This is a genomic window from Bradyrhizobium sp. 482_C4_N1_8 (assembly GCF_052075965.1).
GTDB lineage: Bacteria > Pseudomonadota > Alphaproteobacteria > Rhizobiales > Xanthobacteraceae > Bradyrhizobium > Bradyrhizobium barranii.
In genome coordinates, this window is record NZ_CP197231.1 from 1,742,140 (window position 1) to 1,799,659 (window position 57,520).

The following is a 57,520-nucleotide window of genomic DNA, read 5'->3' on the forward strand; positions in this document are numbered from 1 at the left end:
TGTAGCCGTGGTCGTTGAGCCGCTCGTCGATCGCGGCGGTCCAGATCGGCACGTCGGGATGCTCGCTCTGGAACTGCGCGATGCCTTCGGGCGCGGCCAGAAGGCAGACGAAGCGGATGTCGCGGGCGTCGCGCGCCTTGAGCAGGGAGGCGCCGGCGCAGGCCGAGTTGCCGGTCGCCAGCATCGGGTCCATCAGGATCACGGTGCGGTCGGACAGGTCCTGCGGCGCCTTGAAGTAATATTCCACGGCCTGCAATGTCTCGGGGTCGCGGTAGAGCCCGATATGGGCGATGCGCGCCGACGGCATCAGCGCCAGCATGCCGTCGAGGAAGCCGACGCCGGCGCGCAGGATCGGCGCCAGCGTGAGCTTCTTGCCGGCGATCTTCGGTGCCCGCATCGGGGAGATCGGCGTCTCGATCTCGACGAGCTCCAGTGGCAGATCGCGCGTCACCTCGTAGCCGAGCAGCATCCCGATCTCGTTCAGGATCTCGCGAAAACTCTTGGTCGAGCGGTCCTTCTCCCGCATGAGGGAGAGCTTGTGCTGGACCAGGGGGTGGGCGACGACATTGACGCTGCTTGTGCTCATGAAACCGATCTACACGGTTCCGTGAAATTGCGCCAGATCGGCCAGATCTTTTCGCGGGGATACGCGGCCTCAGGCGGGCATCGCGACGGCGCTGCGCACCCGGCTGCTGGCCTCGTAGGCAGCCATGGTCAATTCACGGTCCATCGATGTGCCGGATTCTAAACTCCCAGCCCGCGTGCCACGAGCGTGATCACGATTGTCAGGATCGCGCCCCAGATCAGGCTCAGCGTCATGGTCAGGATCGTCGTCGTGACCGCCTGCTCCAGATTTCCCTTGAGGAGCTGCATGCTACTTGTCCGTGGCAGGCGCGGCGCCGATGCGCATGCCGAGCAGCAATGCCCCCATCACCGCAACCAGGATGGCGATCTTGAGCTCAATCATGTCCGCAGCCTTGCCGCCGCGCGGGCCAGGAGCCGCCTCGCGCCCTCCGCCAGCGCAATCAGCGGATTGCCGCGGTTCTCGATATCGAGCTCGAAGGTCTCGGCGGGAAACACCAGCGCGCATCTTGCGAGGCCACTCTGCCGGTTGGCGAAATCGACCGCTGAGCTCTTGAACAGGAAGAGACCGCCGATGCGTCCATGCGCCTCCCGCGCGACCCAGAGGCCGGCGCTGTTGCGCCCGATGAAGAAGGCGGGGATGGCGGTGCTTATGACATCCGGGTCGATCGGTCCAAGGCACGCCGCGGACGCGGCCATTGTCGGTCGCTCGGGCTGGCGGCGCGTGGCTTGAAGGGCGATCGCGGTCATCGCGGCTTCCTCACACATCTGCAAGGTCATGATGGTCTCCCATGCCGTCAGGCGTGGAGGTGCCAGACATAGATCGCGGTCTTCAGCGCGATCAGCGCTGCGAGCACGCTGCCCATCGAGAGCAGGGTCAGCGCGCTGAGCGCGATGCGCTTGAGCTGCGCCTTGCGCTCCGGCGAGATCCGTGCGGGGCGTTCGGCCCAGCCAAGGGAGCGCTCAACGCCATGTGTCAGCATCGACATGTCTGCATTCCTTCGTCAGCATGGCGGCGGCCGAGGCCGCCGCAATCTGCCTCCTATGATGTCCATCGTTGCGTAGGATTGCGAGATGAGCGCCGAGGCACCAGTATAGGAATGCTATAAGGATGCCGACCGTCGCGCCGGCAGCCCTCTGAAGAGACCGGGGTTCCGCTTCGGCCGGGCCTGAGACGGCGCAGGATCCGAATGCGTCATCCCGATCGCTGCGGCAAAGGCGTTCCGCAGCCGCGGTTCCTCGATCTGCTTGCAGAAGCATTCCAGCGTCGCTTCCACACTCTGCCGCTGCCCGCTGATGGCCGCACAGAGTTGCGAGCTGGTCCGCCGAAAGAAGTGGAGGGAGTCCGTGGCGCCGCCGCCCAGATGATCGAGCTCCGCCGCGAGCGCGGCGACATTAAGCCTGTCGGACTCATCGAGCGTCACGGCAAATCGCAGCAGCGTGAGCTGCCAGGCGCGGAGCAGCCTGTGAGGCCCTTCGATTGATTGCCGCATGGGGATACCCGGATGCCGTGCGACGCCTCAGGCGCCGACGCGGTCGATCAGCTCCTCGTCGGCGATCGCGGCGAATGCGCGTACCACTTCCCTCTGCGCGGCTGCGTCCAGCGGAACGATCGGAAGCCTTGTGGCGGGCGACATCAGGCCAAGCACGCCGAGTGCACATTTAAGTGCGGCCGGGCTCTCCTTCCCGAGGCAGGCGATCAAGGGGATCAGGCGCCTGTGCAGGTACCGGGCGGATTGCAGCCGGCCCTGCCTGACATGTGAAAAAATCGTGCGGCAGAGATCCGGCGCGACGTTGGCAATCTCCGAGATCGCGCCATCGCCGCCGTCCGCGATGAAGCCGAAGGCGGTGGTGTCGTCGCCGGATAGACAGCGAAAGCCGGCGGGCAGGCGGTGGGACAGGCGCATCGGACGGGTAATGTCGCCACTCGCATCGCGCAAGCCCACGAACTGGCGCGATTCGACGAGACGCAGAAGCGTCTCGTCGGCGAGCGGCCGCAGCGTGCGGGAGGGTGCGTCGTGCAGGATCACGGGCAGGCCGATCGAGCCGGCAATGGCGCGGAAGTGCGCGAGCATTCCTTCCTGCATCGGCTTGTTGTAGGCGGGCACCACCGACATCACGGCATCGGCGCCGGCCGCCTCCGCGCGCCGCGCGAGTTCGATGGCGTGGCTCGTTGAATTCGACACGGCGCCGGCAATGATCCGCACGCGGCCACGCGCGACATCGACCGCGGTGCGAATGATCAGCGCCTGCTCGGCCGGCGAGAGCGTCGGTGCCTCGCCGGCGGTCTCACACACCACCAGTGCGGGTACGCCGGCCGCGATCTGACGCTCGCAGAGCGCGACGAACGCCTTCAGGTCGATCGCGTCGGCCGAATCGAACGGCGTCGGCAGGTCCGGTATGAACCCGGTGAACCAGGCGGAGGGTGGGATGAACATGGTTTTTTGCCGAGAAGCTCAGGCGGCGCGCTTGGGAGCGGCGGCATCGGGCCTGCTGCCCATGTCGAGCTCGATCTCGCGTGGCAGCTCGATGATGGTCTCGGGGTGCTGTCCGTTTTCGAACAGCGCATATTTGATGGCCTGGGCGCGGTTGACGAACAGGCCACCGTAGAGGCCGTTCTGCTGCTGGGCGACCCACTGTCCCCTGTGGTTGCGGCCGATGAAGACGATGGTCGAGGGAGAGCTGCACGAGGGAGGTTCGACGAGTTTCACTTTCGTATTCCTTCCGATTGACGCGGGCGGCGGGTGCGTGTCCCGCGACCACCCGATCAATATCTTTTCAAGCGAATATGATTTCGAGTGAGGCTGCGCGACGATCTCATAGGAAGGTCATAAAGCCCGATGTTCAGGCCAGCTCGTTGACGACCTGAACCAGCGCGAACAGGGCGCCGAAGGCAACGCCCTCGTCCCAATGATTGAGGACGGCACCGAACAGCGGCTCGCGCCTGACGAGGCCGGCGAGGGCGCACAGGATGATCGACATCCAGAGCAGGGCGGAGAGGCTGCGTGCAAAGCCGACGCTGCCGAAGGCTGCAAAGGCGACGAGCAGTGCGATGCGGACGGCAAAGCGCGCGATCAACCGCGTCGGGCTGAGGCCCCGCGACATGTCTGAAGATTGCGGCAAGGCGCGAACCTCCGCTTGGCCTAGCTGAAATTCTCGCAAGCGACCGGCTGATAGAGCGGGTCCGGGGCGGCGCGCACGGTGGGAACGCTCGGCCGCGATACCTCCACGGCCAATGCCTGTACCTCGATGAAGGCCGACAGCAACGCCAGCGCGAGATCGGCATGCCGGGCTTCGACAGCGGCGTCGAGCCAGTCCGGCAATTCGCGCTCGCGCGACAGCGCGCAATGCCACTCGCCCTCGTCATAGGCGATGCGGCGGACCTGCCACATCGGCAGCTCGAGCTCGATCAGCGCCAGCGCGGCGTCGGTCCAGGCCTCGGCGTCGACCAGGCGCGTGATATGCGCGCTGCGCTCGCTCCGCCCGCGCGACGGGAAGCGCCGGCAGGCCTGATCGATGATGTCGAGCATCAGCGGACGCGTCATTGCCGGTGCCGCGCGAAGCTGCTGGTTGAGGGAAGGTGGGGCAAGGCGTCGGAGAACGGCGGTCATGTCAGGCCTCCTGGAATTGGCGTCGGTCAGTCGGCCGGCCTCTCCAAGATGGCTGGAAGCGCATTTGAAAACGAGATGGGGGCGGGACGGGCGATATAAGGATTTCATAAGTGCACGGAATCTTCCGGATAAGAGCGACAGATCCCCGGCCGCCGTCGCCGCCGAAGGTCGAGGCTTATAGAAGCAGGGCTTTTTGAAAAGACCCTGGCCATGGCCTGCCTTAACAACGGTAGTGAAAGCAACGGTGGCTTGTGTCGCTGCGCTGCCTGCTCGGAACGACCGTCCGGAATACAGTGTCGGTGCCACATGGCGAACAGCCACGACGCGTCGGCACTTATAGAATTCATATAACTTCGCCATAGGCCTCATCTCGAAAACCTATGCCGGTGGTGGCACTTCAACACGGTCAAAAGTCCCGGCTGGTGCCGTGGAAATGCTTTGCATTTCCTTCGTTCCACGCGCTCGCCGGACGCCTGAGAAACGGTTGCGTCCGACATAAAGCCGCAACGAGGAGCATTCCCATGATGGACATTCTGGTGCTGGCGCTGGGCTTTGGCTTCTTCGCGCTTGCGATCGGCTACACCTACGCCTGCGAACGGCTGTGAGGGAGCGGACCATGACCTTCGATTATTCGCTCGCCGCCGTCGTCTCGCTCGGTCTCCTGTTCTACCTCACTTACGCACTGCTGCGGCCCGAGCGGTTCTGACCCGTGCTGCTGCTTCTCGAATTGCTGCTCGCGGACGCCGCGCTCGTCGCGTGCCTGCTTGCCCTGATCCTGCCGCTCCTGCGCAGGACAAACGTCCTAAAGGGTTGATGCCATGACTATGATCGGTTGGCTCCAGATCATTCTCTTTTGCGCGATTATCGTCGCGCTGACAAAACCGCTCGGCGGGTACATGACGGCTGTGTTCAACGGCGAGCGGACGTTCCTGTCGCCGGTGCTGCGGCCGATCGAGGCCGGCATTTATTGGTTTTCTGGCGTCGAAGAGAGGCGCGAGCAGCATTGGCTGACCTACACGGTCTCGATGCTGCTGTTTCATGTCGGCGGCTTCCTGATCATCTACGGCGTGATGCGGCTTCAGGCGGTGTTGCCGTTCAACCCGGCCGGGCAGGGCGCTGTCGCCCAGGATCTCTCCTTCAACACCGCGATTTCCTTCATCACCAATACCAACTGGCAGAATTACGGCGGCGAGAGCACGGTATCCTATCTCGTGCAGATGCTCGGCCTGACGCACCAGAATTTCCTGTCGGCGGCGACCGGCATCGCGCTCGCGGTGGCCATGATCCGCGGATTCTCGCGCGCCTCGATGCGCACGGTCGGTAATTTCTGGGTCGACGTCACCCGCACGACACTTTACGTGCTGCTGCCGATCTGCGTCGTCTACACGCTGTTCCTGGTCTGGCAGGGCATGCCGCAGACGCTCGGTGCTTACGTCGAGGCCACGACGCTCGAAGGCGCCAAGCAGACCATCGCGGTCGGCCCGGTGGCCTCGCAGGTCGCGATCAAGATGCTCGGGACCAATGGCGGCGGCTTCTTCAATGCCAACGCCGCCCATCCCTTCGAGAACCCGACGGCGCTGTCGAACTTCGTGCAGATGCTCTCGATCTTCCTGATCGGCGCGGCCATGACCAATGTGTTCGGCCGCATGGTCGGCAACCAGCGCCAGGGCTGGGCGATCTTCGCGGTGATGGGCGTGCTGTTCATCGCCGGTGTCTCCATCACCTACTGGGCGGAAGCCAACGGCACCTCGATGATGCATGCACTCGGCCTGACCGGCGGCAACATGGAGGGCAAGGAAGTCCGCTTCGGCATCGTCGCATCCTCGCTGTTCGCCGTGGTGACCACGGCCGCCTCGTGCGGCGCGGTCAACGCCATGCATGACAGCTTCACCGCGCTCGGCGGCATGATCCCGCTGATCAACATGCAGCTCGGCGAAGTCATCATCGGCGGCGTCGGCGCCGGCCTCTATGGCATGCTGCTGTTCGTCGTGCTCGCGATCTTCGTCGCCGGCCTGATGGTCGGCCGCACACCGGAATATGTCGGCAAGAAGATCGAGGCGCGCGAAGTCAAGATGGCGATGCTCGCGATCCTGGTGCTGCCGCTGATGTATCTCGGCTGGACCGCGGTCGGCGTGGTCTATCCGGCGGCGGTCGCCTCCATGGCGAATGCCGGCCCGCATGGCTTCACCGAGGTGCTCTACGCCTTCACCTCGGCGACCGGCAACAACGGCTCGGCCTTCGCGGGCCTCACCGGCAACACGTTGTTCTACAACCTCACGCTCGCATCCGCGATGTTCGTCGGCCGGTTCTTCATGATCGTTCCGGCGATGGCGATTGCGGGCTCGCTGGCCGCCAAGAAGTCGATCCCGCCGTCGGCGGGCACGTTCCCGACTACAGGCGGGCTGTTCGTCGGCCTCGTCGTGGGCGTGATCCTGATCATCGGCGGCCTGACCTTCTTCCCGGCACTCGCGCTCGGCCCGATCGTCGAGCAACTCGCGATGAACGCCGGCAACGTCTTCTGATTGTTTGGAGTGACCTCCATGGATACGATGAAACTGCAAAAACGTGCCCCGATGTCGGCAATGCTCGATCCCAAGATCGTTCTGCCCGCGATCAGCGCGTCCTTCACCAAGCTCGACCCGCGGCTGATGATCAAGAACCCCGTGATGTTCGTGGTCGAGATCGTGGCCGCGCTCACCACGGTGATCTTTCTGCGCGACCTCGTCACCGGCGGCGAGAATCTCGGCTTCACCTTCCAGATCATCCTCTGGCTCTGGTTCACGGTGCTGTTCGCCAATTTCGCCGAAGCGGTGGCCGAAGGCCGCGGCAAGGCACAGGCCGAATCGTTGCGCAAGACCCGCACCGAGAGCCAGGCCAAGCTCCTGAGCGGCGCGGGCCAGGCCTTCACGCTGGTGCCGGGCACCAGCCTGAAGGTCGGCGATATCGTGCTGGTCGAGGCCGGGGACACCATCCCCTCCGACGGCGAGGTGATCGAAGGCGTCGCTTCCGTCAACGAAGCCGCCATCACTGGCGAGTCCGCGCCCGTGATCCGCGAGTCCGGCGGCGACCGGTCGGCGGTGACCGGCGGCACGCAGGTGCAGTCCGACTGGATCCGCGTCCGCATTACGGCCGCGCAAGGCTCGACCTTCATCGACCGCATGATCAAGCTGGTCGAGGGCGCCGAGCGGCAGAAGACGCCGAACGAGATCGCGCTCAACATCCTGCTCGCCGGCCTCACCATCATCTTCGTGTTCGCCACCGTCACCATTCCGAGCTATGCGGCTTATGCCGGCGGCTCGATCTCGGTGGTCGTGCTGGTCGCACTGTTCGTGACGCTGATCCCGACCACGATCGGCGCGCTGCTATCGGCGATCGGTATCGCTGGCATGGACCGCCTGGTCCGCTTCAACGTGCTGGCGATGTCCGGCCGCGCGGTCGAGGCTGCCGGTGACGTCGATACGCTGCTGCTCGACAAGACCGGTACGATCACGCTCGGCAACCGTCAGGCCACCGCGTTCCGCCCGGTTCGCGGCGTCACCGAGCAGGAGCTCGCCGATGCGGCGCAGCTCGCCTCGCTCGCCGACGAGACGCCGGAAGGCCGCTCCATCGTCGTGCTGGCGAAGGAGAAGTATTCCATTCGCAGCCGGGACATGGCCGAGCTTGGCGCCACCTTCATTCCGTTCACGGCACAAACCCGCATGAGCGGTGTCGATGCCGGCGGCTCGTCGGTGCGCAAGGGCGCGGTCGATGCCATGCTCAACTATGTCGGCGGCGGTGCGCCGCTGGCCGTTGCCTCCGGCAACACCGCGCGCGCCATTCAGCCTGCGGTGCTTTCCGACGTCGGCCGTGAAGTCCAGACCATCGCCGATGAGATCTCGAAAGCGGGCGGAACACCGCTTGCGGTCGCCAAGGACGGCAAGCTGCTCGGCGTCATCCAGCTCAAGGACATCGTCAAGGGCGGCATCCGCGAGCGCTTCGCAGAACTGCGCCGCATGGGCATCCGCACCATCATGATCACCGGCGACAACCCGATGACGGCCGCTGCGATCGCGGCGGAGGCGGGCGTCGATGACTTCCTCGCGCAAGCAACGCCCGAGGACAAGCTGAAGCTGATCCGCGACGAGCAGGCCAAGGGCAAGCTGGTCGCCATGTGCGGCGACGGCACCAACGACGCGCCCGCGCTCGCCCAAGCCGACGTCGGCGTCGCCATGAACACCGGCACCCAGGCCGCCCGCGAGGCCGGCAACATGGTCGACCTCGATTCCAACCCGACCAAGCTGATCGAGGTGGTCGAGATCGGCAAGCAGCTGCTGATGACGCGCGGCGCGCTGACGACGTTCTCGATCGCCAACGACGTCGCAAAGTATTTTGCGATCATCCCGGCGATGTTCCTGGCGTTCTACCCGCAGCTCAACGTGCTCAACGTCATGAACCTGTCGAGCCCGCAGAGCGCCATCCTGTCGGCGATCATCTTCAACGCGCTGGTCATCATCGCGCTGATCCCGCTGGCGCTGAAGGGCGTCGCCTATCGCGCGGTCGGTGCCGGCGCATTGCTGAGGCGCAACCTCCTGATCTACGGCCTCGGCGGCATCGTGATTCCCTTCATCGGCATCAAGGCGATCGACCTCGTCGTCACCGCCTTGCATCTGGCTTGATCGTCGTCGCGGGGCGCACCGCGCCCCGCGCAATGACGAAAGATTTGGAGACCTAACATGCTCAGAGAAATTCGCCCCGCCATCGTCCTGCTGCTGGTGCTCACCGCCATCACCGGCCTGGCCTATCCGCTCGCAATGACCGCTATTGCCGGTGCGATCTTCCCCTCGCAGGCGCAGGGCAGCCTGATCGAGCGGGACGGCAAGGTGATCGGCTCCGCCCTGATCGGGCAGGAGTTCAAGGAGGACAAATATTTCCACGGCCGCCTCTCGGCGACTTTGGCGCCGGACCCGAATGATTCGACCAAGACGGTGTCGGCGCCCTACAACGCGGCCAACTCGGGCGGCTCCAACCTTGGCCCGACCAGCAAGGCGCTGGCCGACCGGCTCAAGGAGGATGTGGACAAGTTGAAGGCTGAAAATCCGAACGCCGCCGTGCCGGTCGACCTGGTCACCACCTCGGCCAGCGGCCTCGACCCGGACATCTCGCCGGAAGCGGCTGAATTTCAGGTGCCGCGGGTGGCGAAGGCGCGGAATCTGCCGGACGATCAGGTCAAGCAGCTCGTGGCCTCCAACACCCAGGGCCGTTTGCTCGGCCTGATTGGCGAACCGCGGGTTAACGTTCTGGCACTGAACCTCGCGCTCGATCGCGCCACCGCGAAGTAGCGGTCTAGGCTGCGGGTGGGCGGATGATTATATTGGCCTGATGGTCCGAGAGCGCCGCGATCCCGAACAACGTCCGTCCCCTGAGGCGCTGCTTGAAGCCGCGCGCCGGGAGGAGAGCGCGAGCGGCAAGCTGAAGATCTTCGTCGGCGCCGCCCCCGGCGTCGGCAAGACCTACGAGATGCTGCAAAGCGCCCATGCCAGGCGCAACGCGGGCATCGACGTGGTGGTCGGCTTTGTCGAGACCCATGGCCGCGCCGAGACCGAGGCGCTGGTGCGCGGGCTCGAGGTGGTGCCGCGCAAGAGGTTCGATTACCGCGGCCAGAGCGTCGAGGAGATGGACCTCGATGCCGTGATCGAGCGCCGTCCTCGGATCGCGCTGGTTGACGAGCTCGCTCATACCAATGCCGCCGGCAGCCGCCATCCCAAGCGCTATCTCGACGTCGAGGAGCTGCTGTCCCACGGCATCGACGTCTACACCGCCGTCAACATCCAGCATATCGAGAGCCTGAACGACGTCGTCGCCCAGATCACCCATGTGCGGGTGCGCGAGACCGTGCCGGACTCGGTCTTCGACCGCGCCGATGCGATCGAGCTGATCGACCTCACGCCCGACGATTTGATCCAGCGGCTGCGGGAGGGCAAAGTCTATGTGCCCAAGCAGGCCGAGCGGGCGCTGGAGCACTATTTCTCGCCGGGCAATCTGACCGCGCTGCGCGAACTGGCGCTGCGGCGTACGGCCGAGCGGGTCGACGAGCAGCTTCTCACTCACATGCAGGCGAATGCCATCGCCGGCCCCTGGGCCGCGGGCGAGCGTATCCTCGTCTGCATCAGCGAGGATCCGCGCGCGGCCGGGCTCGTGCGCTACACCAAGCGGCTGGCCGACCGGCTGCATGCGCAATTCACCGCGATCTCGATCGAGACCCGGCGGTCGCTCCAGCTTTCGGACGAGGAGCGCGACCGTCTCGCCGATACGCTGCGGCTTGCCGAATCGCTCGGCGGTGAAGCGCTGACCATTCCCGCTGTCGGCCGCCGCATCGCCGACGACGTCATCAACTTCGCGCAAGGCAACAACGTCACCCAGATCGTGATCGGGAAATCGACGCGCTCGCGTTGGTTCGAACTGACGCGCGGCTCCGTCGTGCATGATCTCGTGCGCAGTGCCGGCAATATCAGCGTCCACGTCATTCCCGGCGATGAGCTCGCGGCCGAGCCGGCGCCGAAGACGGCGGTCCAGACGGCGGCACGGGCAGAGGCGTTTGATGCACGTCCCTATTTGAAGGCGCTCGGGATCACCGCGCTCGGCCTTGCCGCAGCGGTGGCCATCAAGCCGTATTTCGGCATCGAAAACGTCGACCTGATGTTCCTGACCGCGGTTGTTGCCGTGGCTGTTCGCTACGGGTTGTGGCCGTCGCTCCTTGCGAGCGTCGCGGCGTCGCTGGCGTACAACTTCTTCTTCCTGCCGCCGGTCTACACTTTCACGATTACCGACCCGACCAATGTCGCAGCGTTCTTCTTTTTCATGTTGATCGCGTTCGTGGTGTCGAACGTTGCCGGGCGGGTGCGCACGCAGGCGGACACCGCGCTCGGCCGCATCCGCACGACCGAGCAGCTCTATGCGTTCAGCCGCAAGCTCACGGGCACCGGCACGCTCGACGATGTGCTCTGGGCAACGGCCTATCAAACTGCGCTGATGCTGAAGGTTCGCGTGGTCCTGCTGCTGCCGGAGGAAGGGCTGCTCACGGTGAAGTCCGGCTATCCGCCCGAGGACCAGATCGACCAGGCCGATCTCGCCGCCGCCAATTGGGCCTGGAGCAACGATCGTCCCGCCGGCCGCGGCTCGGACACGCTTCCCGGCGCCAAGCGGCTGTTCCTGCCGATGCGCACCGGGCGTGGTCCGATCGGCGTCATCGGCATCGACAATGATCGGACCGGTCCGCTGCTGACCCCGGACCAGCGCCGGCTGTTCGATGCGCTCGTCGACCAGGGCGCACTGGCAATCGAGCGCGTGCTGCTGGTCGAGGACGTGGATCGCGTCAAGCGCACCGTCGAATCCGAGCGGTTGCGCTCTGCGCTGCTGACCTCGATCTCGCACGATCTCAAGACGCCGCTCGCCTCCGTGCTCGGTGCGGCCTCGACCATGCGCGATCTCGCCGGTGCCTTGTCCGACACCGAGAAGCGCGATCTGCTCGCCACCGTGATCGACGAGTCCGAGCGGCTCAACCGCTTCATCGCCAATCTGCTCGACATGACAAAGCTCGAATCCGGCGCCATCGTGCCCAACGCGGCACTGCACGATCTCGGCGAGATCGTTGGCAGCGCGCTGCGGCGTGCGAGCAAGATATTGACGGCCCACAAGGTGGAACTGGTGCTGGCCGCCGATCTGCCGATGCTTCAGCTCGATGCCGTGCTGTTCGAGCAAGTGCTGTTCAATCTGCTCGACAATGCCGCGAAATATTCGCTGCCCGATACAACGATCTCGATCCGCAGCCGGCGCGAGGGGAATCATGTTGTGCTAGAGATCGCCGACCAGGGTGGCGGCATTCCGCCTGACGAGCTCGAGAGCGTGTTCGACAAGTTCTATCGCGTGCAGAAGGGTGACCATGTCCGTCCCGGCACCGGGCTGGGGCTCGCCATCTCCCGCGGCTTCGTCGAGGCGATGCAGGGCACGATTTCGGCCGCCAACCGCGGCGACCGCAGCGGCGCGATCCTCACCATCCGTCTGCCCGTTCCGGCACGGACCCACGCATTGGATACCGCCGCATGAGCGCCGCCCCGATCAAGGTTCTGGTCATCGACGACGAGCCGCCAATCCGAAAATTGCTGCGGATGGGACTCTCGACGCAAGGCTACGAAATCCTGGAAGCGTCGAACGGAAAGACCGCGCTCGAGAAGCTCGCGGAAGAACCCGCGCTGATCATTCTCGATCTCGGCCTGCCCGACATCCAGGGCCACGAATTGCTGCGCACCATCCGCGGCCGCAACGAGGGCGTGCCGATCGTGGTGCTGTCGAGCCGCGGCGACGAGGCCGGCAAGGTGCAGGCGCTCGATCTCGGCGCCGACGATTATCTGACAAAGCCGTTCGGCATGGACGAGCTGTTGGCGCGCCTGCGCGCGGCGCTGCGGCACCAGCTCCAGGTCAAGGGCGAGCGTCCGGTGTTCCGCACCGGCGATCTCTCCGTCGATCTCGTGCGTCGCATGGTCAAGGTCGGCGAGCGCGAGATAAAGCTGTCACCGAAGGAGTACGATCTTTTGCGCGTGCTGGTGCAGCACGCCGGCAAGGTGCTGACCCATCGTTTCTTGCTGAAGGAGCTTTGGGACGAGCTCACCGACGCACAGTATCTGCGCGTCTATGTCCGCCAGCTCCGCCAGAAGATCGAAGCCGACCCCGAACGCCCGCAATATGTGCTGACGGAGACGGGGATCGGGTACCGGCTGAAGGCGGGGGATTAGCTTTCGATCCTCATCCTGAGGAGCGCGGAACGCGCGTCTCGAAGGATGAAGGCCCGGCTGCAGCAGCGAGGCCTGCATGGTTCGAGACGGCGCTTCGCGCCTCCTCGCCATGAGGGCAGAGAGTGGGTCGCGCGGCGAAATCACCCCGCCTTCCTCTGCCGCGCCGTCGAGCGCTGCGTCTTCTTCGCGCTGCGCTGCCGCCCCGTCGCACGACGCGCATGGGACTTCGCCGCCGTCTTCTTCCTGCCGCGTCCCTTCAGGCTCTGCTTCAGCGCGTCCATCAGGCTGACGACGTTGCTCGGCCGCTCCTCGCGCTCCGGCAGCTCGATTGTCTTGCCGCTGGCCTTGCGCTTCACCAGTGCCTTCAGCGCGGTCTCGTACTCATCCTTGAACTTGCTCGGGTCGAAATGTGCGGCCTTGGTACGCAGGATGTGGCCGGCGAGCTCGACCATGTCCTTGGTGATCTTGGGGCTCTTGATGCCGTCGAAGAACTGGTCCTCGTCGCGCAGCTCATAGGGGAAGCGCAACGTGGTGCCGAGCAGGCCCTTGCCGAGCGGTTCGATCGCTATGATGTGCTCGCGGTTGGTGAGCACGATCTTGGCGAGCGCCACGCGGTCCTGGTCCTTCATGGCGTCGCGGATCACGGCGAAGGCATCGACCGCAGCCTTGCCGTCGGGCGCGATATAATAGGGATGATTGAGATAGCGCTGGTCGATCTCGTCGCTCGGCACGAAACTCTCGATGTCGATGGTATGGTTGCTTTCGATCTGGACCGCCTCGAGCTCCTCCGGCTCGATCTCGACATATTTGCCCTTGCGCAGCTCGTAGCCGCGTCCCTTCTGGCCGCTCTCGACCACGTCACCGGTCCCGGAGTCCACCATCTGCTGCTTGAGCCGGTGTCCGGTCTCGCGGTTGATCATGTGAAACCGCGTCTTCTCGGCCGCGGTGGTCGCCGGATAAAGCGCGACCGGGCAACTGACCAGCGAGAGCTTTAACGTTCCCTTCCAATAGGCGCGCGGGGCCATTCCGTTCTCCAGCGTTTCAAGGCATTTTGGAACCCCAACAGCCCCATCGGGTTTTGGTTCCGGGTGGGACTTCCGCCGTGATAGGCTTCAACGCCGAAAGAGAATGCGGGACCGGTCGTGCTGCGAAAACTCTCCACCTACCGACAGAAACGCGATTTCGAGAAGACACCGGAGCCGTCGGGCAAGACCGCGGTGGCGCCATCGGCGCAGCGGCGCTTCGTGATCCAGAAGCACGATGCGACGCGACTGCACTATGATCTGCGGCTCGAGTTCGACGGCGTGTTCAAGTCGTGGGCGGTCACCAAGGGACCCTCGCTCGATCCGCATGACAAGCGGCTGGCGGTCGAGGTCGAGGACCATCCGCTCGACTATGGCGATTTCGAAGGCACGATTCCGGAAGGGCAGTATGGCGGCGGCACGGTCATGCTCTGGGACCGCGGCACCTGGGAGTCCGAGGATCCCGAGCGCGGCTTCCAGAAGGGCGACCTCAAGTTCACGCTCCACGGCGACAAGTTGCATGGCAGCTGGGTGCTGGTGCGGATGAGGCATGACCGCACCGGCGGCAAGCGCACCAACTGGCTCCTGATCAAGCATCGCGACGAATATGCCAGCGAGAGCGACGACATTCTCGGCGAGGACAAGTCGGTGGCCTCCGGCCGCGCGATGGCAGAGATCGCCGATGGCAAGGGTCGCGCACCAAAACCGTTCATGCTGGCGAAGGGCGCCAAGGCCAAGGCCGATGCGGTCTGGCAGTCCAATCGTGCCGAGGAGCCGAAAGGGCGCACCGTGAGGCCGGCGCCCGGTGCGGCGTTGAAGCGCGGGACGGGCGCAAAGAAAAAAGCGACGACCGCGACAAACGCGAAGAAAGTCGCGGAGATGCCGGACTTCGTCGCGCCGCAGCTCTGTACCCCGGTCGAGCGGCCGCCGGCGGCCGATGGCTGGTGCCACGAGATCAAGTTCGACGGCTATCGCGTCCAGCTCCGCGTCGAGGACGGCGAGGCGACGCTGAAGACGCGCAAGGGCCTCGACTGGACCGACAAGTTCGCAGCCATCGCGAAGGAGGCGGGCGAGCTTCCCGACGCCATGATTGACGGCGAGATCGTCGCGCTGGATCACAACGGCGCGCCGAATTTCTCCGCGCTCCAGGCCGCGCTGTCGGACGGCAAGACCGAGGACCTGATCTTCTTTGCCTTCGATCTCCTGTTCGCCGAAGGGCTCGATTGCCGGCGCCTGCCACTCGGCGAGCGCAAGGACCGCCTCAGGCAAGTCCTGGACGCAGGCAAGAAGAAATCGAGCCAAATCCGCTATGTCGAGCATTTCGAGAGCAGCGGCGATGCCGTGCTGCAATCGGCCTGCAAACTCGAGCTCGAAGGCGTGGTGTCGAAGAAGCTCGATGCGCCTTACCGTTCGGGGCGAACGGAAAGCTGGACCAAGGCCAAATGCCGCGCCGGCCATGAGGTCGTGATCGGCGGCTGGAAGACCACCAACGGTAAATTCCGCTCGCTGATGGCCGGCGTGCACCGCGGCGATCATCTTGCCTTCGTCGGCATGGTCGGCACCGGCTTCGGCGCGGACACGGTCAAGCGCATCATGCCGTCCTTGAAGGCCATGGAGGCCAGGCAAAGCCCCTTCGGCGGCAAGAACGCACCGAAAAAGACGCGCGACGTGCACTGGCTGAAGCCGGAGCTCGTCGCCGAGATCGAGTTCGCCGGGTTCACCGCCGACGGCAATATCCGCCAGGCCGCCTTCAAGGGCCTGCGGCAGGACAAGCCGGCTGAGGAGGTCGAGGTGGAAACACCCGCCGATACCGAACTCGCAAAGCCCTCGGCCAGGAAGCGTGCCGTGCCGAAGGCGGGCAAGCGCAAGGATGCCGGCACGGCCGAGGTGATGGGTGTCGTCATCTCAAAGCCGGACAAGGAGCTGTGGCCGGATGGCGGCGACGGCGAGGGCGTCACAAAACTCGATCTCGCGCTCTATTTCGAGGCCGTCGGCGCCTGGATGATCGAGCACATCAAGGGCCGGCCCTGTTCGATCCTGCGCGCGCCTGATGGCATCGGCGGCGAAAAATTCTTCCAGCGCCATGCCATGCAGGGCACGTCGAACCTGCTGGAGCTCGCGAAGGTCTCGGGCGATCGCAAGCCGTACCTGCAGATCGATCGCGTCGAGGGGCTCGCCGCGGTCGCGCAGATCGGCGGCGTCGAGCTGCATCCCTGGAATTGTGCCCCGGACGCCTACGATACGCCGGGCCGGCTGGTGTTCGATCTCGATCCCGCGTCGGACGTCAAATTTGCCGATGTCGTGGACGCCGCCAAGGAGATGCGGCAGCGCCTCACCGACGTCGGCATGGAGAGCTTTTGCAAGACCACCGGCGGCAAGGGCCTGCACGTGGTGGTGCCGCTGCTCCATGGCGCGCGCGACAAGGTGAGCTGGAAGGAGGCCAAGGCGTTCGCGCAAGGCGTTTGCCAGTGGATGGCCGACGACGATCCCGAGCGCTATCTGCTCAACATGTCCAAGAAGCTGCGCAACGGAAAGATCTTCCTGGATTATTTGCGCAACGATCGCCTGTCGACGGCGGTAGCTCCGCTGTCACCCCGTGCGCGCGATGGCGCGACCGTGTCGATGCCTGTGACGTGGGCGCAGGTGAAGGGCGATCTCGATCCGAAGCGGTACACGGTGCGGACGGTGCCGGGTCTGCTGGCGCGCTCGAAAGCCTGGGATGGCTATGACGAGTCGGCTTCGTCAATAAAGACCGCGATGAAGAAGCTCGCGGAGAAGAAGAAGTAGGGTGGGCAAAGCGAAGCGTGCCCACCATCTTTCTTATTGCGGCGAAGAGGTGGGCACGGCGCGTTGCGCCTTGGCCCACCCTACGAGGCCGCCGCTAGATCCGTCCGAGCAACAGCAGGATCAGCAGGATGACGATGACGAGCCCGAGGCCGCCGCCGCCATAATAGCCGGTGCCGTAGAACGGGCCGCCGCCGATGCCGCTAAAGCCGCCGAGCAGCGCGATGACCAAAATGATCAGAATGATCGTACCGATAGACATGCTAGTCTCCTCCAGCCCTTTGTTGAAAGGGTCGTTTGCACCTGTCCCGTGGTGCGAGGGCAACTTGCCGCAGGTTCTATAGTTCCGACGATGAAACACGGCGAACGGGGCGAACTTGCATGGAACCTTTGCCAGTCCAGGCGGCATGACTATGTAAGGATCAGTCACCACAGGGCAGCGCCATGTCAGCACCGCTTGTCGTCTCCATTCCGCATCGTCTCGGCCGCGAGGAAGCCGTGCGCCGGCTCAAGACCGGGCTCGGCCGCGCCGCAGCCAGCATTCCCGTGATGCAGGTCGAGGAAGAGCGCTGGAACGGCGACAGCATGAATTTTCGCATCCGCGCGCTCGGGCAGATCGCGAGCGGTCAGGTCGATGTCGCAGACGACCACGTCAAGGTTGAGGTAGTGCTGCCGTGGCTGTTGCAGCGCTTCGCCGAGATGGCGCAGGCGACCATCCACAAGCGCGGGCAGCTGCTGCTGACCAAGGACGGGGGCAAGTAGCCGTCAGCTACGAGCGCGCTGTTGCCTGGGTCTCGCACTGCTTGCGGCGCGTGCTTCGATGACCGCAGCGGGAATATCCCGGAAGGCTTGCGCCAGCGGCAATTGATTGCCGGAAAAGCCCGGCCCGGTGTAGCCGGTGATGTCGATCGTCGCGTCAACACCCTCGAACGCGGGCCATTGTCGGCCCTCTTGCGTGAACGGCGCAAACTGGCGCCCGACCACGACGATCGCAGCCGTGCGGCCGTGTCGGCGGACAAAGGCGATGACGTGGTCTGCGTGCGCGCCCCGGACCTGTAGCGGCTGATACTCGCCCTGCGCGAACACATCGGCGACTTCGTTGCGCAGTTTGAGCAGGTGCCGCGTCCAGGCCAGCTTGAGCTGGCCGTTCGGCCAGGTCTTGATCAGCCCGCGCCAGTCCGGCGCTTCCAGTGACATCAGCGCCGTCTGCCGCGCGGCAAAGTCCACCGGGCGGCGGTTGTCGGGATCGACCAGCGACAGGTCCCAGTATTCGGTGCCTTGGTAGAAGTCGGGCACGCCGGGCAGAGTCGCCTTGAGTGTGAGCTGGCTCAGCGAGTTCAAGGAGCCGAGCAGCGCGACGCGGCGTGCCAGGGTTTGCAGCGCCTCCAGGAACTCGCTGGATTGCGCTGGATCGAGGATCTTCGCGATGAAGCTCGCGACGCCGTTCTCATAGGCCTCGTGCGGGTTGAGCCAGCTGGTCTCCTCCTTGCCCTCGCGCGCGGCCTTGAGCGCATAGGCCTGGATGCGCTCGACGAAGCCGGCATCGGCTGTCTCCCCAAGCGACCAGGCGCCGAGCAGGGTCTGGTAGAGCATGTATTCGAACGTCGCCGACGGCGCGCGCAGATTGCCGTCGAGCGCGAGGTGCGGCGCGTTCAGCACCTTCCAGCGTGCCACCGCGCTGGTCCATTCGCCGGGAATCTCGCTGAGCGCCGCGATGCGCGCGCGGGCATCCTCGCCGCGCTTGGTGTCGTGGGTCGCGGTCGCCGTCATCCCTTGCGGCCATTCGTTGGCACGCGCGCGCATGGCCTCGTGGAAGGCGGGCACCGTGAGGCCGTTGCTCGCGGGATCGCCACCGACCTCGTTCAGGGCGAGCAGCCGGTGGAATTGATAGAACGCGGTGTCCTCCAGCGACTTCGCCATCATCGGTCCCGTGAACTGCTGCACCTTCAGCGCGAAGCGGCGCACCCGCGGGGCGCTGTGCGGGGGACGGCCGGGTTTGAGCAGGTCCATGGTCAGCGCATCGTGCAGGAAGTCGAAGATGCCTTCATCCGCGGCGAACCATTCCGCGCGGGCCCGTTCGATGGTGTCGTCGATCAGCTTGCGGTCGAGCGCGGTCGGGCCGCTATGCGTCAAATAGGTGCGATAGACCGGGAAATGCAGCACGTATAATTCGAGCGCCTGCCGCAGACTGTCGGCGGAGAAGTCGCGGGTCGAGTAGTGGCCGTTGGCGATGCGCGCGAGCAGTCGGGTCAGCACGGTGAATTCGCTGGTCAGCAGCGTCTCCAGCACGCGCCGCTTGGCATCCTTGACGTAAGGAGCCAGCCGCGGCGGGCGGTTGCTGATCTGCCGCCAGGTCTCGTTCAGCGCCTCCAGCCCTTTCGCGTCGACCAGAACCTGAGTGATGACATTCATCCACTCATAGCCCGTGGTGCCCTGAACGCCGGCAAAACGCGGCAGGCGCTCGTGCTCGCACAGGATCTTTTCGATCACGGTATAGAACGGCTTGGTGTTGCCTTGCGCGTCGCGCACCAGTCGGCGCAGCCGCTGACAATATTGTGCGGGATCGCGCAGGCCGTCGATGTGATCGAGACGGATGCCTTGCAGCTTGCCGTCGGCAATGAGCTGCTTCACCAGCCGGTGCGTGGCGGCGAACGTGCTCGCGTCCTCGACGCGCAGGCCCGCGAGCCCGTTGACGTCGAAGAAGCGGCGATAGTTGATGTCGCTGGAGGCGAGCCGCCAGTGCCCGAGCTTGTAGTGCTGGCGCTCCAGCAGATGATGCAGCGCCAGCGTCTGTGCCGGCCGATCCTTGGCGGAACGATAGGTAGCGAGGCCGCGTACGATGATGTCGGCGCTGCCTGCGATCTCCTTGAGCTCCGCCTTGAAGCCGGGTGCTTCCCTGCGGTTGGGGCGACGCAACCCGGTGTAGCGGGCCGCGAGCGCGAGCAGGCGCTTGCCGGCCTCGGTCTCGGCGGCGTCGGCTTCCTTCACGATCACGCGCAGCATTTCGCCATAGCGTTCCGGCGCGATCGGCAGGCGATGCTCGAAATACCAGGCGGAAAAACTGCCTTCATCGGCATCGTAGCGCAGCTCGATGTCGCCGCGCTCCAGCGCCTCGCCATAGGGCGAGCCGAGGATCGGCAGCAGCACGCCGCCGCGGGCGCGATAGGCCAGTTGATCCCAGTCGATGTCGAAGGAAACTGCATGCGGCGAGGCCTGGCCCCATTCCAGCACGTCGAGCCACCAGGGATTGTCGGCAAAGTGCACGCCGACATGGTTCGGCACGAAGTCGATGATGAGGCCGAGGTCGTGCTGCGTGAGGGCATCGCTCAATCGAGCAAAGCCGGCCTCGCCGCCGAGCTCGGGATTGAACTGGCTGTGATCGACGGTGTCGTAGCCGTGGGTCGAGCCCTTGCGCGCTTTCATCACCGGCGAGGCGTAGAGATGCGTGATCCCGAGTGCCTTGAGGTAAGGCACGACCGCGGCGGCCTTGTCGAAGTCGAAATCCGCGGTGAGCTGAAGCCGATAGGTCGCAAGAGGTATGGCAGGAGGCATGCTAACCTCCGAGATGCCAGATCACCGACCAGGGTGGGAGCCGATCGCCGCTGACAGAGCCCCAGATCGGCGTGCCTGTCGCGTCGCTGGGACGTGCGATGTCCTTGTCCGAGAGATTGGCGGTCAGGCGCAACGTCGTGCCATCGCCCATGCGCCAATGCGCGGTGAGCAGGCCGCTATCGGCCGTCTCGGAATCGCCGAACCTCGCACCCTTCAGCCGCGGTGCGATCTCCTTGTGACGCAGCGCGAGCAGCTCCCGCACCAGCGCGAGCCGCGCATCCTGCTCCGGCGTGTGGCCGGTCCAATCCAGCACGGCTGATTGCGGCGTTTTGGGATCGAGTGGGTCGGGGACCTCGTCGCCGTATTTCTCGTAGGCCCAGGCATATTCCTGCTTACGGCCCTTGCGCACGGCATCGGCAAGGCCACCCTGGAAATCGCAGAAGAACGGGAAGGGCACCGTGGAGCCCCATTCCTCGCCCTGGAACAGCATCGGCACCATCGGTGCGAGTAGGGTCACCGCGAGCGCGGCTTCGATCTGCCGTGGCGATGCCAGGCTCTCGAGCCGCTCACCCAGCGGGCGATTGCCGATCTGGTCGTGGTTTTGCAGGAAGTTGACGAAGGTCGCCGGCGGCAACTCGCCGCTCGCCTCGCCGCGCGGCTTCTTGCCCCAGAACTCCGAGATCTCGCCCTGGTAGACGAAGCCCGACGCGAGCGCGCGCGAGAGATCCATGCGCGGCGTCTGGTAGTCGGCGTAATAGCCCGCGAGCTCGCCGGTCAGCATCACGTGCCAGACGTGGTGATAATCGTCGTTCCACTGCGCGCGATATTTGCCGTTGGGCGGATCCTGCGCGGCATCGAGCAGGCTGGCGCGGTTGTCGCCGTTCTCCAGCACGAGATGGATGTGCCGTCCGGTGGCCTTGGCAAGCTCGCCGGCGGCGACGCTGAGATCCTGCAACATCGACTGCTCGCCCGGGATCGCCATGATGTGATTGGCGGCATCCAGTCTCAGGCCGTCGAAGCGGTAGTCGGTGAGCCAGGACAGCGCGTTCTCGACCGCGAAGGCCCGGACCTGCGGCACGCGATAATCGATCGCGCTGCCCCAGGGCGTATGCGCATCGGTGAAGAAGGCCGGCGCATAGCGGCCGAGATAATTCCCCTCGGGGCCGAAATGATTGTAGACGACGTCGAGAAACACCATCAGCCCGCGCAGATGCGCCTCGTCGATCAGTGTCTTCAGGTCCTCGGGCCGGCCATAGGCGCTGTCGGGCGCGTACCAGAGCACACCGTCATAGCCCCAGCCGCGGCGGCCGGCGAAATCGGCCAGCGGCATCAATTCCAGCGCAGTGATCCCGGTCGCAACGAGATGATCGAGCTTGTCGATCATGGCGCGGTAGGTGCCCTCAGGCGTGAAGGTACCGACATGGGTCTCGATCAGCACTGTCTCTTCCCAGGGACGTCCGCGCCAATCGCGCGCGCGCCACGCGAAGGCATCATGATCGACGACTTCGCTCGGGCCAAAAACGTCGTCCGGCTGGAAGGCGGATGCGGGATCGGGCACGTCGATCTCGTCGTCGATCCTGAACTGGTAGGGACTTCCGACGGGCAGGCCGGCAATCTCGGCGACATACCAGCCATCCTGCCGGCGCTGCATCGCGTGTCTTCTGTCGAGCAGGAGATCGACTCGGCGAGCGCCGGGCGCCCACAGCCGGAACGACACGCCGTCCTTGGTCGGCCTCGCCCCGAACGATGGTCTCATAGCGCCCCCGCGAAGGCGAGCACGGAGCGCGGCGGCGCCTTGCTGTCGCTTCCGGGCTGCAGATCAACACTGTTCGGTCTGGCATCGGTGGTATTCAGGATCTGCTGCCAGCTTTTGTACTCGGCCATTTTGGGCAATTTGAATGCGATCTCTTCGGGGGCGGCGTTCAGTACGATAAAGATCGCGGCGCTCCCCGGTTCCATCGGCCCCATCACATAGGAGAGGAACCGCCCTTCCGGGAATTTCCAGTCGTTCTCCGTCATCTCGTCGCCGGCGGGCGTCAGCCACAGCGCGCCGTAGGAGACGCCGTCCTTGGGCCGGCCGTCGAGCCAGCGATGGCTGCGAAGTTGCGAGAAGCGGCGGCGGATCTCGGCGAGCCCGGCGACGAAATCGACCATGTCGTCGCCGTCCTTGCCGAGATTGTCCCAGCCGACCCAGCCGACCTCGTTGTCCTGGCAATAGGCGTTGTTGTTGCCGGACTGCGAATTGCCGACCTCGTCGCCGGCCAGGATCAGCGGAACGCCCTGCGCCAGCATCAGGCAGGCCAGCACGTTCTTGCGAAGCTGCCGCCGCAGCCCGAGAATCTCGGGATCGTCGGTCGGACCCTCGACACCGCAATTGTTGCTGTGGTTGTCGCTGGAGCCGTCGCGATTGTCCTCGCCATTGGCCTCGTTGTGCTTCTCGTTGTAGCTGAAGAGGTCGGCGAGCGTGAAGCCGTCATGCACCGTGATGTGGTTGATGCCGGCGCGCGGTCGCCGTCCGTCATGGTTGAACAGGTCGGATGAGGCTGTCATGCGGCTGGAGATGTCGCCAATCAGGCTGCCTTCGCCGCTCCAGTAGCGGCGCATGGCGCTGCGATACCGATCGTTCCACTCCGACCATTGGGAAGGGAATGCGCCGACCTGGTAGCCGCCGAGCCCGAGATCCCAGGGTTCGGCGACGAGCTTCACCGCCGCCAGCACCGGGTCCTGCCGGATCGCCGTCAGGAACGAGCTGCCGCGATCATAGCCGTTCGGTCCGCGCGCGAGCGTGGTGGCGAGGTCGAAGCGGAAGCCGTCGACATGGCAGACCTCGACCCAGTAGCGCAGCGAATCCATCACCATCTGGAGCACGCGCGGATGGGTGAGGTTCACCGACGAGCCGCAGCCGGTGAAGTCGTCGTAATAGCGCGGGTTCTCGCGGTTCAGCCAGTAATAGGAGGCATTGTCGATGCCGCGGTAGCACAGGGTCGGACCGAGGTGATTGCCTTCGGCCGTGTGGTTGTAGACGACGTCGAGCATCACCTCGATGCCGGCATCGTGCAGGCGCGCGACCGTGGTGCGGAAGGAATCGAGCGCATTGTCCTGGGCGTAGCGCGGTTCGGGCGCAAAGAAGGACAGCGTGTTGTAGCCCCAGTAGTTGACGAGCTTCTTCTCGACCAGAATGCGGTCGTCGATGAAGCTGTGGATCGGAAGCAGCTCGACGGTGGTGACGCCGAGCGTTTTCAAATGCTCGATCATCGCCGGCGACGACAGGCCGCCATAGGTGCCGCGCAAATTCGGCGGCACGTCGTCGCGCTTCTGCGTCAGACCCTTGACGTGGGCCTCGTAGATGATGGTGTCTTCCCAGGGGATGTTGGGCCGGATCTCGCGACGGCCCCAGTTGAAGGTCTCGTCGACGACGACCGCCTTGGGCATGCCGCGCGCGTTGTCGCGCCGGTCGAAGGAGAGGTCCTCGCGCGGCGAACCGGTGCGATAGGCGAAATGGGCATCGCTCCAGACCAGCCGCCCGGCGAGCCGTTTGGCGTAGGGGTCGAGCAGCAGCTTGTTGGCGTTGAAGCGGTGGCCGTGCTCGGGCTCGTAGGGGCCGTGCACGCGATAGCCGTAGAGCTGGCCCGGCGAGATGTCATTGAGATAGCCGTGCCAGACGTCCTCGGTCCGCTCGGGCAGCTCGACACGCTCGAGTTCGCGCCTTCCTTGCGTGTCGAACAGGCACAGCTCGACCTTCTGCGCATTGGCGGAGAACAACGCGAAATTGGTGCCGCGTCCGTCCCAGCTTGCGCCAAGGCGTGCGGGCGATCCAGCAGTCAGGCGCATCGGTCAGCTTTCCGGAACGAGAAAGATCGCGGCGAGCGGCGGAATGGTGAGGCGAAGCTCGGGCACCTTGCCGCCAGCGGCATGAACCTCGCCGATGTTTCCGACATTGGTGCCGCCGTAATGGGCGGAGTCCGAATTGAACACCTCTTTCCACTTGCCGGCGAAGGGCACGGGGACGCGATAGTTGCGATAGACGTTGGGCGAGAAGTTGATGATCACGAGACACCGTGCGTGCTCGTCGAATCCCTTGCGCAGCCAGGCGAACACGTTGCGGTTGGCGTCATCCGTGATCAGCCATTCGAATCCGCCCTGTTCGCAATCCATCTGGTGCAGCGCCGGCACCGCGCGATAGAGCCGGTTGAGGTCGCGGATCAGCGCCTGGATGCCGGAATGGTACTTGTATTCGAGCAGGTGCCAGTCGAGCGACTGGTCGTGATTCCATTCGCGGCTTTGCGCGATCTCCGCGCCCATGAACAGTAGCTTCTTGCCGGGGTGGCCGAACATGAAGCTGTAATAGGCGCGCAAATTCGCAAAGCGCTGCCATTCGTCGCCGGGCATGCGGCCAAGGATCGAACGTTTGCCGTGCACGACCTCGTCATGCGACAGCGGCAGGATGAAGTTCTCCGAGAAGGCGTAGTGCAGGCCGAACAGGATATCGCCGTGATGATGCTTGCGGTGGATCGGATCCTTGCTGATGTAGTTCAGCGTGTCGTGCATCCAGCCCATGTTCCACTTGTAGCCGAAGCCGAGCCCGCCGAATTCGACCGGGCGCGAGACCTGCGGCCACGCGGTGGATTCCTCGGCCGCCGTGGTCACCTGCGGGAAGCGCGCGTACAATTCGGTGTTGAAGCGGCGCAGGAACGCGATCGCTTCGATGTTCTCGCGGCCGCCATACTGGTTCGGAATCCAGGCGCCCGGCGGGCGGCTGTAGTCGAGATAGAGCATGGAGGCGACCGCATCGACGCGCAGGCCGTCGATCGCGTAACGCTCGAGCCAGAACAGCGCATTCGACACCAGGAAGTTCGTCACTTCGGTGCGGCCGTAATTGTAGATCAGCGTGCCCCAGTCGAGGTGGCGGCCCTGGAGCGGATTGGCATGCTCGTAGAGCGAGGTGCCGTCAAAGCTGCCGAGCCCGTGCGGATCGTCGGGGAAATGGCCGGGCACCCAGTCGAGCAGCACGCCGACGCCCTCGCGATGGCAGGCGTCGACCAGCGCGGCAAAATCCTCAGGCCCGCCGAAGCGGCTGGTCGGCGCATAGAGGCCGGTCGGCTGATAGCCCCAGGAGCCGTCGAATGGATGCTCGCTGACGGGCAGGAATTCGAGATGGGTAAAGCCCATGTCGCGGGCATAGGCCGGCAGCTGCTCGGCCAGCTCGCGATAGGTGAGCCATTCGCCGCCGTTCTTGCGCCGCCAGGAGCCGAGATGGACCTCGTAGATCGACATCGGCGCCGAGAGCGCGTTGATGCCATCCGGCGCCGGGCGCGGGCGTGCGAGATGTGCCTCGTCGAACACGATGGAAGCCGTCTTCGGCCGCACCTCGCTCGCAAAGGCCATGGGATCGGACTTCAGCGGCACCTGATGGCCGTGCGGCCCGATGATATCGAACTTGTAGTGGTCGCCGGCCTTGGCGTGCGGGATGAACAGCTCCCAATAACCGGCACCGCGGACCCGCATCGGATGGCGCCGCGCGTCCCAGAAATTGAAATCGCCGACCACGGATACGCGCCGCGCATTCGGCGCCAGCACGACGAAGCCGATGCCGTCGATGCCTTCGAGCCGCATCGGATGCGCGCCGAGCTTGTCGTAGAGGCGCTGATGGGTGCCTTCGCCGAGCAGATAGAGATCGAAATCGGTCAGGATCGGCGGGAAGCGATAGGCGTCCTCGAACTCGACGATGTTGTCGCCGAACCTGGCGCGGAGCTGATAGCGCTTCGAGCCGTTCGGCAAGGCGCCGATGAACAGGCCCGAAGCGTGGACGCGATCGAGCTTCGCCACCTCGCCATGTTCGCCCACCGCCTCGACATTGGTGGCCTCGGGGAGGAACGCGCGCACCACGCTCTTGCCGCCCTCGGGATGCAACCCGAGATAATGGAAGGGGTCGGAGTGGCGGCCCTCGATGATCGCGTAGGCCTCGGCTGGCAGTTTAGGCATGGGCTTCGCTCTCATTGGACAGAATGCGAAGCAGTCCGGTCAGCGGCGCGCGGAGCCCCTCAGGCCGGTGGGACAGCTCGTACTCTACTTCGTCGAAGGCTTGATCAAGCAGGAAAAACCTTAACAGGCCTTCCGCGGATTGCCGATCTTCCGGCCACAGCCGGCGATCGGTCATGGCTTCGCGGTAAGCGTTAAGGAATGTCGCGGCGGCGCGTTCGCGCCATTCGCCGAGTGCGGTCGTGAGCCGGTCCTGCTCGTCGGATGCGCCCGTCAGCGCGCGGCCGAGCGCTGTGTTAACCGAAAGCTCAATCGAGCGGATCAGGCCGGCGACGTCGCGTGCGGCCGGTGCCTTGCGCCGCTTGTCGGCCAGCGCGAGATGCGGATTGCCGTCGAAGTCGATGATGAAGATATCGTCCTTCACGATCAGGATTTGCCCGAGGCGGAAGTCGCCATGATGACGGATGTTCAACCCGCCGATGTCGGATGGCAAGAGTGCATAGAGGTGGTCGGGCAGGGTCGTGCGCACCGCGACGAGCTGGTCGATCAGAGGCCGGTCGGCCTCGCGCAGGCCGTCGCGGCTGTCGGCCAGCCGTTCGAAGATCCGCTCGGCCCGTGCCTTGAGCTCGGATGCCCAGCGCTCGACATGCGCGGGGCCGATCGGCTCCGGCGCGAGATCATCGGGCCTTGCGGCGGCGAGAGCGACATGCAGCTCGGCGAGCCGCCGGCCGATCTGCGCCATGAAGTGCAGATAAGGCGCCTGCTCCTGGGTCTCTCGGGGCGCTTCGCTCATCGGCGCCAACCGCTGCTCGTCGATATAGCGGTCGAGATAACCCGTGGTGACGGTCCAGCCGTCGCCCTGGTTCTCGACATAGGCGTGCAGCACGCCGACCGCGCTGCTTCGATCGCCTTCGACCAGCTCGACACTGCCGAGCAACGCCGGCGTATTGGCAAAGTGCGCGACGTCAGTGAGGTAGGAGCCGATCTCGATCTCGGGATTGATGCCGCCTTCGAGCTGGCGATAAATCTTGGCGACGTACTGGTTGTCGACCAGCGCCGTGCTGTTCGACTGCTCGATGGCGCGGATGCGTTCGGGCTCCTTGATGATGTAATCGGCGAACCGGCTGGTCGCCTTGAACTCCAGGCGCAGATTGTTCTCTTCCACCACCAGGTTCTGCGACAGATTGCGCAGGAACAGGCCGATGAAGATCTGCTCGGTCGCGACGTCGAGCAACGTACCCTCGCGCGCGCCCTGACGCACGGCGGCGAGCGCCTTCGGGTTGAAGCGTTCGCGGTCGAAGCGCACCCATTCGATCTGCATCGCCAGCACGTAGCGCGCCGTGGCATCCTGTTGCGGGGTTTCGAAGATCGCGATCCAGGGCCTGTTGTCGCCGATGTCGCAGAACGGCACCGCCGAGGTCAGCGTCGGCTTGATCTGCTTGGGATCTTGCTCGGGATACCAGCGCGTGCGCGACAGGAAGCCTGGCAGCACCTCGTGCTCGAACACGCCGCGCTCGCGCGCCAGCGACACCCAGGTCGAATTGACCGGCACCACCAGCGTCTCGAACTCAGGCACCGCGCGCGGCGTCACCGGCTCGGACTTGTTGCGCTCGGTGAGCTGGAACCAGTAGAAGCCGTAAGGCCCCAGCGTGATCATGTAGGGCACCTCGCCGATCGGCGGAAAACGCGTGCGTCCGAGCATCTCCTGCGGAATGCGGTCCTTCCACGGCGACAGATCGAGCTCGGTCGCCTGGGCTGCGCGCGAGAGGTTGGCGACGCACAGGATCACCTCGTCGTTGTACTGCCGGACATAGGCCAGCACGGCGCGGTTGGCCGGGCGGATGAAGGTCATGGTGCCGCGGCCGAAGGCGAGGGTCGATTTGCGTACCGAGATCAGGCGCTTGGTGGCGCTGAGCAGCGAGGACAGGCTGCGCGACTGCGCCTCCACGTTCACCGACTCGTAGCCGTAGACGGGGTCCATGATCAGCGGCGCGTAGAGACGGGCGGGATCGCAGCGGGAAAAGCCGCCATTGCGGTCCGGGCTCCACTGCATCGGCGTGCGCACGCCGTTGCGGTCGCCGAGATAGATGTTGTCGCCCATGCCGATCTCGTCGCCGTAATAGATGATCGGCGTGCCGGGAAAGGACAGCAGCAGCGAGTTCATGAGCTCGATCTTGCGGCGGTCATTGTCCATCAGCGGCGCCAGCCGCCGGCGGATGCCGACATTGATGCGGGCGCGGGGATCGTTGGCGTAGGTGGTCCAGAGATAGTCGCGCTCGACGTCGGTGACCATCTCCAGCGTCAGCTCGTCATGGTTGCGCAGGAACAGCGCCCATTGGCAGCTTGCGGGAATGTCCGGCGTCTGGCGCAAGATGTCGGTGATCGGAAAGCGGTCTTCCTGCGCGATCGCCATGTAGATGCGCGGCATCAGCGGGAAGTGGTAGGCCATGTGGCACTCGTCGCCGCGGCCGAAATATTCCTGCACGTCCTCCGGCCATTGATTGGCCTCGGCCAGCAGCAGCTTGCCCTTGGAGTAGGAGTCCAGTTCCTGGCGCAGGCGCTTGATGATCGCATGCGTCTCGGGGAGGTTCTCGTTGTTGGTGCCGTCGCGTTCGCAGAGATAGGGGATGGCGTCGAGGCGGAATCCGTCGACGCCGGCATCCAGCCAGCGCTTCATCACCTGGATCAGGGCGCTGACCACGCGCGGATTGTCGAAATTGAGGTCCGGCTGGTGCGAGAAGAAGCGGTGCCAGTAGAACGCCCCGGCTTCGTGGTCCCAGGTCCAGTTCGACTTCTCGGTGTCGGTGAAGATGATCCGCGTGCCCTGGTATTTCTGGTCGGTGTCGCTCCAGACATACCAGTTGCGGGCGCTCGAGCCCGGATGGCTGCGGCGCGCGCGCTTGAACCATTTGTGCTGGTCGGAGGTGTGATTGACGACGAGCTCGGTGATGACGCGCAGGCCGCGCTTCTGCGCTTCCTGGATGAAGCGCTTGAAGTCCTTCATCGTCCCGAAATCAGGATTGACCGAGCCGTAGTCGGCGATGTCGTAGCCGTCGTCGCGTCCTGGCGATGGATAGAACGGCAGCAGCCACAGCGCGGTGACGCCGAGCTCCTGGAGATAGGGCAGCTTCTCGGTCAGTCCGGCGAAATCGCCGATGCCGTCATGGTTGCTGTCGGCAAACGCCTTGACGTGGAGCTGGTAGATGATGGCGTCCTTGTACCAGAGTTCATCCACGATCTCGGCTGCCTCGGCTTTTTGGGTGTCGACGGAAGACAAAACATTCATGGCGTGATCCTTACGCCAGGCAGCGGAACAGCAGCGCCGGGTCGCGGTCGGGATCGATATATAATCTGATCCCGCCCCATTCGATGCGGGACAGTTCGCCTGTGATGAGATTTTCGAGTGCGGTGACGTGGCGGCGTGCGCCGCCGGCGTCGATGGTGAGGTCGCCGAGCGGCAACCAGACTTCGCGGACATGGCGCGAGAGGGCGATGACCGCGACGACAGTGTTGGCTGGATCGGCCGCCTCCTTGGCAAAGGCGATCGTCTCGCCGTCCTCGACGCCGAGGAAGCGCAAATTCTCCATTTGTTGAAGTGCGGCGTTATCGTTGCGGATGCGATTGAGCGCGGCGATGTAGGGCTTGATGTTGCCGGGCCGGTCCCAGTCGCGCTGCTTGATCTGGTATTTCTCGGAATCGAGATATTCTTCGCGGCCGGGAATCGCGTCATGCTCCAGCAGCTCGAACCCGCTGTAGATGCCGTAACTGCCGGACAGCGTCGCGGCCAGCGCGGCTCGCGACTTGAACGCCCAGGGCTCGCCACCCTGGAGATGATAGGGCAGCAGGTCGGGCGTGCTCACGAACAGGTTCGCCCGGTAGAAATCCCGCTCGGGATAGCGGGTCAGCTCGCCCAGATATTGCTCCAGCTCCCATTTCGCGGTGCGCCAGGGGAAATAGCTGAAGGACTGTGCAAAGCCGAGCTTGGCGAGGCCCTGCATCAGCTTCGGCCGTGCAAAGGTCTTGGAGAACAGGATCACCTCGGGATGGCGGCGGCGGATGTCGCTGATCAGCCACTCCCAGAACGGAAGCGGCGCGGTGTCGTGATTGTCGATGGCGAAGATGGTGACGCCGTGGTCGATCCAGAACAGCATGGCATCGCGAAACGCGTTCCACAGCCCGGCCCTGTCGACGGAGGCGAAATCGGGGATGACGATGTCCGAATAGGGATCATCCGCCGTCCGCACCGAGCGGTCCGGCCGCCATTTGAACCATTCCGGATGCTGCCTCAGCCAGGGATGGTCCGGCGAGCATTGCACGGCGAAGTCGAGCGCGAGCTCGAGGCCGTATTCGAGACAGGTCGCGACCAGCGCGCGGAAATCCTCGATCGTGCCGAGCTCAGGATGCAGTGCATCGTGCCCGCCCTCGGTCGTGCCGATCGCATAGGGCGAGCCGGGATCGCCTTCGGTCGCCACCGGCGCATTGTTGCGGCCCTTGCGGCGGGTGCGGCCAATGGGGTGGATGGGCGTGAAGTAGAGCACGTCAAATCCCATCGCGGCGATGTCGGGCACGCGCGCGATGCAGTCACGGAGCGTGCCATGCTGGCCGGGGCTCTGGCCCTGGCTGCGCGGCATCATCTGATACCAGCCGCCGAAGCGCGCTCTGTCGCGGTCGACGATCAGCGGGAAGTTCTGCGAGCGGGTCAGGTCGGGCCGCGACTGGCTCTCAGCCATGGCCGCGCCGAGATCGGCTGCCAGCAGCGAGCCGACGTCGCCGGTCTGAAGATAATCCTCGCATTGCTTCACGATGACCGCCGCGGCGTCCTGCCGGGCGCCATGTGCCTTGGTCAGGAGGCCGGCGCCCTCGATCGCGTCGAGGCTGACGTCCGCACCGGCGCGCCGCTTGCGCTCAACCCCGTGCGACCAGGTGGCGAACTCGTCGGTCCACGCTTCGATCGCATAGACATATTGGCCGGGCTCGCCGGGGGTGAAGGCGCCGGACCAGCGGTCATTGCCGTGATGGATCATCGGCTCGCTCCGCCATTCCCGGTCCTGTTCTCCTCGCCAGATCAGCGCGGCACCGATCACCGCGTGGCCGCCGCGATAAATGTCCGCCCAGACGTCGACCCGTTCGCCCGCAATCCGCTTCACCGCGAAACGGCCGCTGTCGATCGAGGGATAGATATCTTCGATGAGGAAAGCGCTGCCGGCTGCGGCACTCTCGACAGTTTGAATTGTCTTGTTCACGGTGATGCCATTGACAAGAAAGCAGGAGCCCGTTTCCCTTGTCGGGAACCTACGCTTGATACCAATATAGAAAGCCGCTTGTGTGTCATTGGTTCCCTTGGGAACGGCAGGCACGGTCTGCGAGTTAGCCCTGACTAACCTCTTCCACGACCTCGTTAAATTCCCTGCCCCCGGCCGGATGACGGCCTGCAAGCTGCGTGCCGAATGGATCTTTTAGCTCAAGCCCGGATCAAGGGCGTTCAGTCCGAATTCGTCGATGCCCTCGGAAAGCTGCGGGTCACCGATCCCGTGGCCCTCAAATCCATCCTCGAGGCCCTGCCGGAGAAGCGGGTTTACCGCTTCGTCGGCGGGCCCGTGGTGGTGCGCGCCCTGGGACATCCGCGCACCGAATTGACGACAATCGGCGCGCCGCCGCTGCAATGGACATTGCGCGCAAACGGCAATGTGATCGCGCAAGGCGAGACCCACGAGCCCGTGATCGCCTGGCCCGCCGGCCTGCCGCTCGGTTATCATCGGTTGACGCTGACCGATGCCAAGGGTGTTGCGGAAGAGGTGCCGATGATCGTGGCGCCCGAACGCGCCTTCGGCGGCGATTTCGCCCGTGGCTGGCTGCTTGCCGTTCAGCTCTACAGCGTCCGCTCGGACCGCAATTGGGGCATTGGCGATTTCACCGACCTCGCCGATCTCGTCCGGCTCGCCAGGCAGCTCGGCGCCGATGGCGTCGGGCTCAATCCGCTGCATGTTCTGTTCGACAACCACCCCGCCGATTGCAGCCCCTATTCGCCGAACAGCCGGCTGTTTCTCAACCCGCTCTATATCGACGTCGAGGCGATCCCGGAGTTTGCCGCCGACCTCGTCCCCGACGCGGCGGCGACCGCCGCGCGGCTGCGCGAAGGCGACCGTGTGCCCTATGCGGACATGGCGGCGCTGAAATGGCTCGGCCTGCGCGCCGCCTACAACAGTTTCGTGACGAGCGCGAGCGAGGCGCGCCGCAATGAATTCGACGCCTTCCGCGCGGACCGCGCGCCGCTGTTGTCCCGCTTTGCCTGCTTCGAGGTGCTGCGGCATCGCTTCTCCGGGCCTTGGTGGGAGTGGCCGCAAGAGTGGCAGCAGCCGGATGAAGCCAAATGCGCCGAGCTCCGCAACGGTCCCGACAAGCGCGAGGTCGAGTTCGTCGAATTCGTGCAATGGACGGCCGATAGCCAATTGCAGTCCGCCAAGGAATTGGCCGGCCAGCTCGGCATGCGCGTCGGGCTCTATCTCGACGTCGCCGTCGGCGTGCAGTCCAACGGCTTCGACGCCTGGAACGAGCAGATGGCGATTTCGCGCCATCTCGCCGTCGGCGCGCCGCCCGACGTGCTCAACACCGTCGGACAGGATTGGGGCCTTGCCGGCTTCAATGCCGGTGGTCTGGAGGCGCAATCCTTCGTGCCGTTCGCCGACATGCTGGCCGCCTCGATGCGCCATGCCGGCGCGATCCGGCTCGATCACGTGCTGGGCTTGAAACGGCTGTATCTGGTGCCGCGCGGCTTCAAGCCGGACAACGGCGCCTACGTGCAGATGCCGTTCGAGGCGCTGCTCGGCGCCGTGGTGCGCGAGAGCGCGGCGCACAAATGCATCGTGATCGGCGAGGACCTCGGCACCGTGCCGGAAGGTTTCCGCGAGACCATGCAGGATTTCGGCATCTGGTCCTACCTGGTCATGATGTTCGAGCGCGACGATGCCGGCCGCTTCCGCAATGCCGACCATTACCGGCCCAACGCGCTGGTCACGCTGAACACGCATGATCTGTGCACCTATGCCGGCTGGCGCTCCTTCAGCGATCTCAAGATGAAGCGCTCGCTCGGGCTCGACCCTGGCGAGAACGACCAGGCGCGCTGGGATGCGCTCGGCAGGCTCGACGAGATCCTGCGCCAGAACGGCATCAACGCCAACGATCTCTATTCGGTGCTCGCCTTCCTGTCGCGGACGCCGTCGCGTCTGCTGGCGGTGTCGCTGGAGGATCTGCTCAGCGTAATTGACCAGCCCAACATTCCCGGTACGATCGATGAGCATCCGAACTGGCGCCAGCGCCTGCCGGTGGCGCTCGACAAGATCGCCGCCAAGGTCGATGTTACGGCCTTGAAGGCGGCGACGCGGGAACGCTCGTTGACCGGCGGGAGTTGAAACGGCGGATTTTCCGGGGCTCGTGACACATTGGCTCAGAGGATCGAGGACTATGCGCTGATCGGCGATTGCGAGACCGCAGCGCTGGTCGGGCGCGACGGCTCGATCGACTGGCTGTGCTGGCCGGCCTTCGATTCAGATGCCTGCTTTGCCGCGATCCTCGGTACGCACAAGAACGGCCGCTGGCTGATCGCGCCAAGCGAGGACACGACCTCCATCTCGCGCCGCTATCTCGGCAACACCCTCATCCTCGAAACGCGCTTCGAGACCAGGAGCGGCACCGTTGCGCTGATCGACTTCATGCCGCCGCGCGGCAAGGCCTCCGACATCGTGCGGCTGGTCCGCGGCCTCACGGGCACGGTGAAGATGCGGATGGAGCTTGTCATCCGCTTCGGCTTCGGCGTCGACATTCCCTGGGTGCGACGCATCGACCATTCGCTGCTGGCGATCGCCGGCCAGGACATGACGGTGCTGCGCACCCCGGTGGAGACCCGCGGCGAGGATCTCACCACGGTCTCCGACTTCGACGTGAAGGCGGGTGAGACCGTGCCGTTCGTGCTGACCTACGGCCCCTCGCATCTCGATCCGCCCGCGCCGATCGATCCGGAGATCGCCTTCCAGGAGACCGAGAAATTCTGGAACGAATGGTGCAGCCGCTGCACCCGCGACGGCGAATATCACGATCTGATCGTACGCTCGCTGATCACGCTGAAGGCGCTGACCTTCGCCCCCACCGGCGGCATCGTCGCGGCGCCCACCACCTCGTTGCCGGAAAAGCTCGGCGGCGCCAGGAACTGGGATTACCGCTTCTGCTGGCTGCGCGATGCGACCTTCACGCTGCTGGCGCTGATGAACTCGGGTTACACCGAGGAAGCGTTGGCCTGGCACAATTGGCTGCTGCGCGCGGCGGCAGGCTCGCCGGCGGACATGCAGATCATGTACGGCATCTGGGGCCAGCGGCGTCTGCTGGAATGGGAAGCGGGCTGGCTCGACGGTTATGAGGGCGCCCAACCGGTGCGCGTCGGCAACGCCGCGCATGCGCAGCTCCAGCTCGACGTCTACGGCGAACTGATCGACGCCTTCCACCAGTCGCGCATGGCGAAGCTGAAGCTCGACGACGAGACGACCTGGGCGCTGGAATGCGCCGTGCTCAACCATCTCGCCGAGGTCTGGGACCGTCCCGATAACGGCATCTGGGAGCTGCGTGGACAGCCCAGGCACTACGTGTTCTCCAAGGTCATGACCTGGGTCGCCTTCGACCGCGGCATCAAGAGCGCCGAGACCTTTGGCTTCAAGGCGCCGCTGCTGCATTGGCGTGCCCTGCGCGAAGCCATTCATCGCGATGTCTGCAACAAGGGATTTGACGCGGAGGAGAATGCCTTCGTCGACTTCTATGGTTCAAAACTGCTCGATGCCAGCGTGCTACTGCTGCCGGCCGTCGGCTTTCTGCCGCCATCGGACCCGCGCATTGGGGGCACCATCGCCGCCGTCGAGAAACACATGATGCGCGACGGTTTTGTGCTGCGCCACGATCCCCGCGAAGTGTCCGAGGAGACGCAGCCGATCGAGGGCGCGTTCCTGGCGTGCAGCCTGTGGCTGGCCGATGCGCATGTGCTGGCCGGCGATCTCGACAAGGCTCAAGTGTTGCTCGATCGCGTGGTCGGCATCGCGAACGACGTCGGCCTCTTGGCCGAAGAATATGATTCAGGCGCCCAACGCCAGACCGGCAATTTCCCGCAGGCCTTGACCCACATCGCGCTGATCAACACCGCGCACAATCTCTCGGCCGCGAGGCAGGAGAGCGAGAAGCCGGCGGTTCAGCGGTCGAAGTAAGGGGGAGGGAGCGCACCTCCGTCGCGGCGCCAGTCGAGTCTCATCTCATCAGATCTCAGCCCACCCCGTTCCGCTTCAAGATCACCTCCATCGCCTCCGCAAAGCCGTCCTGTTCGTTGGTTGCGGTGACGTGGGTGGCCTGGTCCTTGACGCTGTCGGTGGCATTGCCCATGGCGATCGAGGTGCCGCTGACGCGGAACATCGCAAGGTCGTTCTGCATGTCGCCGATGGTGGCGACCGCGTCGGTGGAAATACCAAGGCGCTTGGCCATGGCCTGCACGAAGGTGCCCTTGTCGAAGCCGGGCGGGGTGATGTCGAGATAATAGGTCTGCGAGCGCACCGCGGTGGCCGCGCTGCCCAGCGCCTCCTGCATCGCCTTCTCGCAACGCTCGAGGCCGGCGGCATCGGCGCTGGCGCCGACGATCTTGCAGGCGTTCGCAAGGTACGGCGAGAAATCCGTCACGATGGTGGGATCGGAGCGGATCGTGTGCTGCTCGTGCGCGACGTATTTACCATCAGGGTTGTCGATCAGCCATTTGTCGGTGGTGAAGAGCCAGATGTCGGCGCCGAACTCCCGGAGGATCTGCAACGATCGTTCGGCGGCGTTCGCCGGGATCAGGTGCTGCTCGACCGGATGCATCTCGGGATCGACGATCGAGGAGCCGTTGAACGGACCGATCGGCAGCCAGAGCGCCAGCGGCTCGACCAGGAACCGCATGCCGATCGCTGGGCGGCTGGAGGTGATGGTGAAGCCGATGCCGGCCTTGTGCAGTCGCTGGACCGCGGACTGCGCGCGCTCCGTCAGCGTCTTGTCCTTGGTCAGCAGCGTGCCGTCGACGTCGGAGACGACCAGTGAGATTTTCGTCATGGCAGGACCTCAGGGTTTGTCGGCCTCAGCGTTTCGCCCCGCTCAGCTTTAATTGCCGGACCACGCCGTCAACGATCGCCTCGACGGATTCATCGATCGAGACGGTGACGACGTGCTCGCCAGCCTCGGGCGGCTCCAGCGTCGTGAATTGGCTCGTCAGCAGTTCGGGCGGCATGAAATGGCCCTTGCGTTGCGCGAGGCGGGCGGCGATCAGCTCCCTAGTGCCCCTCAGGAAGACGAAGCGGACGTCGTCGCGTCCGCGCAGAAGCACGTCGCGATAGGTGTGCTTCAGCGCCGAGCAGGCGATGATCACGTGCTCGCCTTTATCGCAAACCCGCGCAATCTCGTCGGCGATGGCGTTGAGCCAGGGCCAGCGGTCCTCGTCGGTGAGGGGGTGGCCGGCTCGCATCTTCTCGACATTGCTGGCTGGGTGAAAGCTGTCGCCGTCCTCGAAACGCCAGCCGAGCCGCTGCCCGAGCGCCTCCGCAACCGTACTCTTGCCTGAACCCGACACGCCCATCACGATCAACGCACAAGGTGCTTCAACGCCCGCCACGAATTCCCTCCGGAAGCGCGGCCTGGTCGACCAGCCAGACGGTCTCACCATTCGAGCGCGCGCGTACAGCCGGCAGAGTCTCGCCATTGAGCAGGCGCGTCAAGATCGGCTGCTTGTCGTGCCCGGCAATCTCGAACAGCATTTCGCGGCAGGAGGCCAAGGCGGGCAGGGTCAGCGACACCCGCGGCACGAACGGCGCGACATTGGCCTTGGGGACGCCGACCACCCAGCGTGTGGTCTCCTCGATCGCGGGGTAGCCGGGGAAGAGCGAGGCGGTGTGGCCGTCCGGGCCCGCGCCCATCAGGACCATGTCGAACAGCGGCCGTGCCGGATCGAGGTTTTCGGCGCCGTAGAAGGACTGAAGCTCGCGCGCATAGGCCTCGGCACCCGCTTCGGGGCTTTCAGCCGTGGTGGGGATCGGGTGAATATGCCCGGACGGCGCATTGCGGTCGAGAAAGGTCGCGCGCGCGACTGCCATGTTGTTGAGGGGATCGCTCGAAGGCACGAAACGCTCGTCACCGATGAACCAGTGCACGCGGTCCCACGGGATCTTGCCGCGATACGCCTCGCTGCCGAGCAATTGATAGAGCTTCTTCGGGCTGGAGCCGCCGGTGAGGCAGATCGCAATCCGCCCGGGATTGGCTGATATCCGCGCCATCACCCGTTCGGCTGCGGCCTGCGCCAGCGCCTCGGCATCGGCCTCGACGATCAGCTTCGGCTGGTCGGCCGCTGCCATCACGTAAACTTCCGCCAGCTTCGCCCGTCGCGCCGGAGCAGCTCATCGGCGCAGGCGGGGCCGTCGCTGCCGGCGGGATAGGTCTCGATGCCGTTGGTGCCTTCACTTTTCCAGGCGTCCAGGAACGGCTGCACCGCCTGCCATCCGGCCTCGATGCCGTCTGCGCGCTGGAACAGGATGTTGTCGCCGATCATGCAGTCGTAGATCAGAGTCTCGTAGCCGGTCGAGGGATCGGCGCGGAAATAGTCGCCGTACTTGAACTTCATCTCGACGCCGTCGATGGTGATGCTCGGCCCCGGGATCTTGGCGTTGAACTGCAGCTCGATGGTTTCGGTCGGCGCGATGCCGATGGTGAGGAAGTTCTGCGACAGGCGGTCGACATCCGTGCCTGAGAACATCGACAGCGGCGCCTGCTTGAACTTGATCGCCACTTCCGTGCGTTTGTGGCCGAGCGCCTTGCCGGTGCGCAGATAGAACGGCACGCCGGCCCAGCGCCAATTGTCGATCATCAGCTTCAGCGCGACGAAGGTCTCGGTGGTGCTGCCGGGCTTGACGTCCTCGGTCTTGCGATAGTCCGTGATCTCGTCGTCGCCGATGCGGCCGGCGAGATATTGCGCGCGCACCGAATTCTTCAGCGCCTCTTCCCGGGTCGGCTCCTGGATCGACGTCAGCACGTCGGCCTTTTCGGAGCGCACGGAATGCGCATCGAACCGCGCCGGCGGCTCCATCGCGACCAGCGACATCAGCTGGAACAGATGGTTCGGCACCATGTCGCGCAGTGCGCCGGTGGCATCGTAGAAGCCGCCGCGATGGCCGACGCCGAGCTTCTCCTCCACGGTGATCTGGATGTGGTCGATATGGTTGCGATTCCAGATCGGCTCGAACATGCCGTTGGCAAAGCGCAGCACCAGGATGTTCTGCACCGTCTCCTTGCCGAGATAATGATCGATCCGGTAGATCTGGTGCTCGTCCATGATCTTCAAGAGATCGGCATTCAGCGCCTTGGCTGACGCGAGATCGGTGCCGAACGGCTTTTCGATTACGAGCCGACGCCAGGCGCCGTTCTCCTTCATCATGCCGGTGCGGCCGAGCTCGCGCGCAGTCGGCGCGAACGCGGCAGGCGGCGTTGCCAGATAGAACAGTCGGTTGCCGCCGGTGTCCTGCGCGCATTCCAGCGAATCCAGATGCGCGCGCAAGCGGTCGAAGGAGGGGGGATCCTTCGGATCGGCCTCGACGAAGGTCACGCATTCCAGCAGTTTCCGGGCAATGTCGTCGTCCACGGGACGGGTTGCGAACTGGCGCAGGCCCTTCAACAGGCTGTCGCGCAGCTCGTCATCCGACTGGCGGTTGCGGGCCACGCCGACGACGCAGAACTTCTCCGGCAACAGGTGCTCGGCGGCCAGATTGTAGAGCGACGGCATCACCAGCCGATGGGTAAGGTCACCGGTCGCGCCAAAGATGACGAAGGCGCAATTTTCGGGCTTGGGCTTGGCCTGCGGGTCTTTTGTCACGAATGATCGGCCTTCGCTCTGTTACTTGTTACTTCGGCTCTTATTTGGGTTTCGAAGCGCCCGGCTGCTTCGGCTCCTTGTGGCCGCCGAAACCCGCGCGCATCGCGGAGAGAATTTTTTCGGCGAAGGTGTGTTCCTTGCGGGAACGGAAACGTGTGTAGAGGGCCGCGGTCAAAACTTCGGCCGGTACGGCCTCGTCGATCGCCGCATTCACGGTCCAGCGCCCTTCGCCGGAATCCTCGACGAAGCCGGAATATTCCGCAAGTGCAGGGCTGTCGGCGAGCGCCGTCGAGGTGAGGTCGAGCAGCCAGGATGGGATCACGCTGCCGCGCCGCCACACCTCGGCGATGTCGGCAAGGTCGAAATCGTAGCGATGATCCGCCGGCAACGCCTCGATGTTGGCATTCTTGAGGATGTCGAAACCTTCGGCATAGGCCTGCATCAGGCCGTATTCGATGCCGTTGTGGATCATCTTGACGAAATGGCCGGCGCCCACGGGGCCTGCATGGATGTAGCCCTGCTCGATGCGGGGATCGCGCCCCTCACGTCCCTCCGTGCGCGGAATGTCGCCGGCGCCGGGCGCAAGCGCGGCGAAGATCGGATCGAGCCGGTCGACCACCTGCTTCTCGCCGCCGATCATCATGCAATAGCCGCGGTCGAGCCCCCAGACGCCGCCTGAGGTGCCGACGTCGACATAATGGATGCCGCGCTCCTTCAGCGCCTTGCCGCGGCGGACGTCGTCCTGCCAGAACGTGTTGCCGCCGTCGATGATGACGTCGCCGGCCTGCATCACGGCCGCGATCGTGTCGATCGTCGTCTCGGTGATGTGGCCGGCCGGCAGCATCACCCAGGCCGCGCGCGGCCGCTCCAGTTTGGCGACGAACTCCTCCAGCGTCGCCGAGCCCTGTGCGCCGTCTGCGGCGAGACCCGCGACGGCCTTGGCGTCCTTGTCGTAGACCACGGTCGTATGACCGTGGCGCATCAGGCGGCGAACGATGTTGCCGCCCATCCGGCCGAGGCCGATCATGCCGAGTTGCATCGAGAGATTCCCTTAGTTCAGCGCATCGTTAAGCGCCGCGTTGAGCGCCGCGAGACCTTTCTTGAGCCCGCCCTTGAGGTGGACCCGGAGCGCGCGCCGGCCGCGCTCGGTGAGCACGTCGAAGTCGCCGCGCGCCTGCGCGGCCTTGATCACGCCGAAGCTCGCCTTCTGGCCCGGCACCGACAAGTCCTTGGCATCGTCGGCCGTGATCTGGAGAAACACGCCGCTGTCGGGCCCGCCCTTGTAGGCCTGCCCGGTCGAATGCAGGAAGCGCGGCCCGAACTCGGCGCAGGTCGCGACGTGACGCTTCTCGCGCACTTCGAGACGCATCGTCTGGAGTGCGTCGATCGTCGCCTTGTCGCGCGCGATGTAGCCGAGCAGGGCGACATAGTCGCCACGGCCCGAGCGGGAGAGATGCGCCTTCAGCCACGAGGTGAGGTCGCCGTTGGCGCCAGCGGCGCGCAGCGCCGTGGCGTTGGCCTCGTCGGTGTAGAGATCGGCCTCGTCGGTGCTGACCACCGGCTGTTCGGCCGGCAATGCACCGGTCTTCTCGAACGACGCGGTGAGCTCGCGGGTCTTGATCTTGGCCGCTTCCACGTCCGGCTGGTCGAACGGGTTGATGCCGAGGATGCTGCCAGCGACCGCCGTCGCCATCTCGAAGCGGAAGAACTCCTGACCGAGATGGTCGATCGACTTCATCACGATGCGCACGACGGGATGGCCGGCGGCTTCGACCGCGGCGAGCTTGGAGTCATGCGCGGCGTCCGCTTCGCCTTCGGTGCGAATGTCGATGAAGAAGCGGTCGTTGCCGTAGAGCGCGGGCTCGCCGAGTGGTTCGCCGGCGATCGGGATCAGGCCCTTGCCTTCCTTGCCGGTCGATTCCGCGATCAGCTGTTCGGCCCAGGCGCCGAAATCGGCGATCTTCTTCGACGACAGGATCGTCACCTTGTCGCGCCCTTCGAGGCCGGCGAGGCCCATGGCAAGGCCGAGCTGGACGCCCGGGTTCTCACCTGGCGGCACGTCGGGTCCGCAGGAGCGGGCCATGGAGAGCGCGTGCTTGATCAGCGTATTGACGTCGATGCCCGCGGTCGCCGCCGGCACCAGGCCGAACGGCGAGAGCACCGAATAGCGGCCGCCGATCGAGGGTTCCCCATGGAAGATGCGGGCGTAGTTGAGGCTCTTCGCCGCCTTCTCCAGCGACGAGCCGGGATCGGTCACCGCGATGAAGCGATGGCCGGTCTTCACTTTCGGCCCGACCGCCTGTGCGACGCGTTCGTGGAAATAATCCTTCATCGCGTTCGGCTCGGTGGTCCCGCCGGATTTGCTGGACACGATGAACACGGTGTTGGCGATGTCGATCCTGGCCTCCATTGCCCGGACCTGTGCCGGATCGGTGGAATCCAGCACGTGCAATTTCGGGAAGCCGGACTTCCGCGCAAAAGTCTCGGCCAACACCTCGGGGCCAAGGCTCGATCCACCCATGCCGAGCACGACGGCATCGGAGAACTTTTGGCCCTTCACGCGGCTCGCATAGTCCTCGTAGTCGGCGACGTCGGCCTTCGCCGCGCTGTCGAGCCAGCCGAGCCATTTGTCCTCGTCGGTGCCGGTCCAGACCGATTTGTCGCGCTGCCACAACCTGCGGATCTTTGCCGAGGCGCGCCATTCCTCGGTGGTCTTGGCCACCGCCTTGCCGAGGCCGTCGCCGAGCGAGAGAAGCTGGTGGTCGATCGCAGGCCCGAGCACGGTTGCCCGCTTGTGGGCGACGGCGCCATAGAGCTTGTCGGCGGCATCGGCGAACTGCTTGACGCCGTCCTTGACGAGCTCCTCGGTGATCGCCTCGAGCGAGACGCCGGAGCGTTCCAGTTCTTCCAGCACGCGGCGGGCGTCGTCGACGTTCTCTTCCAGGCTGTCGCGCGGCTTGCCGTGGTCGCGGAACGCGTCGAGCGTCGCCGGCGGCACGGTATTGATGGTGTCGGGGCCGATCAGCTCCTCGACATAGAGGACGTCGCTGTAGTCCTTGTTCTTGGTGCCGGTGGAGGCCCACAGCATCCGCTGCGGCTTGGCGCCCTTGGCGGCGAGCTTGTCCCAGCGCGGGCCGGAAAACAGGCGCTTGTAATCCTGGTAGGCGACCTTGGCGTTGGCGATCGCGACCTTGCCCTTCAGCGCGGCGAGCCGCTCCTTCTCGGATGGATCGTTGGCGCGGGCGATCTTCTCGTCGAGCTGCTTGTCGACGACCGAGTCGATGCGGCTGACGAAGAAGCTCGCGACGCTCGCCACGTGCGACGGGTCGCCGCCGCCGGCGACGTATTTTTCCAGACCGGCGAGATAGGCCTCGGCAACCTGGAGGTAGACGTCCCTGGCGAACAACAGCGTGATGTTGATGCTGATGCCGTCGCCGATCAGCGTCTCGATCGCCGGCAGGCCCTCCGGCGTCGCCGGCACCTTCACCATCAGGTTCTTGCGGTCGACATCCTTCCAGAGCCGCCGCGCCTCGGCGACCGTGCCGGCGGTGTCCATCGCCAGATAGGGCGAAACTTCCAGGCTGACATAGCCGTCGCCGGCCCTCAGGCGGTCATAGACCGGGCGGAGCACGTCCGCGGCGTTCTGGATGTCCTCGATCGCGACGGCCTCGAACAGGTCGGCCACGGTCCGGTCGCCGCGCTTCAGCGCCTTGCCGATCGGGGCGTCATACTCGTCCGAACTGCCGATCGCCTTCTCGAAGATCGACGGGTTGGAGGTGACGCCCTTGACACCGTCGGTGTCGATCAGCCGCTTCAGGTCGCCCTTGGCGATGAAGCCACGGGCCAGGAAGTCCAGCCAGACGGCTTGTCCGTGCTTTTCCAGTTCTTTGACGGGATTCATGATGTTTATTTATCTCCAAGCCTGCGGGCGAGGGGTTTCCGCGCCGGTCCTGACGCGCTATCCTCTAGCCTACATGCTCCCGGGAGGGAACCAATCAAGGGGATAGGCGTCTACCCTCCAGTGTAACTCCGTCGCGATCATGGCGATCCAGGCGGAAGTAGCTGTGTTGCGTAAAAAGTCGTCGGCCGGAACAATGGCCAAGGGCTCGTTACCAACGTAGCCGCTTCGTCTCGTCAGCCCAGTCTGCGTGGAGTGTCATCAGCGGATTACGGTCCGCCTGATAGATCGTCGCTCGGCCGCGAATGGCCATGCTGGGGAAGAGCATGCACGCACATCATGACCGCCTGACGCTCGCTGTTGCCGACAGCCCGCAATCGGTCGCGCCGGCCGCATGCATCGATGCGACCCACGATCTCGAAATCAGCCCATGTACGACCCAACTGCGGCTGCTGGTCGCGGCGGGCTTCGCATTGACCCTGTTCAGCGCGACCCTTGCCTTCGACTGGTGGGACGGTCTGGGCGACTACGATACGACGGTCGGCTATGCCGGCGTCGTGCTGTTCGGCCTGGTGACCGGCCGGCTGATCTGGCTGCTGCCCGCCGAGCGGGGACCGGTGGTGATCGTCACCCCCTATGGCATCCGCGACCTCCGCATCGGCAATGAATTTCTGCTGTGGGACTCGATTGCGGAGGTTTCGACTGAGGAAGGCCGCGGCCACAAGGCGATCGTGCTGACGCTGACGCCGGCCTTGCAGCGGCAGCTCTGCACCATCAGCACCTTGGCGCCCCGCGCGCAGAATGAACGGCAGAATGAACGGCAGAATGAACGGATTGTCATCCCCTCCGAGGGGTTGGCGACCGATTTTGATACACTGCTGCGCGCTTGCCGCGATTGTCATGCTGCGAGCGTTGCGCGCACCGCATTGCAGCAGGAAGATGAACGCGGCACGCAAGGCTTCGCCGTACAAGCGTCATAAGATTGCCGCTCGCAGATCGCTCCATGTTGCAGTGCCGGATGGGCTCATCCCCGGTAATGCCCGGATGTTGCGACCAAGTGACATTTTCTGGAAATGAGCGAAGATAGATACAGATTCGCACAAATTACAGGCATGTGCCTGTTCGTAACTCAACGAGTGCCTACGTTGTGCGTTGCGTCGTGTCGGCACCCGGGTGTCCAATGATCGTCATGTGCTCACGCTGATTCGAAATGGCCTGAGGAACGGTCCGGTAACTGCTTTCGTTTCAGCTTGTGGCGGAACTCACGCGGAGAGGGATCATGTATAACGATTCTCTATTCAACGCTTTCGCTAAGTCGTTCGAGGCGAGAAGCCAACACGACATGTCGATGGCGGAATATCTGGAATCGTGTCGAAGCGATCCCATGAAATACGCGAACGCGGCCGAGCGACTGCTAGCAGCCATCGGTGAGCCCCAGACGATTGACACGGCCAAGGACCCACGCCTTGGCCGTATTTTTTTGAACCGCACCATCCGGACCTATCCGGCCTTCGCCGGCTTCTACGGCATGGAAGAAACCATCGAGCGCATCGTCGGTTTCTTCCGCCACGCGGCGCAGGGGCTCGAAGAGCGCAAGCAGATCCTCTATCTGCTCGGCCCGGTCGGCGGCGGCAAATCCTCGCTCGCCGAGCGGCTCAAGTCGCTGATGGAAGTGCAGCCGATCTACGTGCTCAAAGCCGGCGATGAATTGAGCCCGGTGTTTGAAAGCCCGCTCAGCCTGTTCGATCCCGATCATCTCGGACCGATGCTGGAAGAGAAGTACGGCATTCCGCGCCGTCGCCTCACCGGCCTGATGAGCCCGTGGTGCTACAAGCGGCTGGAAGCCTTCGGCGGTGACATTTCTCAGTTCAGAGTCGCAAAAATCCAGCCGTCGCGGCTGCGCCAGATCGCGGTCTCCAAGACCGAGCCTGGTGACGAGAACAACCAGGACATCTCCTCGCTGGTCGGCAAGGTCGATATCCGCAAGCTCGAGACCTACGCGCAGAACGATCCCGACGCCTACAGCTATTCGGGCGGCCTCAACCGCGCCAACCAGGGCATCCTTGAATTCGTCGAGATGTTCAAGGCGCCGATCAAGATGCTGCACCCGCTGCTCACCGCAACGCAGGAGGGCAACTACATCGGCACCGAGAATATCGGCGCGATCCCGTTCACCGGCGTGATCCTCGCGCACTCGAACGAAGCCGAGTGGTCGAGCTTCAAGGCCAACAAGAACAACGAGGCCTTCATCGACCGCATCTGCGTGATCAAGGTGCCGTACTGCCTCCGGGCCACCGAAGAGCAGAAGATCTACGAAAAGCTGATCCAGGGCTCGGAGCTGGCGGCCGCGCCGTGCGCACCGTCGACCCTGGAGACGTTGGCGCGGTTCTCGGTGATGTCGCGCCTGCGCAAGCACGAGAATTCCACGTTGTTCGGCAAGATGCGGGTCTATGACGGCGAGAGCCTGAAGGAATCCGATCCGAAGGCACGGAGCGTCCAGGAATATCGCGATGCCGCCGGCGTCGACGAGGGCATGGACGGCGTCTCCACCCGCTTCGCCTTCAAGATCCTGGCTGCGACCTTCAACCACGATCCGCAGGAAGTCGCCGCCGACGCCGTGCATCTGATGTACGCGCTGGAGCAGTCGATCCGCCGCGAGCAGCTCCCTGAGGAAGTCGAGAAGCGCTACCTCGAATTCATCAAGGCGGACCTGGCGCCGCGCTACGCCGAGTTCATCGGCAACGAGATCCAGAAAGCCTATCTCGAATCCTACTCGGATTATGGCCAGAACCTGTTCGATCGCTACGTCGACTACGCCGACGCCTGGATCGAGGATCAGGACTTCAAGGATGCCGACACCGGCCAGCTGCTCGATCGCGAGCTTTTGAACCAGGAACTGACCAAAATCGAGAAGCCGGCGGGTATCGCCAACCCGAAGGACTTCCGCAACGAGGTGGTCAAATTCTCGTTACGGTCGCGGGCCCAGAACGGAGGCAAGAATCCGACCTGGATTTCCTACGAGAAGATTCGCGACGTGATCGAAAAGCGGATATTCTCGCAGGTCGAGGACCTGCTTCCGGTCATCTCCTTCGGGTCGAAGAAGGACGGCGAGACGGAGAAGAAGCACGGCGAGTTCGTCGCACGCATGGTGGAGCGCGGCTACACCGAGCGTCAGGTTCGCCGGCTCGTCGAATGGTACATGCGTGTGAAGCAGGCCGGTTGAGGCGGATGGAGCGGATGGAAAAGTGCCCATTCACATTATTGACAGGCGCCTGAATCCAGGCGGCAAGAGTCTTGAGAACCGGCAGCGGTTCTTGCGTCGGGCCAAATCCCTGGTGCAGGGCGCCGTCAAGAAGACCTCGCAGGAACGCGACATCAAGGACGTCCTGGAGGGTGGTGAGGTCACGATACCGCTCGACGGCATGCACGAGCCGCGTTTCCGCCGTGAAGGCGGAACGCGCGACATGGTTTTGCCCGGGAACAAGAAGTTCATCGAGGGCGATTACCTCCAGCGATCCGGCCAGGGCAGCGCCAAGGATTCCGGTCCCGGCGAAGGCGACAGCGAGGACGCGTTCCGCTTCGTCCTCTCCCGCGACGAGTTCGTGGATCTGTTCCTCGACGACCTCGAGCTGCCGGATCTTGCCAAGCGCAAGATCGCGCAGACCGAGAGCGAGGGCATCCAGCGCGCCGGCTACACCACGTCCGGCTCGCCCGCCAACATCTCGGTCAGCCGGACGGTGAAGCTCGCGCTGGCGCGGCGCATCGCGCTCAAGCGTCCCCGCAAGGAGGAGATCGAGGAGCTGGAAGCCGCGATCGCGGCATGCACCAACGAGGACGAGCGTGTGCTGCTGCTCGCCGAGCTCGAAAGGCTGAAGGCGAGAACCAAGCGCATTCCCTTCGTCGATCCGCTCGATATCCGCTACCGCCGCTACGAGAAGGTGCCGCGGCCGGTGGCGCAGGCGGTGATGTTCTGCCTGATGGACGTCTCCGGCTCGATGTCCGAGCACATGAAGGATCTCGCCAAGCGCTTCTACATGCTGCTCTACGTGTTCCTGAAGCGGCGCTACAAGCATGTCGAGATCGTCTTCATCCGCCACACCGACCGCGCCGAGGAGGTGGACGAGCAGACCTTCTTCTACGGTCCGGCCTCGGGCGGCACGCTGGTCTCGAGCGCGCTCCACGCCATGCACGAGATCGTGCGCGAGCGTTTCAATCCGGCGGACTGGAACATCTACGCCGCGCAAGCCTCCGACGGCGACAATTCCTATTCCGACGGCGAGCTCACGGGCATGCTGCTGACCGACAAGATCCTGCCGGTCTGCCAGTTCTTTGCCTATCTCGAGGTCGGGGAGTCCGGCGGCAGCGCCTTCGATCTCTCCGACTCCTCGCTCTGGACCCTCTACGACCGCCTGCGCAACAGCGGCGCACCGCTCTCGATGCGCAAGGTCAGCGAGCGCAGCGAGATCTTCCCGGTGTTCCACGATCTGTTCCAGCGCCGCGAAACTTCCCAGGAGAAAGCCGCTCCATGACGGAACGCTTGTTCGAAGGCGCCGATTGGGATTTCCACACCTTGCAGCGCATCACCGATGCCTGCGAGGAGGTGGCGACGAAGGATCTCGGGCTCGACGTCTATCCGAACCAGATCGAGGTCATCACCGCCGAGCAGATGCTGGATGCCTACTCGTCCGTCGGCATGCCGCTGTTCTACAAGCACTGGTCGTTCGGCAAGCACTTCGCGTTCCACGAGGCCTCGTACCGCAAGGGCCTGATGGGGCTTGCCTATGAGATCGTGATCAACTCCTCGCCCTGCATCTCCTATCTGATGGAGGAGAACACGGCGACGATGCAGACGCTGGTGATCGCCCACGCCGCCTTCGGCCACAACCACTTCTTCAAGAACAACTATCTGTTCAAGCAGTGGACCGACGCCGACGGCATTCTGGACTATCTCGACTTTGCCAAGAACTACGTGATGACCTGCGAGGAGCGCTACGGCCGCGTCGAGGTCGAGCGCACCCTGGATGCCGCGCATGCGCTGATGTCGCACGGCATCGACCGCTATCCCGGCAAGAAGAAGCTGGATCTGCGCGCCGAGGAGAAGCGGGCAGGGCGCCGCCGTCAGCACGAGGAGGAAGTCTTCAACGACCTCTGGCGCACCGTGCCGAAGGGGGCGTCGAAGACCCGCTCGGCGCTCAGCATCGAACGCCGCCGCAAGCTGCTCGGCCTGCCGCAGGAAAACCTGCTCTACTTCCTGGAGAAGAGCGCGCCGCGGCTGGCGCCCTGGCAGCGCGAGCTTTTGCGCATCGTCCGCCACATCGCGCAATATTTCTATCCGCAGAGCCAGACCAAGGTGATGAACGAGGGGACCGCGACCTACGTCCACTATCGCATCATGACCAAGCTGCATCAGCAAGGCCGCATCTCCGACGGCAACTTCCTCGAATTCCTGCAGTCGCACACCAACGTGGTGTTCCAGCCCGAATTCGACGATCCGCGCTTCTCCGGCTTCAATCCCTATGCGCTCGGCTTTGCCGTGATGCAGGACATCGAGCGCATCGTCACCAGGCCGGAAGACGAGGATCGCGAGTGGTTCCCCGACATTGCCGGCAAGAACGACGTGATGGGCGTGCTGCGCGACGTCTGGGCCAACTACCGCGATGAAAGCTTCATCGCGCAGTTCCTGAGCCCGAAGCTGATGCGGCACTTCCGCATGTTCCACCTGCACGACGATCCCGAGGAGCGTGCCGGCATCCGGGTCGATGCCATCCACGACGATCGCGGCTTCCGCCGGGTGCGGCGCGAGCTGGCACGGCAGCATGATGTCGGCTTCATCGACGCCAATATCGAAGTGGTCGACGTCGATCTCTCCGGCGACCGCCGGCTGATCCTGCATCACCACGTCATCAAGGGCTCGCAGCTCAACGAGACCGACGCCAAGCGCGTGCTCCAGCACCTCGCCGATCTCTGGACTTACGACGTCTCACTGATCGAGGTCGATGCCAACGACAAGGTCCTGCGCGAATATGTCGTAAGCCCGCGCCCGATCCCGGCGGCGGCCTGACGCGGCTGGCAAGCTGCTGGAACATCGACGTGGCGGTAGCTCGCCCGCGGCCAATCCTTCGAGACGCCCGCCTCTGGCGGGCCCTCAGGATGAGGACGGAGTGTGCGGGAGCTATGTCGACAGACAGCGCTTCTGCTTAGCCTCATCCTGAGGAGACCGCGGAGCGGTCGTCTCGAAGGACGAGGCGCTTGCTCTGGCCGTCACCAGGAATTTGCATCGACTTGACGTGGTCTAAGCCGATCGCTTCTTCGCCGGCTTCTTCTTGGACCCATTCAGCTCCACCGCCGCGCGGATCAGCGCTTTCAACGCCTTCTCGTTGATCTTTTCGCCTTCGCGAATGTCGATCGCGCGGCGCACGTTTCCGTCGAGGCTGGAATTGAACAGGCCGGCCGGGTCGTCCAGCGCCGCGCCCTTGGCAAAAGTCAGCTTCACGACGGCCTTGTAGGTCTCGCCGGTGCAGATGATGCCGTCGTGCTCCCACACGGGAACGCCGCGCCATTTCCATTCCTCGACGACGTCAGGATCGGCCTGCTTGATCAGGCTGCGGATTCGCCCCAGCATCTCGCCGCGCCAGTCGCCGAGCTCCTTGATCCTGCCGTCGATCATCCTGGAGGGCGAAGCGCCGTCCGTCTTGGTCGCGCTGCTTGTCTTCGCGGTCACAGCCCTCTTCATGATCACGCCTCTTGCCGCGCGCCGCCGCGGCGGCCGACATAGGGCAGCGCGAACATGTAGAGCCCGGTCGCGAGCAATGGAATCAGTGGGACGAATGCCAGCAGCCCGATCCACGTGGCCTGGATTTGCAGCGTCAGGGCAACAATGTTCGCGATCACGGCGAGCGTGAAAGCGATGGACAGCCAGCGATGGATCTGCCGAACCCACATATTCCCGGTCAATGAAACCTCCTCTTGAGATGATCGAATAAAGGCCGGCGACGGACCTAGTCAGCTCGCGCCAGCACCTCGTCCAGCTTGGCGAAAAACTGCTTCCAGCCGGCATGCGCGCCGCCATAGGCCTGCTTCTGGGTCGGGCTGAAGCCCGCCTGCTCGACGCGCAAATGCGTGCCCGCGTTCGTCGGCGTCAGCGTGAAGGTCACCACGCTTTTCAGATCGAACGCCGCGTTCTCATGCGAGAAATTCCAGGTATAGGCGAGCGCGCGCTGCGGCTCGATGGTGAGGACCTCGCAGTCCAGCACGCCGCCCCATTCGCCGCGAAGATTGAAGCGATGTCCCACGACCGGCTTGAAGTCGTTCTTCATCAGCCATTCCTCGATCAGATGCGGCTGCGTCAGCGCGCGCCAGATCCGCTCGGCCGGGAAGGAAAATTCGCGCTCGATCACCACGGAGCGCATCTCGGCGGCAGCTTCGGTCATTGGTCCATCCTCTTCAGGAGATCGTCGAGAGCATCGAGCCGGTTCTGCCAGAAGCCGGCCATCTGGCCGGTCCAGTCGATCAGCGGATTGAGCGCGCCGGGCTGCGCGCTGTAATGGGTCTGGCGTCCTGCATGGCGGTCGCGCACCAGCCCGGCCTGCTTCAGCGCGCCGAGATGTTTTGAGACCGCCGGCTGGGAAACGCCTGACGTCGCCGTCAGTGCCCCGACCGTCTGCTCGCCCTCCCGGCATAGCCGCTCGAAGATCGCCCTCCGGGTCGGATCGGCGAGCGTCCTGAACAGAAGATCGTGCGCGGCGGACATGTGAAATCCATAACCCATAAGTTATGGATTAACTCATAACCGTAGAGTTATGGATAAGTCAAGCCGGAGAATGGAAGACTTCGACGCCTAAGGCCGCAGGTAGAGATAACCCTGCGACTGGAGCTCGGCCAAACGGACCACGCCGCCCTTCTCCGCGCTGACGAAGCCCGGCAGCAAACCCGTCAGCGTGACGTTCTGCGCCTTCATAGTGTTGGCGCACGCCGCGAGCTCGACACCGTCCTTGGAGAAATCGCCGACGCGCTTGCCGACGTCGGGGTTGGCCTGTGCCCGGTGAAACGCCTTCAGCGCCGGCCCGTGAATCACCAGCGCGATGGTGACGTGTTGGGGACCGCCGACGCCGTCAACGTGGTTCTGGATGTTGCCGAGCACGAAATTGACCTTCTCGGCGTCGCTCAGGTGATAGACGACCTTGAGCTTGTTGCCCGCGCCGACTTCCGTCGCGGCCTTCGCGCTGGAGCCGCCAAGCGCCGCGCCCAGGGCCGAGACGGCGCTCCACAAGATGCTCCGGCGGTTCATGGCGATCTCCCTCGACTGGCCTGATTTCGCCGAGGCCTATCACTTGTGACGCAGCGCGGCGAGTTCCTTGCGGTCCGTCACCAGCGAGGCGCATTCGCGGTTGTCGGTGCGGTCGAGGCGGAAAATGCCGTCGTCGGCACCAGCGACCAGCGATTGCTCGGCTTCGTCGTCCGGCTTGTTGTTCTGCCAGACCCTGACCCGCGCCAGCCGTACGATCGCCGACTTGTCGTCCCTGGAGAGCGCAACGCCGATACCGCCGCCTTCGCAGTCGACACCGCAGCCGAGCCGGATCTCGGTGCCGTCCTTGGTGAAAACAGCGTGGTTACAGGAGCCACTGGAGTCGAAATCGCCGGAGCGATGGCGGTATCTGAAGCCGAGCCGGAAGGAGTTGTGGAGCTCCTTGTCCTCCTTGTCCAATTCCGCCGAGACCAGCAGCTTCATCGAGGCGACCTTCTGCTTCGGATGCCGCGCCAGATGTGCGGCATCGTAGCGGCGGACGAAGCAGGCATAGGCCTTGCTGCCGGGTGTCCCGGCATACATGCGCGTGTTGAAGGTTTCGGCCTCGGCCTTGGTCGCCTCGCGGATATCGTCGGCCTCCTCGGCGCGTGCGGCGCCGACGAAGGCGGCAAGGACAAGCGGAAGGAGCAGGGCAAGCCTCATGATCGCACCGGGCGCGCGAACCATTGACGGCCGCATCGGAGGGGGGTGAGAGCCGACTGGCGGTTAGTCGCAAGCCGGACGCCGCGCGTTCAAGTGCCGATGCCTTGCATTCCCGTGGGCAGCCTCGCGCAAGGTTCCAGTCCTAATAACTCGGGAGAAGGGGCGTTCGTAAACCCAGGGTTGCTGCAAAAGGCTGGTGGCGGTCGAACATGTCCGTAGGTCAGAACTTGCCCAACATTACGATCGGCTATTCCCGGGGACGGCTGCTGGTGTTTTTCGGCGCCGGTCTGCTGCTGTCGCTGCTCTGCGCTGCGCTCGCATTCATGTGGCAGCAAGGCAAGAACATCACCACGTTCGAGGTCGCCGCCTGCTATGTCGGTGCGGTGTTTTTCGGCCTCGCCACCTTCAGGATGCTCTGGAGGTTGATCTCGGCCAGGTCGCCGGTCGTCTTCATCAGCCGTGTCGGCATTCGCGACCTCAGGCTCGCCGACGAGACCATCGCTTGGAGCTCCGTGCGGAAGATACAGATCTGGGAGCAGCGCCTGCAGAAGTTCGTGGTGCTCAAGCTCGATCCCCTTGTCGCCGGGCGATTCTCCGGGGGCTTCCTGAGGCGTGCCTTGTCGCTGATGAACAAGACGCTTGGCGCTGACAGCGTGATCGTCAATGCGGGCGGCCTGACCATGGACGTCAAGACATTGCTCGAGACCTGCAAGCAATATTGGGGTGCCGGACGACCGGCCCCTTCGGACCACTCCGTGCCGGAGCCTGAACCGGAGCCCGAGGCTGTCAGCTGAAGCGGGCGAGGATTCGCCTGCATCGGGTAAGATGCCGCGCATCGCAGCGGCGGTCGAAGCAGGCATAGGCTGCGTTGCCGAGTGGTCGCGCGAGCCTTAGTCCGCCGTCGGTCCGAGAAGGTTCAATCCTTGCGGCGCTTCTGCCCGGGAACTCGGCGCCGCTGATTTCTGCGAGATTGTCGCGGATCATCAATGTGATAGTCTTCACAGACAGCTGAAATTCGATGTCGTAAGCTCACCCGCGTTTGTGGAGTTCCCCGCAATGGGCGAGATTCGTAACTTCAGATCCGGAAATCATGACGAGCCGCCTCCACACGGCTCGATGCCGCGTCGTCTCGCCGCAATCATCGTCGGTGACATCGCTTCCTACAGCCGCTTGATGCAGGCCGACGAGGAAGGCACGCATGTTCGCGTTAAGCGGATCGAGCGGGATCTCATCGAGCCCAGCATCGTCGAACACCATGGAACGTTGGTGAAGACGACGGGAGACGGCTTCATCGCGATCTTCGACAGTCCCGTCGAGGCCGTTCGCTGCAGCATCGTCATCCAGCAGAATCTCGTCGGGCGCAACGCTTCGCTTCCGAAGGACTCCCGGATCGAATATCGGATTGGCGTCAATCTCGGTGATGTGATCGTAGAGCCGGACGATGTCTACGGCGACGGCGTCAACATCGCCACGCGCATCGAGGGTATCGCCGAGCCCGGTCAGGTCTATATCTCGGGCGCGATCTACGAGCAGATCAAGCACAAGGTGGTATGCGGCTATGAGTCGCTCGGCGACCGCAAGGTCAAGAACATCACCGATCCGGTGCGCGTCTATCGCGTGCTGCCGGACGCAGATGCGGTTGGGAGGACGCGAGGCCGGCGCGAGAATACCCTGATCTTCCTTCTGGGCGTCACGCTCCTCGTGATCGCTTCCGGTGTGTTGTGGTATCTGCTGGCGCAGCCGTCGGGCAGGGTGAGGGAGCAGGCCGCCGCGCCGACTGCTGCTCCGGTCGCATCGCCGAGCCCGCAACCTGCACCGCGAGAAGCCGCGACACAAACGCCGCAGCCGTCTCCTTCATTGGCGGCATCGTCTCCATCGCCCGCTCCGGCGCCAAGTGCTTCAGCGTCAAGTGCTCCGGCGCCAAGTGCTTCCGCGCCAAGTGCTTCGACGTCAAGTGCTTCGACGTCGAGTCCAGCACCAAGCCCATCGGCCACGTCGCTCCGCGAACCCGAGATGATCGCCATTCGCGGCGGCAGTTTCGCGATGGGAAGCAATGACGATCCGACCGAACGTCCCGTCCACCAGGTCACGGTCAAGCCGTTCTCGATCGGAAAGTATCCGGTGACCGTGCGGGAATGGAACGAATGCGCGGCTGCAAAGGCGTGCGGCTTCACCGCCATCGGCAAGGACGATGCGCCGATCACCAATGTGAGTTGGACCGACGCGCAGCAATATGCGGCCTGGCTCGCGCGGACCACGAAGAAGTCGTATCGGCTTCCGAGCGAAGCCGAATGGGAATACGCCGCGCGCGGCGGGACGCAGACGAAATATTGGTGGGGCGACAAGCTCCAGCCGGGCATGGCGGGATGCAAGGATTGCGGTGACCTCGCGGCCGAGCAGCCGGCGAAGGTCGGCAGCTTCAAGCCGAATCCGTTCGGCCTCCACGACATGGGTGGCGGTGTCGATCAGTGGGTCGAGGACTGCTGGCGCAGGACCTATCAGGGCGCACCCGGTGACGGCTCGGCATGGACCGGCGGGGACTGCTCGTCGCATGTCCTGCGCTCGGGTTCATGGAAGAACGATTCGAGATATGTGAGGCCGTCCAACCGCGATGGCTACGATACCAATGTTCGTTATCCGACGCATGGATTCCGCGTTGCGCTAAGTCCTTAAGTGGTGGAGTCATTTCGATGCAGATCATTCGTTGCGCCGCCCTGGCGGCGGCGCTCGCATTACTCCCAGGCGTCGCCTATCCGCAGGGCAAGACCGCTCCCAAGGATGCCAAGCTCTATTTCATCACCCCGCGTGACGGGCAGAAGGTTCGGGGCGGGTTCTGGGTCCGGTTCGGCTTGCGCAATATGGGCGTGACGCACGCCGGCGACGAGTACCAGAACGCCGGCCATCATCATTTGCTGGTCGACGTCAACGATCCCATCGATCCCAAGGAGCCGATCCCGCAGGACAAGTCGCATCTGCACTTCGGGGCGGGGCAGACCGAAACCCTGCTCGAACTTCCACCCGGGATGCACACGCTGCAACTGGTGCTGGGCGACGCGAAGCACTATCCGTTCGAGCCGCCTGTCGTATCGGAGAAGATCACCATACGTGTCAGGCAGCCGGTCGAGCGCGGTCGATGATCACCGCAGGCTGGCGTTGAACTTGTCCAGCGCAGCCGAGCCCGGGCACAGCGTGTCCGCCTCCAGCGTATTGAGCGGCGTCTCGACCGTGTTGAGATGCGTGTGCAGGTCTTCCGCATCGGGATCGACGTAGAGCAGACCGGTGACGATCTGGCCCTTGGCGGCGTGCTTCTGGAGGAAGGTCTGGGCGCCGAGGCGGTCGTGCGGGTCGTAATCCGCGTCGATCTTGCGCAGCGCGATCTTGCTGCCGTCGTGCTGCTCGACCACCTGCACCGTTCCCGGCGCATACTCGACGGCGATGGGATCGCGGCCGACCAGCACGTCGAGCCGGTTCACGGCGTCATTGTGCTCCCGCACATAGTCGAAGCTCTTGGTCGAGCCGGCGTGGTTGTTGAAGGCGATGCAGGGGCTGATGACGTCGATGAAGGATGCGCCCTTGTGGCCGATCGCGGCCGCGATCAGCGGCACCAGCTGGCTCTTGTCGCCGGAGAACGAGCGCGCGACGAAGGTGGCCCCTAGCTGCAGCGCGATCGCGACGAGGTCGATCGCGTTGTCGATGTTGGTGACGCCCTTCTTGGACTTCGAGCCGCGGTCGGCGGTGGCCGAGAACTGGCCCTTGGTCAGGCCGTAAACGCCGTTGTTCTCGACGATATAGGTCATGTTGACGCCGCGCCGGATCGAATGAGCGAACTGGCCGAAGCCGATCGAGGCGGAATCGCCGTCGCCGGAGACGCCGAGATAGATCAGATCGCGGTTGGCGAGGTTGGCGCCGGTCAAGACCGACGGCATGCGGCCGTGCACGGAGTTGAAGCCGTGCGAATTGCCCAGAAAATAGTCCGGCGTCTTCGAGGAGCAGCCGATGCCGGAGATTTTCGCAACCCGATGCGGCTCGATCGAGAGCTCGTAGCAGGCCTCGATGATCGAGGCCGTGATCGAGTCATGGCCGCAGCCGGCGCACAGGGTCGAGATCTTGCCCTCGTAGTCGCGGTGCGTGTACCCGAGCTCGTTCTTCTTGAGGCCCGGATGATGGAACTTCGGCTTGGCAATATAGGTCATGACACGGCCTTGCGGAGCGGGGTCACCTTGAGGTGATCCTGGTGGTCGCCAATGGCTTTTGCGATGAAACGGGCGGTGATCGGTGTGCCGTCGTAATGCACGATCGGCACCAGGCGCACCGGGTCGATGCCGTTCTCGTTGACGATGAGCTGGCGGAGCTGGGCGTCGCGGTTCTGCTCGACCACGTAGACGAAGTCGTGCTCGGCAAGGAAGCTCGCCACGCTCGAGTGGAACGGGAAGGCGCGGATGCGCAGGCGGTCGAGCTGATGTCCGCGCGCCTCCAGCAGGCCGATCGCCTCGTCCATCGCGGGCGAGGTCGAGCCGAAATAGATCACGCCATATTTGGTCGGCCGTTCCGCGTTGGCCTGGAGCGGGCGCGGGACCAGGTCCTGCGCGGTCTCGAACTTGCGCACCAGACGCTGCATGTTGTCGGCATAGACCGAGCCTTCCTCGGAGTAGCGCGCATAGCGGTCGCGCGAGGTGCCGCGGGTGAAATAGGAGCCCTTGGTCGGATGCGTGCCGGGATAGGTGCGGTAGGGAATGCCGTCGCCGTCGACGTCGAGATAGCGGCCGAAGTCGCGGCCTTCCTCCAGCATCTCCGTGGTCATCACCTTGCCGCGGTCATACTGTTTCGCGTCGTCCCACTTCAGCGGGCGGCAGAGACGGTGGTTCATCCCGATGTCGAGGTCGAGCATCAGGAAGATCGTGGTCTGGAGCCGCTCGGCAAGATCGAACGCGGCCGCCGCGAACTCGAAGGCCTCGGCCGGATCTTCCGGGAACAGCAGCACGTGCTTGGTGTCGCCATGCGAGGCATAGGCGCAGGCGATGATGTCGCATTGCTGGGTGCGGGTCGGCATGCCGGTCGAGGGACCGGCGCGCTGGATGTTCATGATCACGGCCGGAATCTCGGCGAAATAGGAGAGGCCGATGAACTCGGTCATCAAGGAGATGCCGGGGCCGGAGGTCGCGGTGAAGGCGCGGGCGCCGTTCCAGGAGGCGCCGATGACGATACCGATCGAAGCCAGCTCGTCCTCGCCCTGCACGATGGCGTATTTCGCCTTGCCCGTTTCAGGATCGTGCCGATACTTCTTGCAGTGGGCGGTGAAAGCCTCCGCCACCGACGAGGACGGCGTGATCGGATACCAGGCGCACACGGTGGCGCCGCCATAGACCGCGCCGAGCGCGGCGGCGCTGTTGCCCTCGATGAAGATGCGGTCGCCGACCTTGTCGGTTTTCTTCACCCGCAGCCCGATCGGGCATTTCAAATTCTG

At 64.5% G+C, this 57,520-nt stretch carries 49 protein-coding genes (2 of these 49 running past the window's edge); 19 read left to right on the forward strand and 30 right to left on the reverse strand.

Features of this window, described 5'->3' with window-relative positions:
- The 4 genes from upp to AB7Z56_RS08235 all read right to left on the reverse strand — a co-directional run.
- A protein-coding gene (gene upp / locus AB7Z56_RS08220) for a uracil phosphoribosyltransferase (protein ID WP_063981382.1) crosses the window boundary here: on the reverse strand, positions 1–586 show its 5' portion. Its footprint begins 50 nt before the window's first position; the window shows 586 of its 636 coding nt (coding positions 1–586); the start codon lies at positions 584–586; the stop codon falls past the left edge of the window.
- 158 nt (positions 587–744) lie between these two features.
- Complete coding sequence (locus tag AB7Z56_RS08225; protein WP_256376468.1) at positions 745–873, reverse strand: hypothetical protein; 129 nt, start codon at positions 871–873, stop codon at positions 745–747.
- A gap of 90 nt (positions 874–963) precedes the next feature.
- A complete protein-coding gene (locus tag AB7Z56_RS08230; RefSeq protein ID WP_063981383.1) occupies positions 964–1,362 on the reverse strand; it encodes a hypothetical protein in 399 nt (132 codons plus the stop codon).
- A gap of 17 nt (positions 1,363–1,379) precedes the next feature.
- Entirely contained in the window at positions 1,380–1,571 is a 192-nt protein-coding gene (locus AB7Z56_RS08235; RefSeq protein WP_063981384.1) for a hypothetical protein, read from the reverse strand.
- Between the two features lie 201 nt (positions 1,572–1,772).
- Here AB7Z56_RS08235 and AB7Z56_RS08240 point away from each other — a divergent pair, with 201 nt between their 5' ends.
- Positions 1,773–2,066 (forward strand): hypothetical protein, encoded by a 294-nt coding sequence (locus AB7Z56_RS08240; RefSeq protein ID WP_187387945.1) that lies wholly within the window; start codon positions 1,773–1,775, stop codon positions 2,064–2,066.
- Positions 2,067–2,102: 36 nt separating this feature from the next.
- On the opposite strand, the gene dapA is transcribed toward AB7Z56_RS08240, so the two are convergent.
- The 4 genes from dapA to AB7Z56_RS08260 all read right to left on the reverse strand — a co-directional run bounded on the left by dapA (position 2,103) and on the right by AB7Z56_RS08260 (position 4,193).
- Positions 2,103–3,020 carry a 4-hydroxy-tetrahydrodipicolinate synthase gene (dapA, locus tag AB7Z56_RS08245; RefSeq protein WP_063981386.1) on the reverse strand — a complete coding sequence of 306 codons (918 nt, stop codon included), beginning with the start codon at positions 3,018–3,020 and terminating at the stop codon, positions 2,103–2,105.
- A gap of 18 nt (positions 3,021–3,038) precedes the next feature.
- Positions 3,039–3,293 carry a hypothetical protein gene (locus AB7Z56_RS08250; protein WP_063981387.1) on the reverse strand — a complete coding sequence of 85 codons (255 nt, stop codon included), beginning with the start codon at positions 3,291–3,293 and terminating at the stop codon, positions 3,039–3,041.
- 133 nt (positions 3,294–3,426) lie between these two features.
- Entirely contained in the window at positions 3,427–3,705 is a 279-nt protein-coding gene (locus AB7Z56_RS08255) for a hypothetical protein (protein WP_081369150.1), read from the reverse strand.
- A 20-nt stretch (positions 3,706–3,725) separates the two neighbouring features.
- Positions 3,726–4,193: a hypothetical protein gene (locus AB7Z56_RS08260; protein WP_063981389.1), complete on the reverse strand. Its 468-nt coding sequence runs from the start codon at positions 4,191–4,193 to the stop codon at positions 3,726–3,728.
- A gap of 380 nt (positions 4,194–4,573) precedes the next feature.
- Between AB7Z56_RS08260 and AB7Z56_RS08265 the strand changes: the two genes are divergently transcribed.
- From AB7Z56_RS08265 to AB7Z56_RS08295, 7 genes are all read left to right on the forward strand, one after another.
- Positions 4,574–4,798, forward strand: coding sequence for a hypothetical protein (locus AB7Z56_RS08265; protein WP_187387946.1), 225 nt, complete (start codon positions 4,574–4,576; stop codon positions 4,796–4,798).
- A gap of 11 nt (positions 4,799–4,809) precedes the next feature.
- A complete protein-coding gene (locus tag AB7Z56_RS08270; RefSeq protein ID WP_041953522.1) occupies positions 4,810–4,899 on the forward strand; it encodes a K(+)-transporting ATPase subunit F in 90 nt (29 codons plus the stop codon).
- Between the two features lie 112 nt (positions 4,900–5,011).
- On the forward strand, positions 5,012–6,715 hold the full coding sequence (gene kdpA / locus AB7Z56_RS08275) for a potassium-transporting ATPase subunit KdpA (protein WP_063981390.1): 1,704 nt from the start codon (positions 5,012–5,014) through the stop codon (positions 6,713–6,715).
- An 18-nt stretch (positions 6,716–6,733) separates the two neighbouring features.
- Entirely contained in the window at positions 6,734–8,848 is a 2,115-nt protein-coding gene (gene kdpB, locus AB7Z56_RS08280; protein ID WP_063981391.1) for a potassium-transporting ATPase subunit KdpB, read from the forward strand.
- A 57-nt stretch (positions 8,849–8,905) separates the two neighbouring features.
- Positions 8,906–9,511 carry a K(+)-transporting ATPase subunit C gene (locus AB7Z56_RS08285; RefSeq protein WP_063981392.1) on the forward strand — a complete coding sequence of 202 codons (606 nt, stop codon included), beginning with the start codon at positions 8,906–8,908 and terminating at the stop codon, positions 9,509–9,511.
- Between the two features lie 40 nt (positions 9,512–9,551).
- Positions 9,552–12,275, forward strand: coding sequence for a sensor histidine kinase (locus AB7Z56_RS08290; protein WP_063981393.1), 2,724 nt, complete (start codon positions 9,552–9,554; stop codon positions 12,273–12,275).
- Positions 12,272–12,961, forward strand: coding sequence for a response regulator (locus tag AB7Z56_RS08295; protein ID WP_063981394.1), 690 nt, complete (start codon positions 12,272–12,274; stop codon positions 12,959–12,961). Before AB7Z56_RS08290 ends, AB7Z56_RS08295 begins: the two co-directional genes overlap by 4 nt.
- 140 nt (positions 12,962–13,101) lie before the next feature.
- Here the strand turns inward: AB7Z56_RS08295 and ku are convergent, their stop codons facing one another.
- Positions 13,102–13,986 carry a non-homologous end joining protein Ku gene (ku, locus tag AB7Z56_RS08300; RefSeq protein WP_063981395.1) on the reverse strand — a complete coding sequence of 295 codons (885 nt, stop codon included), beginning with the start codon at positions 13,984–13,986 and terminating at the stop codon, positions 13,102–13,104.
- 117 nt (positions 13,987–14,103) lie between these two features.
- On the opposite strand from ku, the gene ligD reads away from it, so the two are divergent.
- A complete protein-coding gene (gene ligD / locus AB7Z56_RS08305) occupies positions 14,104–16,770 on the forward strand; it encodes a DNA ligase D (RefSeq protein ID WP_283017523.1) in 2,667 nt (888 codons plus the stop codon).
- Positions 16,771–16,864: 94 nt separating this feature from the next.
- Here ligD and AB7Z56_RS08310 read toward each other — a convergent pair whose 3' ends face one another.
- Positions 16,865–17,029 carry a DUF3309 family protein gene (locus tag AB7Z56_RS08310; protein WP_007595743.1) on the reverse strand — a complete coding sequence of 55 codons (165 nt, stop codon included), beginning with the start codon at positions 17,027–17,029 and terminating at the stop codon, positions 16,865–16,867.
- A gap of 182 nt (positions 17,030–17,211) precedes the next feature.
- Here AB7Z56_RS08310 and AB7Z56_RS08315 point away from each other — a divergent pair, with 182 nt between their 5' ends.
- Entirely contained in the window at positions 17,212–17,529 is a 318-nt protein-coding gene (locus AB7Z56_RS08315; protein ID WP_063981397.1) for a polyhydroxyalkanoic acid system family protein, read from the forward strand.
- Positions 17,530–17,532: 3 nt separating this feature from the next.
- On the opposite strand, the gene treY is transcribed toward AB7Z56_RS08315, so the two are convergent.
- Genes treY through AB7Z56_RS08345 form a run of 6 tightly spaced genes read right to left on the reverse strand, consistent with a single transcriptional unit; the run spans position 17,533 to position 31,541 of the window.
- A complete protein-coding gene (gene treY / locus AB7Z56_RS08320) occupies positions 17,533–20,319 on the reverse strand; it encodes a malto-oligosyltrehalose synthase (protein ID WP_063981398.1) in 2,787 nt (928 codons plus the stop codon).
- A 1-nt stretch (position 20,320) separates the two neighbouring features.
- Positions 20,321–22,075 carry a malto-oligosyltrehalose trehalohydrolase gene (treZ, locus tag AB7Z56_RS08325; RefSeq protein ID WP_063981399.1) on the reverse strand — a complete coding sequence of 585 codons (1,755 nt, stop codon included), beginning with the start codon at positions 22,073–22,075 and terminating at the stop codon, positions 20,321–20,323.
- Positions 22,072–24,150: a glycogen debranching protein GlgX gene (gene glgX, locus AB7Z56_RS08330; protein ID WP_063981400.1), complete on the reverse strand. Its 2,079-nt coding sequence runs from the start codon at positions 24,148–24,150 to the stop codon at positions 22,072–22,074. Before glgX ends, treZ begins: the two co-directional genes overlap by 4 nt.
- A gap of 3 nt (positions 24,151–24,153) precedes the next feature.
- Positions 24,154–26,301, reverse strand: coding sequence for a 1,4-alpha-glucan branching protein GlgB (gene glgB, locus AB7Z56_RS08335; protein ID WP_063981401.1), 2,148 nt, complete (start codon positions 26,299–26,301; stop codon positions 24,154–24,156).
- On the reverse strand, positions 26,294–29,584 hold the full coding sequence (treS, locus tag AB7Z56_RS08340) for a maltose alpha-D-glucosyltransferase (RefSeq protein WP_063981402.1): 3,291 nt from the start codon (positions 29,582–29,584) through the stop codon (positions 26,294–26,296). The genes glgB and treS overlap by 8 nt, the downstream gene beginning before the upstream one ends.
- Before the next feature lie 10 nt (positions 29,585–29,594).
- Complete coding sequence (locus AB7Z56_RS08345) at positions 29,595–31,541, reverse strand: maltotransferase domain-containing protein (protein WP_063981403.1); 1,947 nt, start codon at positions 31,539–31,541, stop codon at positions 29,595–29,597.
- 204 nt (positions 31,542–31,745) lie between these two features.
- Here AB7Z56_RS08345 and malQ point away from each other — a divergent pair, with 204 nt between their 5' ends.
- Both malQ and AB7Z56_RS08355 read left to right on the forward strand, forming a co-directional pair.
- On the forward strand, positions 31,746–33,707 hold the full coding sequence (gene malQ / locus AB7Z56_RS08350) for a 4-alpha-glucanotransferase (RefSeq protein WP_441256183.1): 1,962 nt from the start codon (positions 31,746–31,748) through the stop codon (positions 33,705–33,707).
- Between the two features lie 30 nt (positions 33,708–33,737).
- Entirely contained in the window at positions 33,738–35,540 is a 1,803-nt protein-coding gene (locus AB7Z56_RS08355) for a glycoside hydrolase family 15 protein (protein ID WP_063981405.1), read from the forward strand.
- A 55-nt stretch (positions 35,541–35,595) separates the two neighbouring features.
- Here AB7Z56_RS08355 and AB7Z56_RS08360 read toward each other — a convergent pair whose 3' ends face one another.
- Genes AB7Z56_RS08360 through AB7Z56_RS08385 form a run of 6 tightly spaced genes read right to left on the reverse strand, consistent with a single transcriptional unit; the run spans position 35,596 to position 43,112 of the window.
- Positions 35,596–36,408, reverse strand: a complete 813-nt coding sequence (locus tag AB7Z56_RS08360; protein WP_063981406.1) for a Cof-type HAD-IIB family hydrolase — start codon at positions 36,406–36,408, stop codon at positions 35,596–35,598.
- Between the two features lie 25 nt (positions 36,409–36,433).
- Complete coding sequence (locus AB7Z56_RS08365) at positions 36,434–36,964, reverse strand: gluconokinase (protein WP_014492792.1); 531 nt, start codon at positions 36,962–36,964, stop codon at positions 36,434–36,436.
- On the reverse strand, positions 36,951–37,700 hold the full coding sequence (gene pgl, locus AB7Z56_RS08370) for a 6-phosphogluconolactonase (protein WP_063981407.1): 750 nt from the start codon (positions 37,698–37,700) through the stop codon (positions 36,951–36,953). The genes AB7Z56_RS08365 and pgl overlap by 14 nt, the downstream gene beginning before the upstream one ends.
- A complete protein-coding gene (gene zwf / locus AB7Z56_RS08375) occupies positions 37,700–39,211 on the reverse strand; it encodes a glucose-6-phosphate dehydrogenase (protein ID WP_063981408.1) in 1,512 nt (503 codons plus the stop codon). Before zwf ends, pgl begins: the two co-directional genes overlap by 1 nt.
- Before the next feature lie 40 nt (positions 39,212–39,251).
- Positions 39,252–40,250, reverse strand: a complete 999-nt coding sequence (gnd, locus tag AB7Z56_RS08380) for a phosphogluconate dehydrogenase (NAD(+)-dependent, decarboxylating) (protein ID WP_028160653.1) — start codon at positions 40,248–40,250, stop codon at positions 39,252–39,254.
- A gap of 12 nt (positions 40,251–40,262) precedes the next feature.
- Positions 40,263–43,112, reverse strand: a complete 2,850-nt coding sequence (locus AB7Z56_RS08385) for a bifunctional transaldolase/phosoglucose isomerase (RefSeq protein ID WP_063981409.1) — start codon at positions 43,110–43,112, stop codon at positions 40,263–40,265.
- A 302-nt stretch (positions 43,113–43,414) separates the two neighbouring features.
- Between AB7Z56_RS08385 and AB7Z56_RS08390 the strand changes: the two genes are divergently transcribed.
- The 4 genes from AB7Z56_RS08390 (at position 43,415) to AB7Z56_RS08405 (ending at position 49,170) form a co-directional block, all read left to right on the forward strand.
- Positions 43,415–44,089 carry an STM3941 family protein gene (locus AB7Z56_RS08390; protein ID WP_283017522.1) on the forward strand — a complete coding sequence of 225 codons (675 nt, stop codon included), beginning with the start codon at positions 43,415–43,417 and terminating at the stop codon, positions 44,087–44,089.
- 299 nt (positions 44,090–44,388) lie between these two features.
- On the forward strand, positions 44,389–46,332 hold the full coding sequence (locus AB7Z56_RS08395; RefSeq protein WP_063981411.1) for a PrkA family serine protein kinase: 1,944 nt from the start codon (positions 44,389–44,391) through the stop codon (positions 46,330–46,332).
- 22 nt (positions 46,333–46,354) lie between these two features.
- Entirely contained in the window at positions 46,355–47,638 is a 1,284-nt protein-coding gene (locus AB7Z56_RS08400; protein ID WP_063981412.1) for a YeaH/YhbH family protein, read from the forward strand.
- Entirely contained in the window at positions 47,635–49,170 is a 1,536-nt protein-coding gene (locus AB7Z56_RS08405) for a SpoVR family protein (RefSeq protein WP_028147051.1), read from the forward strand. Before AB7Z56_RS08400 ends, AB7Z56_RS08405 begins: the two co-directional genes overlap by 4 nt.
- Before the next feature lie 231 nt (positions 49,171–49,401).
- Here AB7Z56_RS08405 and AB7Z56_RS08410 read toward each other — a convergent pair whose 3' ends face one another.
- The 6 genes from AB7Z56_RS08410 to AB7Z56_RS08435 form a co-directional block, all read right to left on the reverse strand.
- A complete protein-coding gene (locus AB7Z56_RS08410) occupies positions 49,402–49,842 on the reverse strand; it encodes a DUF1801 domain-containing protein (RefSeq protein WP_063986127.1) in 441 nt (146 codons plus the stop codon).
- 2 nt (positions 49,843–49,844) lie between these two features.
- Complete coding sequence (locus AB7Z56_RS08415; protein WP_063981413.1) at positions 49,845–50,063, reverse strand: hypothetical protein; 219 nt, start codon at positions 50,061–50,063, stop codon at positions 49,845–49,847.
- 44 nt (positions 50,064–50,107) lie between these two features.
- Entirely contained in the window at positions 50,108–50,539 is a 432-nt protein-coding gene (locus AB7Z56_RS08420) for an SRPBCC family protein (RefSeq protein ID WP_063981414.1), read from the reverse strand.
- Entirely contained in the window at positions 50,536–50,859 is a 324-nt protein-coding gene (locus tag AB7Z56_RS08425; RefSeq protein WP_028147048.1) for an ArsR/SmtB family transcription factor, read from the reverse strand. Before AB7Z56_RS08425 ends, AB7Z56_RS08420 begins: the two co-directional genes overlap by 4 nt.
- An 87-nt stretch (positions 50,860–50,946) precedes the next feature.
- Positions 50,947–51,396 (reverse strand): DsrE family protein, encoded by a 450-nt coding sequence (locus AB7Z56_RS08430; RefSeq protein WP_063981415.1) that lies wholly within the window; start codon positions 51,394–51,396, stop codon positions 50,947–50,949.
- 39 nt (positions 51,397–51,435) lie between these two features.
- The gene (locus AB7Z56_RS08435) at positions 51,436–52,056 is read right to left on the reverse strand and encodes a hypothetical protein (protein ID WP_063986128.1); all 621 of its coding nucleotides are present in this window, start codon (positions 52,054–52,056) and stop codon (positions 51,436–51,438) included.
- 209 nt (positions 52,057–52,265) lie between these two features.
- Between AB7Z56_RS08435 and AB7Z56_RS08440 the strand changes: the two genes are divergently transcribed.
- From AB7Z56_RS08440 to AB7Z56_RS08450, 3 genes are all read left to right on the forward strand, one after another.
- On the forward strand, positions 52,266–52,850 hold the full coding sequence (locus AB7Z56_RS08440) for an STM3941 family protein (protein WP_063981416.1): 585 nt from the start codon (positions 52,266–52,268) through the stop codon (positions 52,848–52,850).
- Positions 52,851–53,112: 262 nt separating this feature from the next.
- Positions 53,113–54,729, forward strand: a complete 1,617-nt coding sequence (locus AB7Z56_RS08445) for an SUMF1/EgtB/PvdO family nonheme iron enzyme (RefSeq protein WP_063981417.1) — start codon at positions 53,113–53,115, stop codon at positions 54,727–54,729.
- Between the two features lie 17 nt (positions 54,730–54,746).
- A complete protein-coding gene (locus AB7Z56_RS08450) occupies positions 54,747–55,193 on the forward strand; it encodes a DUF4399 domain-containing protein (RefSeq protein ID WP_063981418.1) in 447 nt (148 codons plus the stop codon).
- Here AB7Z56_RS08450 and AB7Z56_RS08455 read toward each other — a convergent pair whose 3' ends face one another.
- Complete coding sequence (locus tag AB7Z56_RS08455; protein WP_441256184.1) at positions 55,194–56,249, reverse strand: 2-oxoacid:ferredoxin oxidoreductase subunit beta; 1,056 nt, start codon at positions 56,247–56,249, stop codon at positions 55,194–55,196. It lies immediately after the preceding gene.
- Positions 56,246–57,520, reverse strand: the 3' portion of a protein-coding gene (locus AB7Z56_RS08460) for a 2-oxoacid:acceptor oxidoreductase subunit alpha (RefSeq protein ID WP_063981420.1). The gene runs 573 nt beyond the window's last position; 1,275 of the gene's 1,848 nt are visible here — the last part of the coding sequence; its start codon lies off the right edge, out of view; its stop codon occupies positions 56,246–56,248. The genes AB7Z56_RS08455 and AB7Z56_RS08460 overlap by 4 nt, the downstream gene beginning before the upstream one ends.

Excerpts from the sequence above, each read along its gene's own strand:
- AB7Z56_RS08455 (WP_441256184.1), bottom strand. The coding sequence starts at position 56,249 with ATGACCTATATTGCCAAGCCGAAGTTCCATCATCCGGGCCTCAAGAAG.
- AB7Z56_RS08450 (WP_063981418.1), top strand. The coding sequence starts at position 54,747 with ATGCAGATCATTCGTTGCGCCGCCCTGGCGGCGGCGCTCGCATTACTC.
- AB7Z56_RS08235 (WP_063981384.1), bottom strand. The coding sequence starts at position 1,571 with ATGTCGATGCTGACACATGGCGTTGAGCGCTCCCTTGGCTGGGCCGAA.
- AB7Z56_RS08440 (WP_063981416.1), top strand. The coding sequence starts at position 52,266 with ATGTCCGTAGGTCAGAACTTGCCCAACATTACGATCGGCTATTCCCGG.
- gnd (WP_028160653.1), bottom strand. The coding sequence starts at position 40,250 with ATGCAACTCGGCATGATCGGCCTCGGCCGGATGGGCGGCAACATCGTT.
- AB7Z56_RS08410 (WP_063986127.1), bottom strand. The coding sequence starts at position 49,842 with ATGAAGAGGGCTGTGACCGCGAAGACAAGCAGCGCGACCAAGACGGAC.
- AB7Z56_RS08290 (WP_063981393.1), top strand. The coding sequence starts at position 9,552 with ATGGTCCGAGAGCGCCGCGATCCCGAACAACGTCCGTCCCCTGAGGCG.
- pgl (WP_063981407.1), bottom strand. The coding sequence starts at position 37,700 with ATGGCAGCGGCCGACCAGCCGAAGCTGATCGTCGAGGCCGATGCCGAG.
- AB7Z56_RS08420 (WP_063981414.1), bottom strand. The coding sequence starts at position 50,539 with ATGACCGAAGCTGCCGCCGAGATGCGCTCCGTGGTGATCGAGCGCGAA.
- AB7Z56_RS08445 (WP_063981417.1), top strand. The coding sequence starts at position 53,113 with ATGGGCGAGATTCGTAACTTCAGATCCGGAAATCATGACGAGCCGCCT.
- AB7Z56_RS08270 (WP_041953522.1), top strand. The coding sequence starts at position 4,810 with ATGACCTTCGATTATTCGCTCGCCGCCGTCGTCTCGCTCGGTCTCCTG.
- AB7Z56_RS08225 (WP_256376468.1), bottom strand. The coding sequence starts at position 873 with ATGCAGCTCCTCAAGGGAAATCTGGAGCAGGCGGTCACGACGACGATC.
- AB7Z56_RS08295 (WP_063981394.1), top strand. The coding sequence starts at position 12,272 with ATGAGCGCCGCCCCGATCAAGGTTCTGGTCATCGACGACGAGCCGCCA.
- AB7Z56_RS08230 (WP_063981383.1), bottom strand. The coding sequence starts at position 1,362 with ATGACCTTGCAGATGTGTGAGGAAGCCGCGATGACCGCGATCGCCCTT.
- AB7Z56_RS08360 (WP_063981406.1), bottom strand. The coding sequence starts at position 36,408 with ATGACGAAAATCTCACTGGTCGTCTCCGACGTCGACGGCACGCTGCTG.
- AB7Z56_RS08260 (WP_063981389.1), bottom strand. The coding sequence starts at position 4,193 with ATGACCGCCGTTCTCCGACGCCTTGCCCCACCTTCCCTCAACCAGCAG.
- AB7Z56_RS08315 (WP_063981397.1), top strand. The coding sequence starts at position 17,212 with ATGTCAGCACCGCTTGTCGTCTCCATTCCGCATCGTCTCGGCCGCGAG.
- kdpA (WP_063981390.1), top strand. The coding sequence starts at position 5,012 with ATGACTATGATCGGTTGGCTCCAGATCATTCTCTTTTGCGCGATTATC.
- kdpB (WP_063981391.1), top strand. The coding sequence starts at position 6,734 with ATGGATACGATGAAACTGCAAAAACGTGCCCCGATGTCGGCAATGCTC.
- AB7Z56_RS08240 (WP_187387945.1), top strand. The coding sequence starts at position 1,773 with ATGCGTCATCCCGATCGCTGCGGCAAAGGCGTTCCGCAGCCGCGGTTC.
- AB7Z56_RS08390 (WP_283017522.1), top strand. The coding sequence starts at position 43,415 with ATGGCCATGCTGGGGAAGAGCATGCACGCACATCATGACCGCCTGACG.
- AB7Z56_RS08395 (WP_063981411.1), top strand. The coding sequence starts at position 44,389 with ATGTATAACGATTCTCTATTCAACGCTTTCGCTAAGTCGTTCGAGGCG.
- AB7Z56_RS08385 (WP_063981409.1), bottom strand. The coding sequence starts at position 43,112 with ATGAATCCCGTCAAAGAACTGGAAAAGCACGGACAAGCCGTCTGGCTG.
- malQ (WP_441256183.1), top strand. The coding sequence starts at position 31,746 with ATGGATCTTTTAGCTCAAGCCCGGATCAAGGGCGTTCAGTCCGAATTC.
- ku (WP_063981395.1), bottom strand. The coding sequence starts at position 13,986 with ATGGCCCCGCGCGCCTATTGGAAGGGAACGTTAAAGCTCTCGCTGGTC.
- glgX (WP_063981400.1), bottom strand. The coding sequence starts at position 24,150 with ATGCGCCTGACTGCTGGATCGCCCGCACGCCTTGGCGCAAGCTGGGAC.
- AB7Z56_RS08265 (WP_187387946.1), top strand. The coding sequence starts at position 4,574 with ATGCCGGTGGTGGCACTTCAACACGGTCAAAAGTCCCGGCTGGTGCCG.
- AB7Z56_RS08405 (WP_028147051.1), top strand. The coding sequence starts at position 47,635 with ATGACGGAACGCTTGTTCGAAGGCGCCGATTGGGATTTCCACACCTTG.
- dapA (WP_063981386.1), bottom strand. The coding sequence starts at position 3,020 with ATGTTCATCCCACCCTCCGCCTGGTTCACCGGGTTCATACCGGACCTG.
- AB7Z56_RS08285 (WP_063981392.1), top strand. The coding sequence starts at position 8,906 with ATGCTCAGAGAAATTCGCCCCGCCATCGTCCTGCTGCTGGTGCTCACC.
- glgB (WP_063981401.1), bottom strand. The coding sequence starts at position 26,301 with ATGCCTAAACTGCCAGCCGAGGCCTACGCGATCATCGAGGGCCGCCAC.
- AB7Z56_RS08435 (WP_063986128.1), bottom strand. The coding sequence starts at position 52,056 with ATGAGGCTTGCCCTGCTCCTTCCGCTTGTCCTTGCCGCCTTCGTCGGC.
- treZ (WP_063981399.1), bottom strand. The coding sequence starts at position 22,075 with ATGAGACCATCGTTCGGGGCGAGGCCGACCAAGGACGGCGTGTCGTTC.
- treY (WP_063981398.1), bottom strand. The coding sequence starts at position 20,319 with ATGCCTCCTGCCATACCTCTTGCGACCTATCGGCTTCAGCTCACCGCG.
- treS (WP_063981402.1), bottom strand. The coding sequence starts at position 29,584 with ATGAATGTTTTGTCTTCCGTCGACACCCAAAAAGCCGAGGCAGCCGAG.
- AB7Z56_RS08310 (WP_007595743.1), bottom strand. The coding sequence starts at position 17,029 with ATGTCTATCGGTACGATCATTCTGATCATTTTGGTCATCGCGCTGCTC.
- AB7Z56_RS08425 (WP_028147048.1), bottom strand. The coding sequence starts at position 50,859 with ATGTCCGCCGCGCACGATCTTCTGTTCAGGACGCTCGCCGATCCGACC.
- AB7Z56_RS08430 (WP_063981415.1), bottom strand. The coding sequence starts at position 51,396 with ATGAACCGCCGGAGCATCTTGTGGAGCGCCGTCTCGGCCCTGGGCGCG.